General features: G+C 60.8%; 47 protein-coding genes and 1 tRNA gene (2 of these 48 cut by a window edge). 23 read left to right on the top strand and 25 right to left on the bottom strand.

Features of this window, described 5'->3' with window-relative positions:
* From HZC36_13815 to HZC36_13790, 6 genes are all read left to right on the top strand, one after another.
* A protein-coding gene (locus tag HZC36_13815) for a PEP-CTERM sorting domain-containing protein (protein ID MBI5708053.1) crosses the window boundary here: on the top strand, positions 1 to 592 show its 3' portion. 86 nt of this gene lie to the left of the window's left edge; only the last 592 of its 678 coding nucleotides appear in the window; its start codon lies off the left edge, out of view; the stop codon is at positions 590 to 592.
* A 152-nt stretch (positions 593 to 744) separates the two neighbouring features.
* A complete protein-coding gene (locus tag HZC36_13810; protein MBI5708052.1) occupies positions 745 to 1,809 on the top strand; it encodes a copper amine oxidase N-terminal domain-containing protein in 1,065 nt (354 codons plus the stop codon).
* Between the two features lie 173 nt (positions 1,810 to 1,982).
* Positions 1,983 to 3,263 (top strand): hypothetical protein, encoded by a 1,281-nt coding sequence (locus HZC36_13805; protein MBI5708051.1) that lies wholly within the window; start codon positions 1,983 to 1,985, stop codon positions 3,261 to 3,263.
* Between the two features lie 109 nt (positions 3,264 to 3,372).
* The gene (locus HZC36_13800) at positions 3,373 to 3,621 is read left to right on the top strand and encodes a hypothetical protein (protein MBI5708050.1); all 249 of its coding nucleotides are present in this window, start codon (positions 3,373 to 3,375) and stop codon (positions 3,619 to 3,621) included.
* Between the two features lie 140 nt (positions 3,622 to 3,761).
* A complete protein-coding gene (locus tag HZC36_13795; protein ID MBI5708049.1) occupies positions 3,762 to 4,433 on the top strand; it encodes a hypothetical protein in 672 nt (223 codons plus the stop codon).
* 104 nt (positions 4,434 to 4,537) lie between these two features.
* A complete protein-coding gene (locus HZC36_13790) occupies positions 4,538 to 5,119 on the top strand; it encodes a DUF1003 domain-containing protein (protein ID MBI5708048.1) in 582 nt (193 codons plus the stop codon).
* Positions 5,120 to 5,125: 6 nt separating this feature from the next.
* Here the strand turns inward: HZC36_13790 and HZC36_13785 are convergent, their stop codons facing one another.
* From HZC36_13785 to HZC36_13770, 4 genes are all read right to left on the bottom strand, one after another.
* Entirely contained in the window at positions 5,126 to 5,326 is a 201-nt protein-coding gene (locus HZC36_13785) for a hypothetical protein (protein ID MBI5708047.1), read from the bottom strand.
* 830 nt (positions 5,327 to 6,156) lie between these two features.
* A tRNA-Lys gene (locus HZC36_13780) sits at positions 6,157 to 6,232 on the bottom strand.
* Positions 6,233 to 6,371: 139 nt separating this feature from the next.
* Positions 6,372 to 7,949, bottom strand: a complete 1,578-nt coding sequence (locus HZC36_13775; GenBank protein MBI5708046.1) for a hypothetical protein — start codon at positions 7,947 to 7,949, stop codon at positions 6,372 to 6,374.
* 18 nt (positions 7,950 to 7,967) lie between these two features.
* Positions 7,968 to 8,207, bottom strand: coding sequence for a hypothetical protein (locus tag HZC36_13770; GenBank protein ID MBI5708045.1), 240 nt, complete (start codon positions 8,205 to 8,207; stop codon positions 7,968 to 7,970).
* Positions 8,208 to 8,378: 171 nt separating this feature from the next.
* Between HZC36_13770 and HZC36_13765 the strand changes: the two genes are divergently transcribed.
* Complete coding sequence (locus HZC36_13765; protein MBI5708044.1) at positions 8,379 to 9,095, top strand: M50 family metallopeptidase; 717 nt, start codon at positions 8,379 to 8,381, stop codon at positions 9,093 to 9,095.
* Here the strand turns inward: HZC36_13765 and HZC36_13760 are convergent.
* The 3 genes from HZC36_13760 to dusB all read right to left on the bottom strand — a co-directional run bounded on the left by HZC36_13760 (position 9,013) and on the right by dusB (position 12,540).
* Positions 9,013 to 9,639, bottom strand: a complete 627-nt coding sequence (locus tag HZC36_13760) for a GerMN domain-containing protein (protein MBI5708043.1) — start codon at positions 9,637 to 9,639, stop codon at positions 9,013 to 9,015. The two genes, HZC36_13765 and HZC36_13760, sit on opposite strands and share 83 nt — an antisense overlap.
* On the bottom strand, positions 9,626 to 11,377 hold the full coding sequence (locus HZC36_13755) for an N-acetylmuramoyl-L-alanine amidase (protein MBI5708042.1): 1,752 nt from the start codon (positions 11,375 to 11,377) through the stop codon (positions 9,626 to 9,628). The genes HZC36_13760 and HZC36_13755 overlap by 14 nt, the downstream gene beginning before the upstream one ends.
* Positions 11,378 to 11,445: 68 nt before the next feature.
* A complete protein-coding gene (dusB, locus tag HZC36_13750; protein ID MBI5708041.1) occupies positions 11,446 to 12,540 on the bottom strand; it encodes a tRNA dihydrouridine synthase DusB in 1,095 nt (364 codons plus the stop codon).
* Between the two features lie 517 nt (positions 12,541 to 13,057).
* Between dusB and HZC36_13745 the strand changes: the two genes are divergently transcribed.
* Together HZC36_13745 and HZC36_13740 are read left to right on the top strand one after the other, a co-directional pair.
* On the top strand, positions 13,058 to 14,326 hold the full coding sequence (locus HZC36_13745) for a trypsin-like serine protease (protein MBI5708040.1): 1,269 nt from the start codon (positions 13,058 to 13,060) through the stop codon (positions 14,324 to 14,326).
* 55 nt (positions 14,327 to 14,381) lie between these two features.
* Positions 14,382 to 15,536, top strand: a complete 1,155-nt coding sequence (locus HZC36_13740; GenBank protein ID MBI5708039.1) for a Gfo/Idh/MocA family oxidoreductase — start codon at positions 14,382 to 14,384, stop codon at positions 15,534 to 15,536.
* Positions 15,537 to 16,279: 743 nt separating this feature from the next.
* Here the strand turns inward: HZC36_13740 and alr are convergent.
* The 6 genes from alr to HZC36_13710 all read right to left on the bottom strand — a co-directional run bounded on the left by alr (position 16,280) and on the right by HZC36_13710 (position 22,381).
* Entirely contained in the window at positions 16,280 to 17,401 is a 1,122-nt protein-coding gene (alr, locus tag HZC36_13735; protein ID MBI5708038.1) for an alanine racemase, read from the bottom strand.
* The gene (gene murI / locus HZC36_13730; GenBank protein ID MBI5708037.1) at positions 17,398 to 18,183 is read right to left on the bottom strand and encodes a glutamate racemase; all 786 of its coding nucleotides are present in this window, start codon (positions 18,181 to 18,183) and stop codon (positions 17,398 to 17,400) included. Before murI ends, alr begins: the two co-directional genes overlap by 4 nt.
* Positions 18,184 to 18,283: 100 nt before the next feature.
* Complete coding sequence (locus tag HZC36_13725; GenBank protein MBI5708036.1) at positions 18,284 to 19,051, bottom strand: hypothetical protein; 768 nt, start codon at positions 19,049 to 19,051, stop codon at positions 18,284 to 18,286.
* Position 19,052: 1 nt separating this feature from the next.
* Positions 19,053 to 19,649 carry a hypothetical protein gene (locus HZC36_13720; GenBank protein ID MBI5708035.1) on the bottom strand — a complete coding sequence of 199 codons (597 nt, stop codon included), beginning with the start codon at positions 19,647 to 19,649 and terminating at the stop codon, positions 19,053 to 19,055.
* A 32-nt stretch (positions 19,650 to 19,681) separates the two neighbouring features.
* Entirely contained in the window at positions 19,682 to 21,322 is a 1,641-nt protein-coding gene (locus tag HZC36_13715; protein MBI5708034.1) for a hypothetical protein, read from the bottom strand.
* A 24-nt stretch (positions 21,323 to 21,346) separates the two neighbouring features.
* Positions 21,347 to 22,381: a hypothetical protein gene (locus HZC36_13710; GenBank protein ID MBI5708033.1), complete on the bottom strand. Its 1,035-nt coding sequence runs from the start codon at positions 22,379 to 22,381 to the stop codon at positions 21,347 to 21,349.
* A gap of 231 nt (positions 22,382 to 22,612) precedes the next feature.
* On the opposite strand from HZC36_13710, the gene HZC36_13705 reads away from it, so the two are divergent.
* From HZC36_13705 to HZC36_13690, 4 genes are all read left to right on the top strand, one after another.
* Entirely contained in the window at positions 22,613 to 24,781 is a 2,169-nt protein-coding gene (locus HZC36_13705; GenBank protein ID MBI5708032.1) for an ABC-F family ATP-binding cassette domain-containing protein, read from the top strand.
* A gap of 117 nt (positions 24,782 to 24,898) precedes the next feature.
* Positions 24,899 to 25,333, top strand: coding sequence for a hypothetical protein (locus tag HZC36_13700; protein ID MBI5708031.1), 435 nt, complete (start codon positions 24,899 to 24,901; stop codon positions 25,331 to 25,333).
* A gap of 86 nt (positions 25,334 to 25,419) precedes the next feature.
* Positions 25,420 to 26,535: an acyl-CoA dehydrogenase family protein gene (locus tag HZC36_13695; protein ID MBI5708030.1), complete on the top strand. Its 1,116-nt coding sequence runs from the start codon at positions 25,420 to 25,422 to the stop codon at positions 26,533 to 26,535.
* A gap of 47 nt (positions 26,536 to 26,582) precedes the next feature.
* Positions 26,583 to 27,317, top strand: a complete 735-nt coding sequence (locus HZC36_13690) for a TerC family protein (GenBank protein ID MBI5708029.1) — start codon at positions 26,583 to 26,585, stop codon at positions 27,315 to 27,317.
* Positions 27,318 to 27,339: 22 nt separating this feature from the next.
* Here HZC36_13690 and rplT read toward each other — a convergent pair whose 3' ends face one another.
* Together rplT and HZC36_13680 are read right to left on the bottom strand one after the other, a co-directional pair.
* A complete protein-coding gene (rplT, locus tag HZC36_13685; GenBank protein ID MBI5708028.1) occupies positions 27,340 to 27,687 on the bottom strand; it encodes a 50S ribosomal protein L20 in 348 nt (115 codons plus the stop codon).
* Positions 27,688 to 27,868: 181 nt separating this feature from the next.
* Positions 27,869 to 28,510 (bottom strand): translation initiation factor IF-3, encoded by a 642-nt coding sequence (locus HZC36_13680; GenBank protein ID MBI5708027.1) that lies wholly within the window; start codon positions 28,508 to 28,510, stop codon positions 27,869 to 27,871.
* Between the two features lie 263 nt (positions 28,511 to 28,773).
* Between HZC36_13680 and HZC36_13675 the strand changes: the two genes are divergently transcribed.
* The 3 genes from HZC36_13675 to HZC36_13665 all read left to right on the top strand — a co-directional run bounded on the left by HZC36_13675 (position 28,774) and on the right by HZC36_13665 (position 35,726).
* Positions 28,774 to 30,957 carry a 3-hydroxyacyl-CoA dehydrogenase/enoyl-CoA hydratase family protein gene (locus tag HZC36_13675; GenBank protein ID MBI5708026.1) on the top strand — a complete coding sequence of 728 codons (2,184 nt, stop codon included), beginning with the start codon at positions 28,774 to 28,776 and terminating at the stop codon, positions 30,955 to 30,957.
* 194 nt (positions 30,958 to 31,151) lie between these two features.
* The gene (locus tag HZC36_13670) at positions 31,152 to 33,332 is read left to right on the top strand and encodes a hypothetical protein (protein MBI5708025.1); all 2,181 of its coding nucleotides are present in this window, start codon (positions 31,152 to 31,154) and stop codon (positions 33,330 to 33,332) included.
* A gap of 45 nt (positions 33,333 to 33,377) precedes the next feature.
* Positions 33,378 to 35,726, top strand: coding sequence for a prolyl oligopeptidase family serine peptidase (locus HZC36_13665; GenBank protein ID MBI5708024.1), 2,349 nt, complete (start codon positions 33,378 to 33,380; stop codon positions 35,724 to 35,726).
* Between the two features lie 100 nt (positions 35,727 to 35,826).
* Here the strand turns inward: HZC36_13665 and HZC36_13660 are convergent, their stop codons facing one another.
* The 3 genes from HZC36_13660 to HZC36_13650 form a co-directional block, all read right to left on the bottom strand.
* The gene (locus HZC36_13660; protein ID MBI5708023.1) at positions 35,827 to 37,722 is read right to left on the bottom strand and encodes a thioredoxin family protein; all 1,896 of its coding nucleotides are present in this window, start codon (positions 37,720 to 37,722) and stop codon (positions 35,827 to 35,829) included.
* Between the two features lie 202 nt (positions 37,723 to 37,924).
* Positions 37,925 to 38,815, bottom strand: coding sequence for an acetylxylan esterase (locus HZC36_13655; protein MBI5708022.1), 891 nt, complete (start codon positions 38,813 to 38,815; stop codon positions 37,925 to 37,927).
* A 59-nt stretch (positions 38,816 to 38,874) separates the two neighbouring features.
* Positions 38,875 to 39,117, bottom strand: coding sequence for an NIL domain-containing protein (locus tag HZC36_13650; GenBank protein MBI5708021.1), 243 nt, complete (start codon positions 39,115 to 39,117; stop codon positions 38,875 to 38,877).
* Between the two features lie 281 nt (positions 39,118 to 39,398).
* Here HZC36_13650 and HZC36_13645 point away from each other — a divergent pair, with 281 nt between their 5' ends.
* Complete coding sequence (locus tag HZC36_13645) at positions 39,399 to 41,186, top strand: M6 family metalloprotease domain-containing protein (GenBank protein MBI5708020.1); 1,788 nt, start codon at positions 39,399 to 39,401, stop codon at positions 41,184 to 41,186.
* A 2-nt stretch (positions 41,187 to 41,188) separates the two neighbouring features.
* Here HZC36_13645 and HZC36_13640 read toward each other — a convergent pair whose 3' ends face one another.
* The 5 genes from HZC36_13640 to HZC36_13620 form a co-directional block, all read right to left on the bottom strand.
* Positions 41,189 to 42,610, bottom strand: coding sequence for a CRTAC1 family protein (locus tag HZC36_13640; GenBank protein MBI5708019.1), 1,422 nt, complete (start codon positions 42,608 to 42,610; stop codon positions 41,189 to 41,191).
* Between the two features lie 9 nt (positions 42,611 to 42,619).
* A complete protein-coding gene (locus HZC36_13635; GenBank protein ID MBI5708018.1) occupies positions 42,620 to 43,732 on the bottom strand; it encodes an alanine--glyoxylate aminotransferase family protein in 1,113 nt (370 codons plus the stop codon).
* Between the two features lie 118 nt (positions 43,733 to 43,850).
* On the bottom strand, positions 43,851 to 44,519 hold the full coding sequence (locus HZC36_13630) for a PEP-CTERM sorting domain-containing protein (protein MBI5708017.1): 669 nt from the start codon (positions 44,517 to 44,519) through the stop codon (positions 43,851 to 43,853).
* A gap of 327 nt (positions 44,520 to 44,846) precedes the next feature.
* Entirely contained in the window at positions 44,847 to 45,707 is an 861-nt protein-coding gene (locus HZC36_13625) for an esterase (GenBank protein MBI5708016.1), read from the bottom strand.
* Positions 45,708 to 45,787: 80 nt separating this feature from the next.
* Positions 45,788 to 48,610: a molybdopterin-dependent oxidoreductase gene (locus HZC36_13620; GenBank protein ID MBI5708015.1), complete on the bottom strand. Its 2,823-nt coding sequence runs from the start codon at positions 48,608 to 48,610 to the stop codon at positions 45,788 to 45,790.
* Between the two features lie 41 nt (positions 48,611 to 48,651).
* Here HZC36_13620 and HZC36_13615 point away from each other — a divergent pair, with 41 nt between their 5' ends.
* Positions 48,652 to 50,847 carry a hypothetical protein gene (locus HZC36_13615; GenBank protein MBI5708014.1) on the top strand — a complete coding sequence of 732 codons (2,196 nt, stop codon included), beginning with the start codon at positions 48,652 to 48,654 and terminating at the stop codon, positions 50,845 to 50,847.
* 106 nt (positions 50,848 to 50,953) lie between these two features.
* Here HZC36_13615 and nrfD read toward each other — a convergent pair whose 3' ends face one another.
* Positions 50,954 to 52,558, bottom strand: coding sequence for a polysulfide reductase NrfD (gene nrfD / locus HZC36_13610; protein ID MBI5708013.1), 1,605 nt, complete (start codon positions 52,556 to 52,558; stop codon positions 50,954 to 50,956).
* A gap of 89 nt (positions 52,559 to 52,647) precedes the next feature.
* Between nrfD and HZC36_13605 the strand changes: the two genes are divergently transcribed.
* The 5 genes from HZC36_13605 to HZC36_13585 all read left to right on the top strand — a co-directional run bounded on the left by HZC36_13605 (position 52,648) and on the right by HZC36_13585 (position 56,407).
* Positions 52,648 to 53,544, top strand: a complete 897-nt coding sequence (locus HZC36_13605; GenBank protein MBI5708012.1) for a ribokinase — start codon at positions 52,648 to 52,650, stop codon at positions 53,542 to 53,544.
* 260 nt (positions 53,545 to 53,804) lie between these two features.
* Positions 53,805 to 54,125 (top strand): hypothetical protein, encoded by a 321-nt coding sequence (locus tag HZC36_13600; GenBank protein ID MBI5708011.1) that lies wholly within the window; start codon positions 53,805 to 53,807, stop codon positions 54,123 to 54,125.
* Between the two features lie 63 nt (positions 54,126 to 54,188).
* On the top strand, positions 54,189 to 54,680 hold the full coding sequence (locus HZC36_13595) for a fasciclin domain-containing protein (protein MBI5708010.1): 492 nt from the start codon (positions 54,189 to 54,191) through the stop codon (positions 54,678 to 54,680).
* A 213-nt stretch (positions 54,681 to 54,893) separates the two neighbouring features.
* On the top strand, positions 54,894 to 55,646 hold the full coding sequence (locus HZC36_13590) for a PEP-CTERM sorting domain-containing protein (GenBank protein ID MBI5708009.1): 753 nt from the start codon (positions 54,894 to 54,896) through the stop codon (positions 55,644 to 55,646).
* A 155-nt stretch (positions 55,647 to 55,801) separates the two neighbouring features.
* Complete coding sequence (locus HZC36_13585) at positions 55,802 to 56,407, top strand: NAD(P)H-dependent oxidoreductase (protein ID MBI5708008.1); 606 nt, start codon at positions 55,802 to 55,804, stop codon at positions 56,405 to 56,407.
* 383 nt (positions 56,408 to 56,790) lie between these two features.
* Here HZC36_13585 and HZC36_13580 read toward each other — a convergent pair whose 3' ends face one another.
* A protein-coding gene (locus tag HZC36_13580; GenBank protein ID MBI5708007.1) for a hypothetical protein crosses the window boundary here: on the bottom strand, positions 56,791 to 57,671 show its 3' portion. 448 nt of this gene lie beyond the right edge of the window; only the last 881 of its 1,329 coding nucleotides appear in the window; the start codon falls outside the window, past its right edge — the gene reads right to left on this strand; its stop codon occupies positions 56,791 to 56,793.

Here is a 57,671-nt window from a genome sequence, read left to right as displayed (position 1 = left end):
CACTGGACCCTACTTTAAGTCCCTGACCGCGGGAACCGACCTAAACGTTCAAACCGGGACGATGGTTGGGCTATCCCGAACCACGCTCATGACTGTCGAGGCAAATCCGTTTGGCCAGAGATACGAGCTCAGCATCGGAAGCGGATTCGCTGTCTCGAACAGCGGGACCAATGTTGATGGAAGGCTGTCCGTGAGCTACGGATACCAGTCGGACGGCTTTGGGGGATTGGTGACGGATAATCTGAATCTCGATCTTTCAAACCAGGATCGTCTTCGGATCAGGTTCCTCAGCAACGACCGAAACCTCTGGACTACGGTGACTCTCGTCACCAACGGACCAGCAAACACTTCTGCCGTGTCGCACTTGGTCGCTGGCGACCAGTACGTTCCGTTTACGCAAGACTTCATGCTTGCCGACTTGGTCGGAACCACAGACCTATCGGATGTGGACCAGATCGAAGTCTCGTTTGATTCGCTGCCGAGTGGCGACTTTGCGATGGAGAGCATTACTGCTGTACCCGAGCCTGCCGGCCTCTTGGCCATCGGAGTCGGTATGGCGGGCGTGATTGCTCGACGTCGACGTAGGTCTTAACCCTCCAAAAGACACCAAGAGGCTGCGGCGCCGCACTCCAGCCGTAGTCGCCCTCCTCGCCTCCGGGGGAGGGCTTTTCTTTGTCAATAGAATGACTGACGTTGTTAGGGCAGACTTGCAGTGGCTGCGGCAAAGCAGTAGGCTGATATCTGATGATTACCGCTAGATTCCTGAACAATCAAGGGCCGCTGACGCAGAAACTGACCATGGCGTTAGCCTTTGCAGCCCTCTCGCTCGCAAGCGTGGCGAGCGCACAAGATATCCGAGCCACCGTCGATGGCAATCTTGTCAACTTTCCCGACGTTAAGCCTGTGATGATGAACGGACGCGTGATGGTCCCCGTGCGAGGCGTGTTCGAACACATGAACGCGACCGTCGACTGGGACAACGATGCCCGTAGCGTCAATGCCCAACACGGTTCCACCTCCATTCGGTTGCCGATCGACTCCTACAAGGCCACGGTCAACGGCCGACAGGTCGATTTGGATTCGCCTGCGACCATCTATCGGGGCCGCACGATGGTTCCGCTGCGCTTCCTCAGTGAAGCGTTGGGTGGAAGCGTGGACTGGATCGCCCAATCCCGCACCGTGGAGATCCTCACGGCCGGATCGAACAATAACAACAACGACAACGGTTACAGCGTGATGCGCATGGATGCGGGCACGGTGATCCCGTTCGGACTGAACCAGCAGCTTAGCTCGAACGGTTCCTCCGTTGGAGACAGGTTCACCGCCAGCTTGGATACGGATGGCGCTTCGAACTACCAAGGCATGGCCAGAGGGTCGACTCTCGAAGGCCACGTCGAGGTAGCACGCGCTAAGACCGGTGACATGCCGGGTGTGCTCGGGCTCGCCTTTGACAGGATCCGTATGGCCGACGGCCGCACTTACCCGATCTACGGATCTCTGATCGGCCTCGACTCTAAGAGCGTCGAAAACGAGAACGGACGTCTGACCGCGAAGCCGGGAGCCAGAGACGACAACTTGAAGTATGTGGGCTATGGAGCCGGCGGTGGCGCTTTGCTTGCCGTGCTGACCAAGGGCAACGTAATCAACAATTCCCTGATCGGCGCCGCCCTTGGATTCCTCTACGGTGAGATCCAGAAGAACCCTTCCAAGTCACAGAACGTGACCTCGGCCGCAGGCACGAAGTTCGGCGTGAGACTCACGCGGGACCTCTCGTTCCGAGTCATGGCCACAATCCCCGAAAAGCACTGAGCCAAACCAGCTCGTGACCTGTGTCTCTCGGGCCCGCATGGGCCCGAGAGAACCCTCGGGCAGTACGCCCCGAACCAGCCTCCGTCGGCACACGCGCCGCCCAGGCTAGATCCTCGGCCAGAGGGCTTCTAGGAACTCGAAGCCCAGGATCCATTGAATTGAGGAGCAAGAAAATGAACACCCGCATGAAAGCACTCCTGACGCTTGGGATTGGAGCGAGCCTGCTCGCCGGCCCCAGCACAGCCCAGATCGGACCTTTTGCCAACAACGCTGGCAGCCGCATCCGCTCCGCAACCCAAGTGAATCTGGATGAGCCGAACCTGCACGGCGCAATGCGCAAGCTATGGGAAGACCACGTCACCTGGACCCGACTGTTCATCGTTAGTACCGCGAATGACCTATCCAACAGCCCAGCCACAAAGGCGAGGCTGCTGAAGAACCAGGTCGATCTTGGCAATGCCATCAAGCCGATCTACGGCGAAACCGCCGGCAACAGGCTATCCGCCCTGCTCAAGGAGCACATCCTGACCGCTGCCGAGGTGATCACAGCCGCGAAGCTGCGCGATTCGGACACCGTCTCGTATCAGAAAGACCGGTGGTTCGAGAACGGAAACCAGATCGCCGACCTCCTCAGCGAATCAAACCCCAGCAACTGGGGACGAATCGAAATGCGTTCTATGATGCGAGAGCACATCGAAACGACATTCGAAGAAGCTCAGGCAGAGCTCAGTGGCGATTACGTGACCAGCGTCCGGAAGTACGATCAGGTCCGTATCCAGATTCTCAAGATGGCGGACATGATGAGCCTGGGAATCACCAACCAATTCCCAAACAGGTTCTCCTCGAATCCCTATGCCGGGCAAACGGTTTTGGCGGGAAACACCCTTCTGCGCATGGACGCCGGAACGGTGATCCCGTTTAGGCTCAATCAGCAGCTCAGCTCAAACGGATCCTCGGTGGGCGATCGCTTCACCGCGAACGTCGATACCGGTGACTCGATGGGCTACCAGGGCATGACGAGCGGCGCGGTGCTCGAAGGCCATGTCGATGTGGCCCGGGCGAAGTCGGGCAAAACGCCAGGCGTGCTCGGACTCGCCTTCGACCGACTCCGAATGCCTGACGGCAGAACCTATGCGATCTATGGCTCGCTCATCGGCCTGGACTCGAAGAGCGTCACCAACGATAACGGCCGCCTCGTTGCCAAGTCGGCAGCCAAGAACGACAACCTGAAGTACGTGGGTTACGGCGCCGGCGGTGGCGCCCTGCTTGCCGTGCTGACCAAGGGCAACGTGATCACCAACTCCCTGATCTGCGGGGCCCTCGGCTATCTCTACGGCGAAATCCAAAAGAGCCCGGCCAAATCTCGCAACGTGACTTCTGAGATCGGCACGAGGTTCGGTGTGAGGCTCACGCGGGAACTCTCGTACCGAGGTATCGCCGTCGAAAACCGCTGACGGAAACCCCTGTCTCCCGGCACCCTGCATGGGGCGCCGGGAGACAACAGCGGCCCGCAGCCAACTTGAGAGCGATTACGACCTAACACTTGAAGGAAGGTGTCACTCGATGAAACAGACTCATCTCGACACGGCGGCGTTTGCAGCGCAATTCTCGGCCCTCTGGTCGGAGCACTGTTCAGACCTGTCGGTAAAAGACTCCCTGGCACATTCAGCCGGCATGGCGCGGCTGTTCAATTTGGGTTTCGAGTCCATGGTGGCGACTTACTGGATTCGATTGGATGAAAAGCAGCAGGATCAAGTCAACCGTCTGGTTGGCCTTTGCCAGTGTATTGAGCGCAACGCTCTGAATCGGTAGCCTGCGTCAACCCAATTCCTCGCTGTCCAAGGGGCCAGCAGAGGACTTTCTCAACACGACGTCCCTGAACGTGGGATACGTCAGAGCCTTCTTCAGCCGCCTCGGCCACAGAACCCCCTCTGACCTTTAGGAAAACACCGATGGTTCGATTTACACTTAGAAACTCAACATGTCTGACGGCATGTCTGGCATTGGCCCTGGCTGCGGCCCCGATCATGGCTCAACGGGTCGCGGTGGCAAAATCCGCCAGCCGATTGGCCGGAGGCAAAGGCGTGGCCGTGGCCTATCCCTGGGTCTTCTCGCATGGAACGAAGACGGCCAAGGCTTCAGTGCAGGCCACAGCAGACGGCATTCTGCAGAAGGCTAACTACACAACGGTCTCTGCCTCCAAGGCTGCCGAGGCGTGGAAATCCAAGAAACTGGCGACACCGAGATTTGGGCGACAGCCTACAGCCGCCTCGTTAAGGACCTTCGGCAGGTCGCTGAAGGCCAGCAAAGTGATCTATGGCTCGGTGTCATGGCATACGCGGAGCATTTGGGTTAACCTCGGGCCAAAGACCATCTCGACCGCGACCGTAAACGTCTACGTCTTTGACGTAGCTTCCGGAAAGGTCGTCTTCAAGAAGACCGGGGTCAAAGGCCGAAGCGACGAGAAATCGAACGGCTACAAGATCGCAGGGGCCGTTCTGTTGACACCGCTGGTGACGGCCGTGAGTGGGGGCCCTGCCACGCCGCAAGAGCAGCGTGCGATGCAGATCGCGCTTGGAAACGCCTACCACAACTGGGCCCTTCCATCGGCCTCAACGAACTAACCCCTGGATGAGGCGGCGGGTAAATACGCCGCTTCTCCGTTTTTGCTCTTCCATCGGCGAGATCGAAATGCCCAGGACGAGATTGGAGCCCGAATTGTGGACCCATGCCAAAGTACAGAACACTTACTGAACAGCGCGCGAAGGAACTTCACGAGGAACTGTTAAGAGCGAGCAACACCAACCTCGCCGACATCATCGAAAGAAACATCGACCTCATTGAGCTGCGGCGGCGAAAGGAGTTCTCAGGCCGAACGCGTCAAGAGAGGTTTGCCGACGTCATAACGGCCTGGACGGGCAGTATGGCGTTCTTCTATTTCCACCTCGTTTGGTTCTTCCTTTGGATCTCGATCAACCTTCGATGGATTCCCGCGTTCGAGCCATTCGATCAGTACCCCTTCGGGCTGCTCACTATGGTCGTGTCGCTCGAGGCGATCTTCCTCTCTACGTTCGTGCTGGTTTCACAGAACAAGGAGGCGATGCTGAACGCCCAGCACGAGGGCCTGGACCTTCAAATCAACCTCCTTGCCGAGTACGAAATCACACGGATGCTTCGACTGGTAGACAAGATCGCCGCGAAGATGGGTGTTGAGGATCCTTACGATGCGGAGATCGACCAGCTTTGTATGCCGGTCGCCCCCGAAGTCGTGCTCAAAGCCATTGAGCTCAAGCGCCAAGCGCCCAAGTGAGCTACGCTACAGCACTCCCGGCGGTTTCGGCTTCGTGTGAACCGGGATGATGGGGACATCTTTGGTTGGCAATTGCACTTTGCGAGAGACGGCCTTTCTGCGCTGAATTGGCCAAAGAACCTTGTTGAAGTACCAATAGGCCCATGCGAAGATTCCAATGGTTGCCGCGGCGATGGCTGCGGTGATAAAGAGACTGTTGAGGTCCATAGAGTTTCCTGACTGCTTGGTTCTGGCCCGTTGCACCCAAGTCTCTGGCCAAACCACATCCTTTCTTCCCGTTCTCCTACAACCGTTAGACCTGTTATGCCTGGGGATGTTCGTGGGGTGTTGGAGACGTCGCGCTTGGACCCGCTCAGAAACGGTTGGCAGATACTTGGCGAGGAATTCGGGGAAGAGTTCCGGTGTCCTCGTCTTCGTTAGGGCCCTGTTCCATCGCGGTGCTAGCGACGCCCCAGAGATGAAACAGGTTTGGAGCCTCGGTGCCCTTTCGTTTTTGACTCGCGTCTACGAGGAGGGCGCAGTGAAGGGTTTGATGACGTTTGGTGAGAGGGTATGTTCGCCCCTCTACTGATTGGGCTTTCTGGATCTTCCAGTGAAAGCGACGTGCAGTCGCAATCCGGTCACCGAAGCTTTGCCAATCTACTAGAAACGGCGAAGGGCCGCCGGCGTCACTTGAGCTTCTGCCGCGATCTGAAACACTTCGACGTCCAGCTGCTCGGCCCGAAGCCTTGGAAGGAAACTCTCCGCGCGGTCGTTCTACCAAGAAGACCCCAGCGCTTCGATCCCCTCCCACCTGGGTGATCATCCCCGTTTTGCGAGGGTATGGCGGGCGCTTAGGCTGGTTCAACCGCGTCAAGTTCAGCCAGGACCCGGCTCATCCGGTCATCGACCCGAACGTCGAGGCGCTCATCCACAAGGTAGATCAATTGCTACAGACCGACCCCGCATTCCGCCTGGCTTGGTTTCAACATTGGTTTCTATTGCTCGCAAACGCAACACAACCCGCTCACTATGAGCAGGTTTTCAAGAAGAAACGTTGGTGGACCGTGAAGGACTCGAACCTTCGACCCGCTGATTAAGAGTCAGCTGCTCTACCAACTGAGCTAACGGTCCACGATTTGGCGCGGTCTGCGCCGTTCTCAAGGGCAGGCCGCCTTTGGAGTCCTGGAAGATACCCCATTCCTCCAGTGTTTGGCATCCAAAGGGCCGCTCACTTAGAGCGAACGAGAGGCTTTGACTTGTGGCCATCCGCCTATGGCTTCACCTCGCCCTTGACTTCCTCAAACCGATAGGGATAGAGCCAAGGCGAGTAGTAAGACCTGTTGGGCAGCGGCTCCATGCTCTGGCCGAAGATAGTCCGAGCGACCGTGCGCGTGAGGTTCACCGGAGTCATGTCGGGGAGAAGCTCTGACTTCAGCGGATCAGGACCGCGCGCTGCAAGGAGGATAGGAAGCACTTCGCCCAGGTCTGTCTTCTCAATCAGGTTCTGGTCGAGGCCAAGCTTTGGGCCATGGTCGCCTTGCAGGAGAATCACGGCTTCCCTGTCCCCGTTGGCCAAGATGGCGTCGATCGTCTGCAGCAGCATCCGGTTGAGGGCCTTCACTTGGGCAGCATAGCCGGATGCATATTCCTCCTGTGTCCCGCCGGAGATCATGAAATCGGACCCGTCGTAATACGCAAAGGCCCTCTTTGGGGCGGTGAATGTTCCGTCCTCCTTGAATACGAACGGCGGGTGCGGTGCGAGCACATGGGCCATGACAAACCGGGGAGGGCCGGTCTGCTCGCCAAGCCTCTTCAGATTCACAAAGCTGTCCTTCAGCAGGTCGTAGCGCACCTGGAACATGCTGTTCCGAAACTGGCCTGGAGTCTGAATTGGGGTCTTTTCGAGTAGCGCGCTCAAATAAAGGCTCTGCCCAGAGTCCCCGCTATAGGTTACATCTGCAGAAGAGAACCTCAGGGCTGGAAAACCCGTCGCAACCCCCACGTACTGATAGCCGAACTGCTTTACCAGCCTTGAAAAGCGCGAATCGTCGATCATCCCGTCGAGGATGCCTCGCATGTCCTCACCCGATCCGGAAGGCTTTGGCAGGTCCTGAAGGTAGTCGAAGTTCGTCGACGAGGCGATCGAGAGCTCCGTCTGGACATAGTTGGTCTGCGCCCGGTCGGCTACGAAGAACCCCCTCGCCCGCAGCGCCGATAGGAACGGCTCGTTGTCGAGGCCATAAAGCTCTTTGAGCACGTCCGACCGGCCGTAGCCATCGAGGACAATGTAGTAGATGTCCGGTAGCTCCTCTCCCGCAACAGCCGTGGCTTTTCTCGCCAGTTGAGCTTGTGCGGCTTGGAGTTGCTGGGCGATCGACAGCTGTGAGCTGATTGCAGAATAGCCCGCAAGGCCCACCATAGCGCATCCGGTCACGTTCATGAACAGCGTGATCATTGGGACCGCCCTTCTCGGCCTGGATACCAGGAACGCGGCCATGAGCGCTGCCACGCACCACACCGCTTGGCCCATCCACGGCCGCTCCGCGTCGTACCACACCAGATCGAGGTTGCGGGCGAGACGATAGAACCCGTCGTAAAGGAAGAAGAAATAAGCCAGAACCGAGGCCACGATCGCCGCGCGGCGAATGTCTCGAAGGAGCCCCCAGCATAGCCCCCAGAGACAGGCCACAGCGCCAACCGTCCAAGCGACGGGGAGCAACGTGTCCTGAAACGGCACCAGCGAGACGTTGGCCGCGTAGAGCGAGAGGACCGGGTGGAGCGCAAAGAGGAAGGGGTGGAACGGCACGGGGCCGCGCTTTGTGGCCCCTTCGAGCGTCTCTTCAGGCATGAGGTGCCGTAGGGGGCCTTATTCGATTGGCGGCTCGAATTCACCGGCGCGGCTCTTTCCAGGAGCCATGCCCTTCTTGCCTTTGAAGTAGTTGCCCACAAATGAACGCAAGACAAACACAGCTCCGAGCAATCCGGAAATCAGGGCCTGCAACGCCAGAGACCCGGTTCCCGCATCAATATAAGCGGCTGCGGAACCGGAGACCGATAGGAATGTGGCACAGGCCAAGAGCAACGAGGAAAATCTTGAGAGGTTCATGTTGGGCTACCTTAAGGCGGCTGAAATTCGCGTTCTTATGGGCAGGGACGGACCCTGCCAGGGACCCGTTCAGTTCCGAAAACCCGGTTCTTCTGCATCGTGCCCTTTCCAGTATCGAAGTAAGGTACTGGAGCGGCCTTAGTACTGCTTTCGAAGCGCTCGTTTGAACTCATGAGCAACGACATTTCACTCCGCAGACCCCAGAAGCTCCTCCTCCTTGCCGGGGCCGCTTCAGCCATCCTCTGGCTGACCCCAGGCCTGGCGTTTTTGGCGCTTCCGCTCGTCTATTTGAACACGGTCATCCACGAGTACTGCCATGCCCTTGTGGCTCTTGCCACAGGAGGCGACGTGTTGGAAGTGCGTCTTGAAGCGTCGGGCAACGGGATCACGCTTAGTCAGGGCGGCTCGGAGCTCCTGATCTCGTCGGCGGGTTACGTCGGGGCTGCAGTGGTCGCCGGCCTCCTACTCGCGGCTTCTCGAAAGCCCAAGCTCTGCAAATCGGCTCTCCTCACGCTATCGGTTGGCGTCGGTCTGGGGCTGCTGTTGTGGGTTCGTGGAAGCGCCGTCGGGGTGATGACGGCGATCGGCTGGACCATCCTTCTGGCTTTGGGCGCCCTGCGCATGGGCAACGACGCGCTCCGCCTATCGGTTCAGTTCTTGGCAATTCAGCAGGCCATGACCTCGGTGCTTGCGCTGTATGTGCTGTTTCGGATCAACGTGCAGCCTGGCATCGAGAACGATGCGGCAAACGCCGAAATGCTGACCGGAGTCCCTGCTATCCTCTGGGCTCTGGGCTGGATCGCTCTCAGTGGCCTGGCTCTGTGGGTGGGGCTTCGGGCGGCTTGGGGTTCCAATCGGGCCGGCGAATCACCCCCTGAGGCTCGCTGATGTCGATATGTCCCAGGTCCTGAAGCCGCTCGCCTGAAACGAAGAGCTCGATCTGAAACACGTCCTCAAACTGGCCCAGGGTTGCGCGGAGACCCTTGACAAAAAGCGCCTCTTCGAGTGAGCCCAAGCCGGCACGAAAGGCCTCATTGAGGTCGACGTGGGCGGTGCCATCACGAACGTCCACGGCCAACGCCTTGGCTTCAGGATCGAGGTTGACGATAAGCCTGAAGTAGGCATTGATGGCCGCGACTTTGGGGTCTTCCCCGGGCTGGACCGTGATCGCCACTGCTTCCCAGCCGGTATCGGGATCTTGGGTCAGCGGACTGGCGACCACGATTTGCGGTGCGGGAGCTTCCGTTGACGGCTGTTTCGGCCGAACCTTTTCGCTTGGCCTCACTCGCTTCAAAGCTTCAGGAACCCGGTCCGCCGGTGTTAGTTTCACGTAAGCAGCCAAGCCCGCCACCACTGCGGCGGCTACAAGCATCAGTACGAGCACTCCCGGCGTGCGAGCCGTCTTTCGCTTCAGCTTCTTAGTCTTGGCCATGGCCCAGATACACCTTGAGTCCTCTCACGATGGCGCCTGCGGCAGCATCCTGAAACTCCTTCGTCACCAGTTTCGCCCGGTCCTTCGCATGGTTGATGAATCCCAGCTCGATCAGCACCGCGGGCACCTTTGCATAGCGTAGCACCGCCAGGCCCGTCTCAAAGAGCCTTAAGTCACTCCAAGTCCCAAGATTCGGGATACCTGAGACCAGAGCGATTTCGGATTGGACGCATTCTGCAAGGAGGATTCCGGCCGGGTCCTTGGCATGATAGAACGTGATCCCACCCGAGCGGCTGTTGGGGCGCGGCGAAGAGTTGATATGGACGCTGACAAACGCCTCGGCGCTGCAGCGGTTGGCAATCTCCGGCCGCTCGCGCAGGGTCTCGAAGTCGTCGGTTTTGCGGGTCATGATGACCATCGCGCCTTCTTGCACCAGCCGGTCCGCGACCTTCTTGGCCACCGAGAGGGTCAAGTCCTTCTCGTTCACCTTCTTGTCCGGGCTGCGCGCGCCTGTGTCGTGGCCGCCGTGTCCTGCGTCAACGACGATGGTCTTCCCAGCCAGACCGACATCGCCGCCCCGACGAACAACCAACGCCAGGTGGACCTCGCCCGGCGGAACGCCGAACTGAACCCCACACGGACTCAGAAGCTTGAGCTTGAGGATCAGCCCTTCCTCGGTGACCCTCGAATCGACGGTCTGCACGAAACCTGGCGCAGGGTTTCGCGGCTCTCCTGCAAGGGTGGCGTTTGGCAGAACGACCTCAAGTTCCAGGTCGGAAAGCCTGCGAATGGAAGGATTCGCCGCAAAATCACGGTCGCCCTTAATCACGAGGACAGCCCCGTTGGCGGTTTTGGAGGCCAGCTCAATTCGTCCCAGCCGAACGATTGAGGGGCCATTCCAACGGGTCGGCTGAAGATCCCAGGGCTCCGATTCAGCTTGGGCTTCAGGTATCGGCGGAGGCATTTGGGTTTCGGCCTGAGCGCCGCTTCCCTCACCCACGGTTTTTGGCGGTTGGGTTGGGCCGGTCTGGCTTGTTCCTTTTGCGGGGGCCTCAGGGGTGCGTGGCTTGGGGTTTTGCCGAGAGGTCGTCTGGCGCGCTTGGGCCAGGACGTCCGAGAGCTTGAGAGTGAGGGTGGGCCTTGCAGGGATGTCGACGACTGCAATGGTGAACCCTGGCGCTATCGGCAGGGACACCTCCATCGTCGAGGCGCCGGTCGACTTGACCTGCCAAGGCGCGTCGGCAGCCCTGGAAGCCTGGGCATCGAGCTCGCAACCCTCCAGGCTCACAACCAACCTCGGCGGGTCCTGCTCCACCCGGAGCCGCGTGGAATAGGGTAGCCCGGCATAGACGGAAAGCACGCCGTCAATGAACGTGACCCGTTTGACGCTGGCGATGACGTGGAACGCCCCGTCCGAGAACCATAGGCCCCTTCCTCCGAGCTGCTTCGCCACCTCGCCCAAGGGCACAACCTTGTTCTTGGCTTGCAGGCGATAGGTGACCCGGGCGCTGCGGCCAAAGGCGAATACTGTCGCCTGCAGGGAGTCGAACGTGCAGGTGACGCCGGCGCTTTCAAGCGCGCTCGCCGTAACGTAGCACTCGTCGGCGACTCTTGACGCGGCGAGCCTCTTGCCGGCTGCAAATTCGAGCACCGCTTCCGCCGGACGAGGTCCGCCCGCCTGAAACGCTGCTGCCGTGCCGACCGCCATCCATGGAACCAGGCTGAGCAACAAACGCATGATCCTCTGCGTGAAGCTGAAGTTTAGCCCCCGCAAGGTGGAAAACGTGTTGCTTTGAGCTATTTTTTTCACAATCTGACCGTTGAGACCGGTTCGGCGGCCATGCCATCGGAACCTTGGAGAAACTGTTCCATCAGTTCCTGATACTCGGCAACAGTACTGCACCCAGACATTTCGCTTCGAAGCCGCGCCGCCCCATCAAAGCCCTTGAAATAGAGCGGCAGCTGACCCCGCAGCTTGCGGCAAGCGCGGTCTTCGGCGGCCAAAGTGGATGGACTGTGGTCGTTCTCGAGTTCTTCCCATGTTTCCTTCCCCGCTTCAAGAGCAACCGTGTGACGCAGGTGCTCAAGGGCCGTCCGCGACCGTTCTGCAAGACTTGGTTCGGGAACAGGTTCGGAGCCGTCCAAAGCGCTTCGGATGCGTGACAGCGCCCATGGGTTGGAGATCGCGGCCCTCCCCACCATCACGCCGTCGCAACCGGTCTGGTCCATCATGCGCCGAGCGTCCTCGCCGGTCTTGACGTCGCCGTTTCCGACCAGGGGGATTTGGAGCGCCTTGCGAAGCGAGGCGATCAGGCTCCAGTCAGCTTCACCCTCAAAACCCTGCTTGGCAAACCTGGCATGGAGGGTGAGCATCTGTGCGCCTGCATCTTGAAATCGCTTCGCCAGGTCCGGGGCGGCAAAGAGCGACCAGTCCCATCCTGCCCGAACCTTCACGGTCACGGGAACCCGCACCGCGCTCACAACGGATTTCACGATCTTCTCAGCCTGTACCGGGTCCTTGAGGAGCGCCGCTCCGGCGCCGGTCCGACAGACCTTTGGCACCCAGCAGCCCATGTTGATATCCACCAGGTCGGCACCCATTTCCTCGCAGAGACGCGCGGTCTCAGCCATGATCTCGGGTTCGCCGCCGAAAATCTGGATGCCGAGCGGCCGCTCTTCAGGGTGAACCTTCATCTTCAGGAGGGTCTTGGCGGCTCCATGGTGGATCGCCATTGCGCTCACGAACTCGGTGAACATCAATCCAGGACGGGCGATACGCTTGGCAATCACCCGAAACGGCAGGCTCGTCACGTCCTCCATCGGCGCGAGCAGCAGCGGGGGATCGACCGCGATCGGGCCGACCCTGAATCCCGGGTATCTGCTGCGTCGGGCTCCGGCCATGAAGCCGTAAGGTACCTGCGGTTGAGGGTCGGTTCGATGAGTCCTCCGTTTTTCTGTTTCAATGGTCCGATGAACCAGAGCGCAACGCGAGAGTCGCTCAGCAGGCTCAAGTGCCCGACTTCACTCAGCGAAGCACCTGCTCTGAGCCTGCCCGAGGGGCAACGCTTCGGAGTCGGGCACCCTGCTTGGAAGAAGCCGTGAAAGGGCGACGCTCGGACCTTTGAGACGCGCCCTTCGTCACCATCAAGAGAGCCCGCAGGGTGACCCTTCAGGCCTTGCGTCATCACCACAATCGGGTTCCAGGGCTTCACCTTTGGCTTCAACAGGTCAGCCCGTTGGGCCTAACGGAAGGAAGCTCTCCTTGCGCTCATGTCTGCAACGATGAGGTCCTCTCACCCGGGAACCGGCAAATTCACCTGCCGCCAATGTACAAAAGGTGCCTTACAATGAAGCATTGCGCGGGACCGGCGATTGCGCCGGTTCGCCAAATTGGCTGAGGAGCCTTGCGAGGAGTTCGATGAAGCGGTTATTGACGTCCATCGTCGGCGTTGCGGTCCTGCTGTCTGCGGGCTACACGATCTTTCCAAACGTGGCCGACCCCAACTTTAAGTCGGTGGGCCGTATGGGGAACTGGAACGGGACGACCTTTTCCGGCCAGGGGTCCTGCGTGGCGATCTCGCCCTATTGGGTGCTCACCGCGGCGCACGTCGGCGGCAACACCATCGAACAAGACGGCATTCGCTATAGCATCCTCCAAAGAATCGGCCACACCGGATCGGGGGGAGCGAATGCGGACCTGGCTGCGGTGCGCGTCCAGGGGCCCATGAAGTTCGCTTCGCCTCTGGCGTTTCGACCGTTCACCGGTGCAAACGCACTGCAAGGCCTGACCTCCACAATCGCCGGACTCGGCATCACCGGCCAGCGCAACGGCAATGTCGGGTGGTCGATCCAGTGGGGCACCGACGGCACCAGAAGGTCGGCCAAGAACGCGCTCGACGAGTACTTTCCGCAAGTCCAGGTCCAAATCTCCCAGACCAGCCTCAAGACCTCCGATTGCCTGGTCTTCGATCTCGATGATCCCTTGGGCGTGAACACCATCAACGTTCTCGGCGGCACGGCGGTCACCGGCGAGGGCGGGTTAGCCCCGCGCGACTCTGGCGGCGGCTGCTTTGTCCTGGACAATGGCCAGAATCGCCTGGTCGGCATCAACGCCTACGTGGGGGTCCTCGATGGAACCCCTGTGGAAGGAGAGTTTGACTTCGGCGCCGTGGGTCTTTCGGTCGCCCTGAACTCCTACAAGAACTGGATCACGTCAACCGTCCCCGACATCGGGCGGACCATCTGGGAGTCGCGGCGCATCGAGTTTGGTGGCCGCGAGCGCTCCGGCGCAATGATCGACATGGAGGCCTCAGACAACGTTCGGTACGAGCTTCAGTCTCCTCCGCTCGGATCGGGGGACTTCGTGGTGCTTTTCGGGGTGGCGTTCACCGGCACAACGACCGCGGTGCCCGCCACCAACATGGACATCACGATCGAGGGCAAGCTCAACGCCGGGGCCGGCGCCATCCAGGTCGCGCTCAAGAACTGGAACACGAACGCCTATGAGCCGATCCATGCCGGATTCATGCACAACACCGATGAGACCATTACCCTGACGAACGTGCCCGCAGCCAACCGGGTCAGTCCCACCGGGAAGGTCGACCTCAGGTTTCGTGTGATTGCCGCGGATGGCGACTATACGCTCATTCGGCCCGCCTTTGACCTGGTCAAGGTCATCGTCCGGTAGCCGGTTCGGATATATTGGGGTGATTCCCCGCGCTTTGCGCGGCTCGGAGCACCCTATGGCCAGCAAGAAGCTCAACGTCGGTTTGATCGGTTATCAGTTCATGGGCAAAGCCCACAGCAACGCGTATCGCCAAGTCAATCGTTTCTTCGACCTTCCCATCGAGATCGGGATGAAGACGATTTGCGGGCGCAACCAGGAGGGTGTGCGCGCGGCAAAGGACAAGTTCGGCTGGGACCACTATGAGACCGACTGGCGCAAGGTGATCGAGGACCCGGGGATCGACATCATCGACGTCGCGACCCCCGGAGACAGCCACTGCGAGATCGCCTGCGCCGCAGCGGAGGCCGGCAAGATCGTGTTCTGCGAAAAGCCGCTTGGGAACACGCTGGAAGAGGCTCACACGATGCTGGAAACCGCCCAGAGGCACCAGGTCTATCACGCCATCTTCCACAACTATCGCAAGTGCCCAGCGGTCGCCCTCGCCAAGCAGATGATCAGCAAGGGCCAGCTTGGGACGATCTACCACATGCGCGCGACATACCTGCAAGATTGGATCGCCGACCCCAAGTTCCCGCTCGTTTGGCGGCTGCAGAAGGAGCGCGCCGGGAGCGGAACGCACGGCGACATCAACGCCCACATCATTGACTTGGGGCGGCATCTCGTGGGCGAATTCTCAGAGGTCTCGGGATACCTCCACACCTTTGTCAAACAGCGACCCAAACTTGCCGCGATCGACGACCGCTTGGGTGGCAAGGCCTCTGAGGAGATGGGGGACGTCACGGTGGACGACGCCGCGATGTTCCTCGCCAAGTTCAAGAACGGCGCGCTTGGGACCTTTGAGGCCTCAAGGTTCGCCGTCGGAAGGAAGAACTTCAACCGTTTCGAGATCAACGGTTCCAAGGGCTCCGTTGTTTTTAACCTCGAACGAATGAATGAACTGGAGTACTACAACAACGAGGACCCAGCGGGCGAGCAGGGTTTCAGGCTCATCCAGGTCACCGAGGGCGGCCATCCCTATACGGGCAACTACTGGCCCGCCGGGCACATCATCGGCTACGAGCACACGTTTACGAACCTGGTCGCCGATGCGCTCGTGGCCATCGACCGCGGCGACATGCCTTCGCCGAACTTCGTGGACGGCTATGAAAACCAAAGGGTGCTCGACGCCGTGGAGAAATCCAGCGACACGCGGAGTTGGGTGAGCTGGTAGCACCGGCGGTTCCGTGCCGGCGCTTTCTGAACCTCGACGCCGTGGTGAAATCCAGCGACACGCGGAATTCGCGTAGCCGCCGGTTCCGTGCCGGCGCTTTCTGAACCTCGACGCTGTGGAGAAATCCAGCGACACGCGGAAATCGGGTAACCGCCGGTTCCGTGCCGGCGCATTCTGAACCTCGACGCCGTGGAGAGATCCAGCGACACGCGGAATTCGGGTAGCCGCCGGTTCCGTGCCGGCGCTTTCTGGGCATTTCACACAAAGGGCACAAAGAAGCACAAAGATCGCACACGGGTGTCCGCGTAGCCGCCGGTTCCGTGCCGGCGCATTGAAGGAGGTTCTCCCACTCCCATCGCCGCTCGCTTTGACAACACTTCTCCCGAGGGCCGTTGGCTTTCCGGGTCTCTGCCGCCAATTCGGCCCGGATGAAGAACCGACGGAAGGCAAAGGGCCTTCCGAGGCCTCGGCCCCCGCATCCTGGTTCCTCATTCGATCTGCGGCCCAATCGGTGAATTGTCGGAAGGAGATTGAAAGGGGATCCTTAGGCGAAGGGAAAGATCCTGGGGTTTGGCGCGAACAGCGGCCATTTCAAGCCAAGAAAAGCTTTCCCCGGCAGTGTCCCAAGAAGACCGCCTCAATTGGCCCAAGACTGATTTCTTCCCAGATCAGTCCGGAAACCGAGCCACCCGATCGTCGAACCCAGAAATCGGCGATCTGTGCAATGACAAGATGCCGGCAACCTAAACCACCCTCCGTGGCAGAAGCGGGCTGATCCTTGCCACCACCTCATAGTTGATCGTCCCACTCCATTCGGCCAGCTCTTCGGCAGTCACCGTTTCGTCGCGCTGGCTGCCGAGAAGCACCACCTCGTCACCCTGCTTCGCGTAGGGCGTCGAGGACAGATCGACCGCAAACATGTTCATCGCCACTCTGCCCAACACCTTGCACCGCTTCCCCGCCACCAGCACCTCGCCAACCCCGGATAGGCTCCTGCTATAGCCGTCCGAATATCCCTGCGGCACGATGCCGATGGGCATGGGCCGGCCGGCGATGAACGCCAAGCCGTAGCCGACCGGATGCCCCGCCGGAATCGTCTTCACCTGGGCCAGCCGCGAGACCCAGCTCATGACCGGCTTCAAGCCCACGCTCGCATAGGATGCCGCCAGCGGCCCGGACGGGTAGAGCCCGTAGACCCCAATCCCCAGGCGCACCATGTCGTTGATGATGCCCGTGCGCTCCCGAGCCATGAGACCCGACGTCGCTGAGAGGTGCCGCTGGACCCTCGGGAAAGCGCGCCGGACCTGCGTGAAGCAGTGCTCAAAAACGGCCTCCTGCTTCAGTGCGTGGCTCGGGTCGTCCGTGTCCTCGATGTTGGCGTAGTGCCCGTAGACCGATTGGAGCTCAAGCTGTGGTGCGCCCTCCAGCACAGGAAGCAAGTCGGATAGCTCGGATGGCAAGACCCCTAACCTCCCGAGGAGGCAATCGACCTTGAGGTGGACCCGCGCCGGCCTCTTGGCTTTCTTTGCGGCTTGCTGAATCGCTTCGATCTGCTCACGGGAGTAAACGCACAGCTCCCCGTCAAGCGCGATCGCTTCGCCCACGTCTTCCGGCGGCACAAAGCCGAACACCAAGACCCTTGCCTGGGTCAGTTCGCGCAACCGGGCAAGCTCGTCGAGATCGTCCACCTGAAAGGCGTCGGCCATGGGTTCAAGGATCGGGACGACTTGGGGGAGACCGTGCCCATAGGCGTTGGCCTTGACCACCAGCGCCACCTGGACGTCGGGCGGGAGCAGCCGCCCTAGGGCCGCGACGTTGTAGCGAAGGGCGGCGGCCGAGATGCGGATTTCGGCGGCGCTTTTCAAAGCGCTACCAGCTCCAGTTCGATTTCCTGATCCATAAGTCTGTGGGCGAATCGGCGGTAGGAGCCCGTAAGGTCGGTCACGCAATAGCGTCTTTGGCCCCGCTTCGCCAGTTTTCCATCATGCTCGGGATGCCGCGCCAAGTAATCCGCCAGCTTTTCGGGCACGACTTCGTCTTGAGAGATCACTGTGCCGCGAAACAGCTTTCGCACCTGCTCCTTGATAAGGCAGTAGTGTGTGCAGCCGAGGATGAGGCTCTTGCAAGTCTGGAGAGGCTCAAGATAGTCGGCGAGGATCGGCTCGAGGTACTTGAGCCCATCGTTTTCGATGACCGGGACGAGCAGCGGCGCGGGATTTTGGACCACTTCGAATCTCGGGCACTGCCGGTTCAGCTCACGCAGGTAGGCGCCCGACTCGATCGTACTGGCGGTTGCGATGACCCCCACTTTTCGCTCGGCGGCTTCAGCCGCAGCCTCCACTGCCGGAATGATCACGCCGAGCACGCGCCGGTCCGGGTAGTTCTGCGGAAGGTACTCCTGCTGGCTCTTTCGCAGCGACTCAGCTGAGGCCGTGTTGCAGGCCAGGATGATGATCTGGCACTCGTTCCCAAAGAGGAAGTTGAGCGCTTGGGCCGTGAACTCGTGGATCGTCTGCTGGGACCGGTTGCCGTAGGGCACGCGTTTGGTGTCGCCCAGGTAGAGGTAGTCGTATTCGGGGAGGCGCTCCATGATGGCGCGCGCGATCCCCAGTCCCCCGAGGCCCGAATCGAACACCCCGATGCGCATGGGGGAGATTATGCGGGAAGTTTGAGGGTGAAGGGGTGCCTTCCCTCAGTCTGACCCGTCAGCCAAGTCAGACTAGTCAGCCGGCGTTTTTCGGGATTGGCTAGCTCAGGGCGAGCCCAAAAGCCTCCACGAACCTCTCGGCCTCCCACATAGGGGTCGCAATCATCGACGGCTCTGCAAACACCAAAGCAGGATCCACAAGAGGCTCGCCCGCCGGGATGCTGGCCTGCAAAAGCACGGCGCTCTTCGTCATTCGAAAGGCACATCCACAACACTTGAGACCGCTTCTAAGGTCCACGATGTCGTTCCGGGAAACTCCTGCGAAGCAGTCGGAGGATTGCGGATTGAGGAGGCCCGAGGTCCGAGGTCCGAGGTCTGAGCGATTGGGAGCCTCCCCTTCCCCTTGTCGCGCCGCGATAGGGGGAAGGGGCCGGGGGATGGAGGTTCCGGAAACCGCCTTAACCACTCCAGCAACGTTCTCTGCAAGATCGCACGGAAGCCCACAGGCGTTCAGCGCTTCGATGATCGGACGCGTGACCCAACGGTAAGCCGCTCGCACTGAGCGGTTGTGCGCTACGCCGTCCCCAGAGTCATCCAAGGTCCAAATAGCCACTAGTGGTGCAGCCAATCCCACCGTCACGTCGTGGCCGTGAAGCACGGCCTTTCCTCCGGTCGGGCGCATGACCCATGGGACGGGGTTGGTCGGGAGCAAGTCCGCCGCAGGGTCCTGGTTCATGCCCATGGTGAGCCATGGCCCGTCCCAACCATAGACTCGCCAGCCGATCTTGCCGTCCTTTTCGGCGGCGTCAAGCAGCGCCCGGTCCAGGGCCATGTTCGTGGGTCCGTCGAACCGGTTAAGGACGGTCAAGCTACTCCTCCAGCTCCTTCAGCCTGACAACGCGCTTGACCCCTTTCGTCGACGGCCATTCCTCGACCTTCGTCATCGTCTTCCCCTTCTCGATCCGGAACAGCAGGTGCCTGGTAACGCCTTTGTTCTCGTGCATGTCCCTGTAGAAGTCGCAGTCGTCGAAGAGCCAGAGGTTCGGGCTTCCCTTCCAAGCCACGGGACCGTTGGCGTTCAGCCCTGGCGAACGGCCGATGAAGGTGATCGTCGTTCTGTTCAGTCCATAGAAGCAAGTGTCCCAGTGCTTGCCGAGACCGCCCGCACCGCGAATGGCGATCACGCGCTCGTAAGGAGAACGAACCGATATGGGTTGGGCGGCAAGATACGGGCCCCACGGCTCCCACTCTGGTCTGTCGCCCTCGTTTCGGAGGCGCTTGACGACTTTGCCGTCACAGAACAACAGGTTGAGCTTGTCGAGCTCCGCGCTTGTGTTGTTCTGTGTGAATTCGCTCTTGAGCCAATAGGTGCGGAACGTCCACTTGTGCCCTTTGGTGGTCCACTTGGACTTGTGGTAGACGTCGTAGCGCGACAACGGCGGCAGGGCCGCCGTCTGTGTGCGCAAGGCAACCGAGCATACGACGGCTACCATCATCATCATTTCACCCCCAATATCCCCTTCAGCGCCTGCATCTTCGGGCTGTCGAGCCTGGTGATGTCCTCCGTCGCGCCCCACATGCCGTACCGTGAGACGCCACTTGAAAGCGTGAAGTACATGAACAGGTCGCCGCCCAGCGCGTACCAGTTGTCCGCCAGGTCGCGCGTGACCAGTTCCTTCATTCTCGGGTCGCGCATGGCTCGGATGCGGTTGGCGATGTTCGCTGTGCTGCCGCCGCCGGAATCCGGACCGCCTTCGTAGCACATAGCCTTAAGGCCGTATCTGCGAGCGGTCTCGATGAGCGGCTTGCGGAATCGTTGGGCGCTTTCGTCGCTGTGGCGGCGCATTGTCTCAATGAGTTGGTCCACCGAGGCGTTCGGGCCCGTGCCTTCGGTGTTGAAGTACGGCGCGCCGGCAATGCCGTAGAGGAACTTGCTCGGCGCGCCGTAGGTGGCCTTGATCCACTCGAGCTGTTCGACGTACTGCGACGGGATCACGATCTGCCAGCAAAGCACCGGCCGAACGCGCGCGTTGAGCGATCCCAGACCGAACACCGACGCAAATATCTGGCCGATCTCGATGGTGCGTTTGGCGTACCTACGGCGACGCCAAAGGTCTTTGTCCTTCGCGCCGTCGTTGTTCAGGTTGCTGGTGCCCTTGGCGACCTCGGCCTCTGCAGCCATGCGGTTGTAGGTCGCCTGCAGAAATCCCCAGTTCCAGACCTCGTTGTTCAGTTCCAGATAGATCTTGATGCCCGGCTTCAGGTCGCGCTTGAGCATCGTCGCAAGCTGCTTCACGTAATCGTCCGAGGCTGCGATCGGCACGTTGATCCAGGCGTCCTTGCCGGTCAGGTTTGCAAGCTGAACGACGTACTCCCAAGCCACGCCGTGCCGGGTCGGCATGTCGGATTGGCTGGCGTCCTCGGGGAGCTTTCGGTTCGCCCATTCGGTGGTGTTCTTGGCGTCGCCGTAGAAGGGGTTCGTGGAGTTGCTGTCCAGCCAGTCCATGAACCGCAGCACCGGGAAGAGGCCCGCGGCCTTTACGAACGGGCGATGGAAGACCTCTTTGGTATCCGCCGGGTAGCCGGGGCGGATGACTCGCACGTTCCTCACACCTCCCTGTGTACGGGTGAATTTTAGGATCATGAGCCCGTGGCCCTTGGGCAGCACCAGCTCGGCGGTGGTCAGGTTCTTGGCGGCGTCATAGCGATTGTTCTGGATCTGGAACGAGCGAGGGTCTTCCCCACTGGACAGGTCGGCCCGCCCCTCGAAGCTCAAATGGTAGGTGCCACTGACGTCGATCAGGTAGGCGTCGGGATCGTCCATCGGCGGCGCCCAAGCGAAGGCGGGACGAAGGTCGAAGACGACGGTTCGGGCGTCCTCCAGCGGCCAACCGTGCGCGTCCACCTTGACCGAGCCGCCGTTAGGCCCTTCGAAGTGGCGCGAGGTCTTCATGGCGTCGACGAACTCGAGCCCCCGCCCGCCGACGCCTTCGAGGCCGACGCCGAGGGCGTAGGATTTCGGATTGTCGGAGCGAAGCGCAGATCCCGGCTTGTCGGGACGGATTGCGGATTGCGGATTGGGGGCGGCAGCGGGGCTGTTGCCGGAAAGGAGGCTTATAGCGGCTAAGAGGGCGATCATGGTGTGAGTTTGGCACGCGCCTTCTCAGTCGGGGGCGCTTCGACCTTCCACCCACGCCACCGCCATCCTGTGGTCGGAGTGACCGGTCTTCTCGACTCCAGCATTCACGATATTCCGCTCCGGGCGGACCCAGATCTGGTCGAACCGGACGAACGGGTAATCGTTCGTTCCGGTCCCGCCCCAACCTCGGCCTTCATAGGCGTAAGAGTCGGTGCAAAGGGCTTGAAGCGAGTCTTGGAAGCACTCCGATGGCGGGCCGTTGAAGTCGCCGCCGATGATCGGATTGGCATCGGGAGACAGGGCCAAATCTCTCAGCACGCCGATGATCTCGTCGAGTTCCTTCTTCCTCCGAGCGCGGTCATCGGCATAGGCGCGCCAACAGCCCGGATTCCAGTAGTCCAGCCGAAACGTCGGCGGCTGAAGCCGTAGGCTGAGCACGATCCACTGTTGCCCCTTGCTCGTCGTCCATTGCGCCCAAGCGAAGTTGGGCCGATTCGTGAACCCGACGGTCCAAAGTTGGCCTTTGGCGACGATGGAGCAGTCGGGTCCGGCAATCACGCTTCCCTCGCTTCCCCAACGTTCGTTGACGAGCTTCTCAAGCTCGGCTCTTCCCGGCGACTCCTGGAGTAAGGCCAGGTCCGCGCCCGAATCGAGCGCTTCCCTGGCGGCGTCGATGCTGCCGCCCGCGCAGTTCACGGAGACGACCTCGAACGGGCGAGCGGCCAGGGGGGGACCGCTCACGATGGCGCGCCACCAGCTCCGGATGACGCCGCGCGGCATGTCGTCGAAGCAGAGGGCGAACACCAGGCTGAGCACCAGCATGGCGCCGAACCACTTCAGCCGTCGAAACGCCAGGGACGGCAGGGCCAGCATCACAATGAGCGATGCCCAAATCCACGCCGGCCAGTACCAAATCGCCGTCGCCCAATCGGGCTTGAACCCGTACATTAATACGAACGCAAGCCAAAGCACCGGAATCGGCCAGCCCTTTCGCCGTTTCCTGGGACCGCCTTCAGCTTTCGACAGCGCTGTGGCTTTGGGTTCCGCTTCGTCGTCCATGAGGGGATGAGCGCCTTGATTCACAATCTACCCCTGTCCACTGTTCGTGACAATCGAGTCGCACGGGCCGTCCCGCGGAAGGAGTTACGTGGGCTACCTCAGGCGCGCGGACAAGTCCGCTGATCGAAAGCGGTGACAGGTCACCGCAGTCCAAAGCGCTCCGCGCACTCCATAACCGCCCATACCCTCGACCTTCGCCCTTCAACCCTCCCCCCAAGTACAATCTCCCTCGTGCTTCTCAACGTCTCCGGCGTCCGGAAGGCCTTTGGCACGGACGTGGTACTCGACGGCGTCAGCTTTCGGCTGGAACGCCGAGAGAAGGTGGCGCTGGTCGGGCGCAACGGCACCGGGAAGACGACGCTGCTTAAGATCCTCACCGGCCAGGAGGAGCCCGACGGCGGCTCCGTCTACATCGCGCGGGGTGCAAAGCTCGGCTATCTGAGGCAGGAAGACCCGGTCGATGCGGGACGAACGGTTCTGGAGGAGGCCGAAGAGGCAAGGAAGCACGCGCTGGAACTGAAGGCGCGGCTGGAGGAGTTGGAAGCCAGGCTGGAGCACTCACCCACCGACGAAGACCTGGAGGAGTACGCGACCCTGCACGAGCACTTCATCGAGGCTGAGGGTTACAAGGCCGAGCAAGACCTCCGGACGGTGCTCATGAAAATGGGCTTCCATGAGGACGAGTTGGACAAGCCCACCGGCAAACTATCGGGCGGAGAGACCACGCGCCTGGCGCTGGCAAGGCTGATCCTGGAAGAGCCCGACCTGCTCATCCTGGACGAGCCTACCAACCACCTGGACCTTCAAGCGACCGAGTGGCTGGAAGGCTGGCTGCGCTCGTATCCGGGCGCTGTGCTGCTGGTCTCGCACGACCGGACCTTCTTGGAGAACGTGGGCGATCGCGTGCTCGAAATGGCAGACGGCACGATCAAAAGCTACCCCGGACCGTTCCCGAAGTACCTGAAGCTCAGGGCCGAGGAGGAGATTCGGCAGGCCGAAGTCGCGAAGCGCCAGCAAGAGCAGGTCGACAAGCTGGACGAGTTCGTGCGCCGGTTCATGAACAGTCAGCGCACCGCCCAGGCACGCGGCAAGCTGAAGATCATGAACCGGCTGATCGCCTCCAAGACCGAGGCGCCAAAAGCGGCCAAGGGCATGGCGGCGAGCGTGAAGGCGGCCAAGCGTAGCGGGGACATCGTGGTTGCGTGCGAGAAGCTGACGATCGGGTTTCCGGACGTATCCGCCGACGTAGCCCAGGCGTCCCGCCTGGGCAACCCAGCCTCACAGCCCGAATCTCCGCCATCGAGCACCCTGCCCGCTACCGGATTGGGCAACGTGGCAACCCAGGCGGGACGCCTGGGCTACACCGGCTGCAGCTATGTCCCCCTTATCAAGGGCCTCGACTGGACCGTGCGCATTGGAGAACGGTGGGGCGTGATCGGTGAGAACGGATCGGGCAAGTCCACGCTCATCAAGACCATCCTCGGCCTTCGTGAGGCTCAGGAAGGGTCGGCGAGGTTGGGTGCAAACGTGCAAGCTGGCTATTTTGCCCAGGACGACTCCGAGCTGAACCCGGAGCAATCGCCGCTGGAGTACATGGTCTACGAGGTCGGGCTGCTTCCAGCCGAAGCACGCGACCTACTCGGGCGCTACTTGATTACTGGCGAGGATGTGTTCCGCCCGATCAAGACCTTCAGCGGTGGCGAGAAGAACAAGCTCTCGTTGGCTCATCTGACCGCTCAGAACCCGAATCTGCTGGTGCTGGACGAGCCAACCAACCACCTCGACATGGCCTCGCGCGAGGCGCTGGCACAGGTGCTCGCCGGATACAACGGCACACTCATCCTGATCTCCCACGACCGATGGCTGCTCTCAAAGGTGACGAACCACACGCTCGACATTCGGCGCGAGGACGTAAAGCAGTTTGGCGGGAGCTATGAGGAGTATCGGAGATGGACTGAGGTGCGGGGTCCGGGGTCTGGACGGGAAAGCAGGTCCGAGGCTCGAGGTCCGAGGTCTGTCGAGAAACGCCTCCAAACAGGACCTTCGCGTGCCCAGAGCCCAAACCCTAGACCGCAAACCCCAGACCCTTCCTCTCCACCGTCAGAAGCCGTCAATCGTCATTCGTCGATCGCCAATCCCGCGGTCTCCTTCCGCCCTCGGGAGCTCAGCAAGGAGATTCAGCGGCTTGAGAAGGTGGTCGTTGGTTGTGAAGAGCGCATCACGCGCCTTGAGCTGGAGGTCAAGGCCGTGGAAGCCAAGCTCGCCGCGCCGATGGCCGATACGAACCTCTTTGAGCTGACCCTTACACACCAGGATTTGCAGGCCCAGCTTGCCGGGGCGATGGAATCCTGGGAGGAAGCCTCCACGTCGCTTGAGAGCCTTCGACGGATGCAGGGGTAGGGAGAGCCGAGGCTTTAGTGCCCTTTCCCTGCCCTTGGGGTTCATCCAGGAACCGGTACGGATTTCCTGACTTCGATGTCCGGTTTCCTGGGCCCGAGCGTTCACTAAAATGAAGCCATGAGACGATCGATCCTCGCTTCAATCTTGCCCGTCGCGATCGGCGCACTTGCGGTGGGCTTTGGCTCCTCACTTCAGACTCCCGCACCGTCGCCCAAAATTCCTGGCCTTACAGCGCCGGATAAGTTCCCGAACGGTTGCGTGGACTGCCACATAAAGCTGCCCAATGAGGACGTGCGGCTGAATGTGGCGCTGAAGACGGTTAAGCACCATCCGTCGGTTGCAGGCCTAAAGACCATTCCCACCGACTGCGGGCGCTGTCATCGGGACGGCAGCCCGGCGGGCGTGCTCAAGACGGTCCTCCACAAGGCGCACTTTCAGAAGAAGGCCGAAAGCAAGTTCGTCACGATGTTCCAGGGCAACTGTCTGGCCTGCCATGCGTTGGATGCCGCCACGGGAAAGGTGACCGTGAAGTCGGGTCCAAAGAACTGGTGAGACAGGATCTCTTGGGCTGATCGGTCTGGCCGCCCCGCGGACCGGCTCCAGCCTTCACGCGAGCCTGCCGAGTATCCTACTGAGTCATGGTTCCCCACTTCAATGACGAAGAGGCCAGGTACCTCGAAGGCGTGCGCCAGTTCGCCAGAAACGAGGTCTTCCCCAACACTAGAGCCTGGGAGAAGGACACCTTCCCCGCCGATATCTGGACCCGCACGGCGGCCCTGGGGATCACAAGCTGCATCCTTGACAAGCGGCTTGGGGGACGCGGCTATTCGGCACAGACTTACGCCGAAACGGTACGCATCCTCGCCGCGGCCGACCCGGCGCTGGCCATGAACGTGGCGGCGATCAACGCACTCTGCGTGGCCCATTTTGAGCACTTCGCCAACGATGAGCAGCGAGCCAAGTATCTCCCCGGGGTGCTTTCAGGAGAGAGTCCGCTGGCCTGGGGCCTAACGGAGCCAGGCGCGGGCAGCGACGCCCGCCGGGTGGAGACCGTGGCTACGCCCATCGAGGGTCGGCCGGGCTATTTCCACCTGAACGGCCACAAGATGTTCATCACGAACGGTGGATTCGCCAAGCTGTTCATCATCATCGCCAGGCTGGACGAGAAGAACCTCTCGGCGTTTCTGATGGAAAAGGACCAGCCTGGCTTCAAGGACCTCGGGCGGATTCGGACGACTTCGGTCAGCGCCAGCTACACGCTCCAGTTCGCGATGAAAGACTGCGTGGCTTGGCACACGCCAGGGAGCTTCGAGGACGTGATCGGCCTGCTCTATCTGGGCAGGGTGGGCATCGGAGCGATGGCCGTCGGGATCGCGGAGAAGGCGTTGGAGGTCGGGATCGAGTACTCCAAGCAACGCGAGCAGTTTGGGCGTTCGCTGAGCCAGATGCAGTCGGTCCAGAACATGGTCGCCGAAAGCGCTATGGAGGTCGAGGCCGCTTCGCTGCTCGTTCAGAAGGCCGCATGGATGCACGATCACGGGCTACCCATCGTGAAGGAGGCCAGCTTTGCGAAGCTTTTCGCGAGCGAGGTGGCCCGCAACGTGACCAACCGCATGCTGCAGATTCACGGAGGCCGAGGTCTCACCTTTGAGCATCTGATCGAGAAGCTCTGGCGCGACGCCAAACTGACCGAGATCGGCGAAGGCGCCTCAGAGATTCAGAAACTGGTGATCGCCAAGGCCCTCTTGAAGTAGAGCCATCACCCACACACCAGACGTTTCCGAGTATCCTCGGCCCCAATATGGACTGGATTTCCGACCCAAATGTCTGGATCGGCTTTTTGACGCTGACGGTGCTCGAAATCGTCCTCGGCGTAGACAACATCATCTTCATCTCGATCCTGGCCGGGAAACTCCCTGAAGGCGATCGGGTCAAAGCCCGTCGGCTCGGACTGGCTCTTGCCCTCATCACGCGCCTCCTCTTGCTGGCCTCTATCGCCTGGATCGCGAAGCTGACCGCGCCTCTCTTCGGCATCGCGAACCAGGAGTTCTCGGGCAGGGACCTGATTCTGCTCGGTGGAGGCCTGTTCCTCATCGCCAAGAGCGTCTCCGAGATCCATGGGAAGCTGGAAGGGGTTGAGGGCCACGATCCGAGCGTTAAGAAGCTGACCTTTCGGTCTGTGATCACTCAGATCCTGATTCTCGATGTCGTGTTCTCGCTGGACTCAGTGATTACGGCCGTGGGCTTGGCCGATCACTTGGCGGTGATGATGGCCGCGGTCATTGTCGCAGTCATCTTCATGCTTTGGTTTTCAGGACCGCTCAGCGCCTTTGTCGAGCGCCACCCGACAATTCAGATGCTCGCCTTATCGTTCTTGGTGCTGATCGGGGCAAACCTGGTGGCCGAAGGGCTCGGGCAGCACATCCCCAAAGGCTACACCTACTTCGCGATGGCGTTCTCGGTGGGGGTAGAGATGCTGAACATCAGAACGAGAACAAAGGCCAAGCCGGTGCATTTGCACAAGCCTGACCTTTGATTTCTGCTCTGGGGGAGTTGGCCTAAGCCGTCGCGGTTTCGACAACCTTCTTGAAGGCCTCGAAGTCGTGAATCGCGAGCTCGGACAGCGCCTTGCGGTCGAGTTGCATACCCTTGACCGTCATGCCGTGGATGAGGTCGCTGTACTTCACGCCGCACATCCGGCAGCCGGCGGAGAGTCGGGCGATCCAGAGCCGGCGAAAGTCGCGCTTTTTGGCTCTTCGGTCACGAAAGGCATATTGCCCCGACTTCATGACCTGCTCATGGGCGCGCTTGAAGACGTTCTTCTTACGTCCCCAATAGCCCGTGGCCGCCTTGATTACTTTTTTGTGCCTCTTATGGCGCATGAGGCCGCGCTTGATTCTTGCCATGGTTTCCTCGTTTTGAACCGGTTTCCGCCCTTACCAGGGGGTAGCGGTAGAGTTTTGGGTCCTAAGTGGAGGACAGGTCGGACTCGTCCGACTTGTCCGAGTTTTCGGACGATTGAGCTACGCCAGTCCCAACATGCGCTTCACGCGCTTGTTCTCACCCTTGAACAGGGTGGGCTCCTCCTCAAGCCGTCGCTTCCGCGACGCTTTCTTGTGCAGGAACTGGTGGTTGTTGTAGGCCTTCCGGCGGGTTATCTTGCCCGAGCCCGTGATCTTGAACCGCTTGGCGGCCGTCTTGTTGGTTTTCAGCTTTGCTGCCATGTGATTTACCCGATCGAGGCTTGGGAACCAGAACCATGATCATCAGCTTTCCGTCGAGCGTCGGTTGTCGCTCGATCACTGCGAGATCCGCCACCACATCTGCCATCGCCTGCAGCTTCCGCTGCCCGATTTCGGGGTGGGTCACCTCGCGAGCCTTGAACTGGCACGTGACCTTGACCTTGTGCCCTTCCTCGAGAAAACGACGCGTGTTCTTCAAGAGATGCGCAACATCGTTTTCCGCGATTCGCGGACTGATCTTTATACCCTTAACTTCCTGCTGTTTGCGCTTGTGTTCCTTCTCTTTTCGGTCTTGGTCGTACTTGAATTTGCCGTAATCGATGATCCGGCAGACCGGCGGATTGGCAGTGGCGGTGACCAAAACCAGGTCGAGACCCTCTTGCTCGGCCATGCCGAGCGCCTCCCGGGAACCCACGATGCCAACTTGTTTGCCGTCGGACGCGATGAGGCGAACTTCGCGGAACCGCAGGACTCGTTGATTGATCATCGGCGCGGGGCCAGGCCCTCGCTCGCGCCTGAAATGTGGCCTCCCTATCGCTGCTCACCCCGGTTGTATTCGTTCTTTTTCTGCATACGCTCTACAGTATATCTAGTCGGCGCGGTTATCCCAAACTCAAGGGTCGCCACGCTCCGACGATTCTGACGAAGCCTGCGCCCCTGAGGTTTCATCCGACTCGCACCAAATTCCGGGCAATCGCCCGTCGCCGATGCTCAAGCCCGCCAAGGTTTGCCTAGGGTACACATGATCCAATGTCTACCAGCCACTGGCTCAGCGCGGAGAAGGTGTGCGTTCTCGGCGCGGGCACCATGGGAAGCGGGATCGCCGCCCACCTTGCCAACCTCGGATTCGACGTTTCCCTTTTCGACCTGACCCCTCAAACCGTCTCAAGCCAGTTTGACGCCGCCAGATCGGCACGCCCCCCCCACTTCTTCGTGCCTGAGACGGCGAGCAAAGTCAAGCTCCTTTCGATGGAGAACGACTTCCAGCTGATCGCCGAAGCCGATTGGGTTTGTGAAGCCATCGTCGAGAAGATGGACATCAAGAAGGCGCTTTTTGAGAAGCTCGATCCGATCGTCAAGCCCGGTGCGATGCTGACCACCAACACCAGCGGCCTTCAAATCGGGCTCCTTGCCGAAGGACGCTCGGAGAGCTTTCGAAAGCGGTTCATGGGCACGCACTTCTTCAATCCGCCTCGCTACTTGAAGCTCTTGGAACTCATTCCGACTCCCGATACCGACCCCGAAGCCGTCAAGGTGATGAGCCAGTTCCTCGAGGATCGGGTTGCCCGGCGGGTGGTGGTCGCCAAGGACACGCCAGGGTTCATTTCCAACCGCTACGGTATGTGGAACATGATCCACACCGTCCACGTGGCCGAGAAGCTGCAACTATCGATCGAGAAGGTGGACGCGATCACCGGGCCGTTCCTCGGGCGGCCCCGCAGCGCCAGCTTCCGGCTGAACGACCTGGTCGGGCTTGACATCATGCGCGACATCGCGCAGAACCTCCTCGACCGATGCCCGAACGATCCCGGCCGCGAGCAACTCCGGTTGCCCGCGAGCACGCAGTTTCTCCTGGATAAAGGTTGGATCGGATCGAAATCGGGCCAGGGCTATTATCGCAAGGAGGGCAAAGAGCTGCTCGCCTTTGACCTGCAGACTCACGCCTACCGCCAGTTGCTCGACGCTTCCCTTCCCTCCCTAAGAGAGTTGGAGAGGCTGCCCATTGGGGAGCGTGTCTCAAAAGCCCTCAAGCTTGGCGACGAGGTCGGAGACTTCCTCCGCGAGTACCTGGTGCCGGCTCTGCAATACGCCGACAAGCTGAAAGAAGAGATAAGCCACTCCTGTCTCGACTTTGACCGGGTCATGCAATGGGGCTTTGGGTGGGAGATCGGCCCATTCCAGATGATGGACGCGATCGGGCATGAGGCCATCGGCGTAGACCCCAAACCCTACTTTGACGCCGGCAAGCAGCGGGAGTTTGGCGGCGCCTACATTTCGCTGCCGAGCGAGCCTCAATACCGGACCGTCAAGGACTTCCCGATCACCTCGAAAAACGAGACCTTCAACGTCCGCGACCTTGGCGACGGCGTGCAGTGCGTGGCGACCACCACGAAGCAAGGTGTGGTCACGCCGCAACTCGTTGGCGAACTCCTCGCGCTGCTGGAAACCGACTCGCTCAGGCGCTTCGTGCTGACTAGCGAATCGAGGAACTTCTCGGTCGGGTTTGACCTCACGTTCTTCGATAAGCGCATCGAGGATCAGGACTGGGAAGGCATCGACACGGCGCTTGCCAGTTTGCAGAAGCTCTCCGTGCGGCTTGGCGAAGTCCCCAGCGTGGCCGCGGTGTCTGGATTTGGCTTGGGCGGCGGGTTCGAGCTCGCTTTGGGGTGCTGCGCGATCGTCGCCGACGCTGAGGCCAAGGTGGGCTTCCCAGAGGCCAAGGTGGGATTGATCCCGGGCGGGGCGGGGACTTGCCGGATGCGGGTGAGCGCGCAGACAGGTGGCGCAAAGGCGCTTGCCGATATGGCCGGCGCGCTGGCGCTCGGAACGGTCGCCGAAAACGCGGACCAAGCTCGGAAGCTGGGCTATCTGAGTCCCACTGACCATACCTGCTACCTCGGCGACCGATTGCTCGCCGAGGCCAAACATGCCGCGCTTCAGATCGAGGCGGGCGGCGCGAGCGCCTGGCGGGAAGGTCTGGCGCCCCTTTCGGGCATAGTCGACTCCAAGCTGGACGAGCTTAAATCCAAGGGCCTCCTTACCGACCACGACGGCCTGATCGGCGACAAGGTCCGGCAGGTGTTCTCCAAGCCTGGGTCCTTTGAGGACGCATTGGCGATGGAGCGCAAGGTGTTTGTCGAGCTCTGCAAGTCGGGGCTGACCCACGCCCGCATCAAGCACATGCTGGAGACAAGCAAGCCGCTGAGGAATTAGGGAGGCGAAGGGAGAAGGGCCGAGGACAGAGGGCGGGGTTCACCCCGCCCATAGCGCAGGGCATTCATGCACAAGCAGCTTGGAGCGGCGCCTCCCGGGTCCTAATGGCCCAAATCCGACCCACATTTCCCCCTCCCATCATTCCTTCTGAAAATGGCAAGGTTCAGGGCCGAACACTGGGTTAAGATCAGGCTATGGTGCTCGCATCCCTTCTCTTTTTGCTCACAGCGCCAACGGTCAGCGTCCAGGCCGACTCCATTCGCGTCGATGCCCTGCTCTCCAACCTCTCGCAGCAGTCAGGCGCTAAATTGATCTGTGACGGAGCGATCGCCCAGGAACCGATCATCGTCCAGTTCACGAACCAACCGCTGGAAACCGTCCTCCAGAAGATCGCCGACGTCGCCGGAGGCCAGTGGACCACCAACCCCAAGGGAGAGCGCGTCCTCAGTCAACCCCCGAGCCTCAAGAGGACTCAGGAAGCCGAAGATGCCGCCAAGGTCACCGCCTTCTTCGTAGAACTCTTCACCGCCCTAAAGGCGGAATCGGACAAGTTCTCGGGCCTCGACGCCAAGCGCGCCGCATTGGCCGTAGATCGGTACCGCTGGGTGGACATGTCCGACGAAGACACCACCAAGGAGTTGGCTCGGGTCACCATCGACAACCCCGCCTATCGATTCGCGATCGGACTCCTTGAGAAGGCAGGGCCCGCTTCCATCGCCAAGCTGGAGGTGGGCGAGCGCATCGTGTTTGCCGACTCCCAGACCCCCATGCAGCGCCCATATCCGAAGGGGAGCGGAGGGCTGGTGGCCGAGCTGAAGCAGAGCATCGGCCTTATGGAAGCCGCCAAGAGAGCTCTTGGAAACCCCAAAAAGCAGTCCGTCAACTACGGTGGCCTTCCCTTGACGGGCCCAGGTTCGCTGGCAGCCGGCTATGGCAAGACCATCGTCGGTATCAAGCGCTTTGGCGTCCTTCAGCTTTCCTACGACGTCACGACGGTTGATGCCAAGGGCAGGAGCGTTCTTCAGGGGAGCGGCTTCTTCCCTGCCTACGGCCTTCGGTTCTCCGCCAAGACGAGCGGCGAGGGCAAACCCCTTGCCCTGAGCCACGCCGTCAAGACGTACGTCGAGCTTCGGGGCAACTTGGGCTATGCCTGGGCCAGTGGCACGACGATCAAGCTAGCAGATGGATCCTTGGTACCGGTGTCCGCCGGCATGTCCCATGCGGAGGCCTCTGGCAAGGGCCCCAGTCAAGACGTCCTCACCGTCCTCGCAGACCCGGTGAAGGATGACCCTGTCGGGGTCATCGCCGGCTCCCTGCTCCGGCAAGTGGCCTCTAACAAGGGCAAGCCCCTGATCGCCACGCTCTCGGACGCTGCCGTCCCGTGGATTCTGGAAGCCCTACGCCGAAAGACGATCAACACCGACAGCGACCTGATCGAGTACTTGCAGCAGAGCATGCTGCCTGTGGGCTCCCGGATGCCCAGCGCGCAGGTCTCCGACGGCGAGTGGCTTGTTGTCAAACCGTTCCTCCCGGCGATCGCCCGCAAGGACCGCTTCAGCCGGGCCGCCCTGAGGACCCTAGTGCAGGCTATCCGTCGCACAGGGGCTCTCTCGCTGGAGGATGCAGCCGCCTACATCGCCACCTGTACCCGCCAACCGACCTTCGGCTCGCTCGACACGATGATCATCGAGAACGCTGATCCAGCCAGCGACAAGTCGGCGGCGAGCTTGATGTACAACCCTGCGCTTCCCTTCCTCGTCAAGCTCAACCCTAGCCTCTGGAGCGCTCTGGAAAGCGGCCCGGTGAAGGTATCGGCCCTTCCACCAGAGCTTCGAGCGCGCGTCCAACGATGGACCTTCGGCGAGTTCGACATCAACCGCCTTCGCGAGCAGGCGTCTATCGGCAAGCCGATGCGCTCGGAACGGCCCGGCGGGCTCCCGGGCTTTCCTCCCCTCGAAACCGAGCCCACCGAGCTCTTCCCAACGGGTCTGCCCGCCGGGGCAACCGTGAGCCTAGAAGTGAAGCGCACCCCCGCGGTGGTTGCGCGAACCGAAAGCGGCTATCGCCTCATCATGAGTGCCTATTCGATGGCGTTCCTGGAGCAGTTCCCCGAGGGCATTGGCGGCGGCGAACCCCGCCCAAGGCGCGTGATCGTCGGCTACACACCCGCCAGCCAGCGAAGCCTCGTACTGAAGCTTCATTTGATTGAAGACATTGATGCCGCCCTGCATTCGACCGAGACATCGCTCGTCCGGAACGCCCACGAAACAACCCAAGAAAACCTGCCGCAGAATATCAGGCGAGCCTACGACGAGGCCAAGAAAGCTCTCGGTGATTCTCCGTGGGGCAAGGCCAAACCACCGCCGCCCAAGTAGCCGTGCAGGACCATCGAACACCCGGCTCGAAGCTATCCTGCATCCATGTCACTCACGCGGTATCGAATCCGGTCTTCAGCGGGCCTTGGAGTGTGGGCCAGTCTTCTCATCGCCTCGCAGGGCGCCGTTGCCCTGGCACAACTTAGCCCCTATGCCCCTTCAGCCAAGGAACTCGCCGCAAATTACCAGCGCGCCAACGACATTGGCCGTGGCGTTACGGTCTACAAGCAAGCCCTGACCCCCAACTGGCTTCACGAAGGCGAGAAGATGTGGTACGTCAACCGCCTCGCCGGTGGCCGGTTCGACTACGTTCTCGTCGATTGCGCCGGAGGCAAGAAGTCGCCGCTCTTCGACCTCAAGCGGCTGTCAGGCGTGTTGCCGGCGCCGGTAGGCAAAAAGCTCGATCCAGACACTCTCGAACTCCAGAGCCTGGCCGTGGCCGACGACCTAAGCACGGCCAGCTTCAGGTTCTCCGGCAAGGGATACAAGCTGACTTTTGCCGATTACACGCTCGCCGAAGCGGAGGTGCCCGAGGCTGCGCAGGGAGGACCAGGAAGAGGTCAGGGACGGGGCCAGGGTGGTGGACAACCTCAGGGCCAAGGCAGGGGCAGACGTTCGCCAGACGGCAAACTGCAGTACGAGATCGCAGCCGGAAAGCTCAAGGTCACCAAGATCGACGGAGGCGGCGTTGTCTTCGAGTCGAAGACCGATCAGATCGCTTACGCCAACTGGGCGTCGGACTCCACACACTTGGCGGCGTTCAGGCTGCTTCCTGGCGACCATCGGGAGGTTGCACTGATCCAATCCTCACCTTCCGGCGGGGGCAGAGCGGTCCTCAAGACCCGCCAGTACGATCTTCCCGGCGACAAGCTCGACACTTTTGAGACGTTCGTGTTTGACGTGTCCACGGGCAAGGAGCTAAAGAGCGACCTCGAGCCGTTCTTCGTCTATGGCCTGCCTTGGGCTTCTCCCCCCAGCATCGATTGGTGGCATGGCGGAAAGTCCTTCCTGGTGGACTTCTATGAGCGGGGCTACGGGGCCTATCGCATCGAGGAGATCACCCTGGCCACCGGCAAGCACAAGACGCTGCTCGACGAACGCGAAAAGACCTTTGTGGACAGCACCGCGCTGATCTCGCGTGTCAGACCCGATCAGAACGAGTTTCTGGTCCGTTCAGAGCGCGACGGTTGGGGGCGCCTTTATCGGCTCGACGGCACGAGCGGAGCCGTCAAAGGCGTGTTGACCCCTTCAGGCTGGGTCACACGCAGTTTGGACTGGATTGATGATGCGAGCGGGAGGTTCTGCTTCTCGGCGAACTGCACGCGGCAGGCCACCGCGCCCGGTTCGGTTCCCTCACCGACCTCTCCCTCAACGGGCGAGGTGGGTGAGGATCCCTATTTCATCCACTGGTTCACAGCAGGGCTGGATGGCTCCGGCTTGGTGCGCCTGACCGAAGGGGACGGCAACCACAGCATCAGGTGGTCGCCAAACCGCAAGTACATCGTTGACACCTATTCCCGGGTGGATCTGGCGCCCGTTCACGAGCTGCGCAGCGGGGCTTCGGGCCAACTCATTCTCAAGCTGGAAAGCGCCGACGCAAGCGAAATGGCCAAAGCCAAGCTGCCTTTGCCCGAAGTGTTCGTCGCCAAGGGACGGGACGGCAAGACGGACATCTGGGGCGTGGTCTATCGCCCAAGCAAGTTCAACCGCAGCCGCCGATACCCGGTCATCGAGAACCTCTATGCAGGCCCGCAGGACAGCTTTGCGCCAAAGTCGTTCAGCATGGTCAACGGCATGCAGCGCATGGCAGAGCTCGGCTTCATCGTGGTCCAGATGGACGGCATGGGAACGCGCAACCGGGGCAAGGCGTTCCGCGACGTCTGCTACAAGAACCTCGCCGACGCGGGATTCGCCGACCGGATCCTCTGGATGAAGGCGCTCGCGAAGAAGTACCCGCAGGCCGACATCAGCCGCGTGGGCGTCTACGGCACGAGCGCTGGGGGGCAAAGCGCCACCGGGGCCATGCTCTTTCATCCCGAGTTCTACAAGGTGGCCGTTTCAAGCTGCGGATGCCACGACAACCGCATGGACAAGCAATGGTGGAATGAGCAGTGGATGGGCGTGATGGGCCCGCATTACGAAGAGCAGTCGAACATCACGAACGCCGCGAAGCTCCAGGGCAGGCTGATGCTGATGGTGGGTGAACTCGACACGAACGTGCCGCCCGAGAGCACGTACCGCCTGGTCGACGCGCTCATCAAGGCCAACAAGGACTTTGAGTTCGTGGTGCTGCCCGGGCTGGACCACACCTCCGGCGGCGCCTACGGCGAACGCAAGCGAAGGGACTTTTTTGTAAGGTGGCTATTGGGCGTCCCGACGCCTGAGTGGAAGTGAAATACGGACCCCTTAAATGCCGCCAGGCTTGATGCCTCCGCCTCTTCAGAGGTGGAGGCTTGGCTTGCTTACGTTGGTCCGTTTTGAAGGTAATCAGAGCCTACTTCTGAGCCGACTTCAGAAACGCCACATACTCATCCACATCTCGTGTCGAACCCTGGAATACCTTGATGATCTTCTCGTTTGGGCCCATCAGAACGTAGACCGGGAGCGTGACCGTCCCCGAGAGCTTCTGCATGAGCTTCTGGTTGGCAAGGTCCTCCGGCGTGCCGCGATCGGTATAGAGCTCCACCGGCACATAGGAGGTGATCAGGTCGCGCACCTCTTTGCGCGTGAACATGTTCTTCTCCATCCATCGGCAATTCGTGCAGTTCACGCCGGTGAAGTCGATGAACATCGGTTTGCCCTGCTTCTTGGCTTCGGCAAGGCCTGAACTGTAGTCGTACTTCCAGCCTATGTCCGACATGCTTGACGACTTGTGGCCGGGATAGGGGTTGGGCGGGAGGAACGCGGCAAGGTCGCCGAGGTTGCCACCACGCAAGCCTGAGAGCATCCAGACAGCGGCCGCCAGCATCGCTACCCCAAAGCCGCGCCGAATCCAGCCGATCGGCTCTCCGCCTGGTTCATGGCCAAGTCGAATCACGCCCAGAAGCTGTAGACCGGCGACCAGCGCGATCCCGAACCAGATCGTAAGGAAGACGGGCTCGGTAAGCCACCCAAGGCCGAAGACGAGCTCAATGTTGCTGAGGAACTTGAGCGCCGCCGCCAGTTCCAAGAAGCCCATGAATATCTTGACCTGCCCGAGCCACGCGCCGGAGCGGGGCAGCTTCGTAATCAGCGAAGGGAAAAGGGCCAAGAAGAAGAACGGCAGCGCAAAGGCGATGCTGAACGCGATCATGCCCACGATCGGATACAGCCGCTCGCCCGTGGCCGCGCCGGCGAGAATGGTGCCGACGATCGGTACGGTACACGTGAAGCTGGTCAGAGAAAACGTGAGGCCCATCAGCACCGGGCCCACAAAGCCGACTGCCTTTCCTTTTGACCCGAGCGCGTTGAGCACGCCGCTCGGCACGGCGATCTCGAACATCCCGAACAGGCTCAGGCCAAGGGCGACGAACACGATGAAGATTGCCGCGTTCACCCAGACGTTGTTGGCAAGCCCCTGAATGCCGGTGGGACCGACCGCGATGGTGATGATCAAGCCGAGGGCGGTAAAGGTGCTGATGATCCCCAAGCAGTAGGCCAGCGCACCCCCGAAGTTGGTCTTTCGCTCGCTGTCCGCGGTCTTCTTAGAAAAGAAGCTGACCGTGATGGGGATCATAGGGAAGACGCAAGGGGTCAGCAGCGCCAGAAGGCCCATAAGGAAGGAGAAAGCCATGAAAGGCAGGAGCCCTGAGTTCTTGGCCTCGGCCGCGCGCTTGGCGAATTCGTCGGTAACCTGTTCGCCTTCATTTGTGTTGCTCTCTTCCGTGCCCGTCGAGGCTATAGAAGTCAGAGCATACGAGCCCTCGGGCCTTGGCTCGCCGGGTGAGACCGTGAATTCGAGGGTCTGGGGATCATCCCCAGCCATATCGCAGCCCCTCTCGTTGCAGGCTTGGGATCGAACCGTGACGGTGACCTTCTGCGGTCCGGTAACTCCAGTCTTGAGTCGGAATGGAACCGCAAAGAGAACCTTGCCCTCGTACTTGCCGAGCTCCTTTTCAAAGCCCTCGTCGAAGTACTTCTTGCTGGGCGGGTAGATGGGGTCGCCGGCCGCCTCGATGTTGCCGCCAGGCTGCAGAGCGAGTTTGGTGGGGATGGCGTCTTTGACGTCGGTGGCATAGATGTGATAGCCGGGTGCTACCTCGGCGGTGACCAATACCTGGCCCTTCTCGCCGGCGCGAAGGTCCGATGGCTCGATCTTCGCGGACCACTTGACGTGGAGCGACGGGCCCGCGATGGCGCTCGCAAGCAAGGCCAGTAGCCATATCCCGATCCAAAGAGCTTTTCTTATCATCCTAAGTAGCTGTCCTGCGGTGATCCCAGCCGCAATGGCCAAGCCCGCGCACCGTCCCACTGTCCCTGTGTCCCTTTCTGCCTTCGGTCGCAGGCACGGAACCTGCGGCTACCGTCCCTCCGTTCCTTCCACCCTGCACCCTGCACCCTGCACCTAATGCCTCAACGCCTCAACGCCTATAGCCTAAAATGTCGCTTCCCTCTCAAAGATTCCCGAGCATCCAATTTCTGTTGTTCGCAACCATGTCTGGGTGCCAGTCGTGGCCGATTTCGTACTTGATCAGCGTCTTCGGCCCCGCCAAAGCGTCAAAGGCTGATTCTACACCTCTCGGCTTGGCGGCTGGGTCCTTGAGACCGAGCCCCACGAGTGTCGGCGCTTTGCAGCGGGTCGCCTGGTTCAACGTATCGAAATACGAAACCGTGTGCCGAATTCGCTCCAATCCAAGGGGGATCGTCTCGCCATAGTCTACGAGCTCCTTGAGGGGGTAGCGGTACACATGGTGTGCAAGAACGTGGTTCATCCCACATAGGAACGGCATGTCGGCACAGACCGTCCTCACGATGGGACAGTGGGCGCCCAGCCAGATCGCCATGCCGCCGCCTTGGCTCATCCCGGCCGCCGCGCATCGATCCTCGTCCACCTCGATTTGAGCCTGGAGCACCCTTGCCGCAAGGTAGGCGTTTTGGAACATGGTCTTGAAAATCCAAGTCTCAGGCTCTTCCGAACCCAATGCGAAATAGCCCCTGGACTGGTGGTAATCCTCCTGGTGGAACGCGGGCCGCCCGTGGAAGTTGAAGCTGAGGCTCACCATTCCTTCGCGTGTGCCGTATTCGTCCGGCACCCTGGATTCGAGCCCGTAGGGTGGGAGCCAGACAAACCCGGGGAGTCTGCGCCCGCCATGGGGAAACGCCAGCCAACCATAGAGCGTGTGGCCCTGGATTCCGCGGAACTCGATGCGCTCCACCCGGTGGGTCGGCGATTCCCAGTCCGGCCTTAGGGACCGGTGGAAATCGAGGGGTTCCGCCTTGGCCTCGGCGACGACGCCCGCCCAAAAAGCGTCGAAGTCTTCCGGAACATAGGGATGATAGGACATGAGACCCTGAAGTCAGGTTCAAGCATCCGCCTTTGGGCGCATTTTCAGTCGGAGCGGGACTATGCGCCGACGGAGCGCTGCGCGGCCTCGACGTGCAGGCCCGTGGTCATCAGCCACGCTGTAGCCCGCTGCACTTCCTCAAGCGGACCCTCCAGTTCGACGATGGCCCAGCCGGATTCCTGGTCGACATTCGCCTTCACGATGTTGACCTTGACGCTGAACTCCTTGGCGAGCCGCCATAGCCAAGGCTGGCCCACGGAATCGTTGCTGGCGACAAGGGTGAGTTCGACTTTCGAGACCATTATTGAGATTCTACCGGAGCGTGCCCACCCAACTCTGACCCTTCATCTCCTCTCGCTGACGGAACCGGGCTCATCTGCCTTCAAGAGTTAGCCTTGTCGAGTCTCTCGGCCGGCCCCAGATGGGCTACCGAACAACCCGGAGTTTTCCGCGTTGAAGCTCCTTAACCGTCCTGGCGTGCAGGATGCGCCTCTGTGCGGGTGGGGAAAGTACGATGGTCCAGAGCCTCTTACGTGCCGTGTTCGCTGTTAGCTCGCTGCCCTTTGCAGGTTGGGCACTTCCCATGCAAGCTGGCCAGGCGCCACCGCTCTCCGAATTCAAGACCGTGGCGACCGCAATCAGGGCTTCCGAGATCAAAGTGGCGCCCAAGTCATCTGGACTCAGCGGGTACCTTGGCGTTGCCGTGAAGGCTGACAGGACCGGCCTCACCATCGTCGAGGTCGAGCCGGATTCCCCTGCGTTCAAGGCGGGTCTGAAATCGGGAGACCTGCTGGAGACGGTCGGGGTGGCAAGGCCTCGTTCGTCCGACGACCTGCGGAATTCCCTCGCCGGCCTTTCTCCTGGCGAAAGCGTCAAGATCCGCTACACGAGGAACCGTAAGGCCAGAGACGTCATGGCTACTCTGGGCGCCGTGACCCGCCCACGTTCTCTGAATGAAGAGAAGGCCTTTTTGGGCCTGCAGCTTGGCGACACCACTGAGGCCGGCACCGCGATCCGGCGCGTCTCGCCCGACTCCCCTGCCGCCAAGGCCGGGCTTCTGGCCAGCGACCTGGTGCTTAAAGTCGACGGGTCGGTGCTCGCGGATGCCGCCCGGCTGGACTCCATCCTCAGTGAGAAGTCACCCGGCGATGCGGTCACCCTGGTGGTCAAGCGCGAAGACAAGGAGACCGAAGTCAAAGCGACTCTGGCTGTCGATCCCGCCGCGGCAAACCGAAATCAAGATCCAAACCAGGTCTTTGTGCCTCGGAACACCTGGAAGAAGGACGTCTTCAGGTTGGCGATCATCCCGATCGAATATCCCGATGTGAAGCACAACGAAGCAATCAAACTTACCGACTGGCAAGAAGAGCTCTTCAGCACGGACACCTATAAGGACAAGCAGAGCGCCACCGGAGAACCTGTCCACGGAAGCATGAACGACTTCTTTCGTGAGCTCTCCAATGGCGCTTTTCGCGTCGAAGGCAAGGTCTTCGAGTGGGTCCTTGCCGACAAGAACCGGATGGACTACGCGCCGGGCAACGGTACCGGCATCCCTCAGACCCAACGCCTAACCCTGCTCACCGAGGCTCTCGGCAAAATCGTCAAACGTGATGGCGACAAGGCGCTGGAAAACTACGACGGAGTGTTCTTCATCTATGCCGGGCGCAGGGCCAACACCTCCCGTGGGAGCCTCTATTGGCCGCACCGGTCCAGCGTGCAGTTTCAGGGAAAGCGTCTCCCCTATTTCATCGTCCAGGAGGGTGGCACGCGGATGACGGACATCAGCGTCATGTGTCACGAGTTCGGGCACATGCTCGGCCTTCCCGACCTCTATGCCAGGCCGGAAAACCCGGGATCGGAGGGGCTCGGCGTGTGGTGTTTGATGTCCAATCAGACCGGCGGCGGGCGCCCACAACACATGGGCGCTTGGTGCAAGGAACAGCTCGGCTGGCTCAAACCTACGGTCATCGACCCGCGCGTTCCTCAAAAGCTGATCCTAAGCCCGGTGAAGGGCTCGTCAACCGAATGCTTCAAGGTGCTGGTCCGGCCGGACGGGAGTGAATACCTTCTCCTGGAAAACCGCCGCAAGGCAGGCTTCGACGGGGCGCTGCCCGCCGAAGGGTTGCTGATTTGGCACATCGTGGGGTCCAGGCCGATTCTGGAGGAGTCGCACGGCGTGGACGGTCCTTCGGGGCCCCGTTCGTTCGTTTCGATGGTTCCCTACCCCAGCGAGGCCAACACCGCCTACACGCCGTTCACGAAGCCCTCGAGCAAGTCGCAGCTTGGCGGGGGTCTGCCGGTCTACATCACCAATATCCGCCAACTCCCGGATGGAAGGGTGACCTTCTACATCGGATACGAGTTCGATTAGGTTCAGCGCCTAGCTTGGACTTCGATGATCCGATCTACGGGGAATGGCTTCGTGGTTTCGCCCCTGCCGTCTGGCCAGGTCACCATCAAGCTAACAGGTCCTTTGTTCGCGCCAAGCCCGAAGTGCAGCGTCAAGTCATTCTGGTTGCCTTCCCCTGTGCCCGCCTCAACTTGGCGCGTGAGCAGCATTCCCTTGGTGGCGATCCGAACCTGAGCTCCGATGGCGTTCCTGTTGATCTCTTTGTTTGCAACCATGCGAACCCCAATCCAGTGGTTCTTTGAGCCCGAATTGGCGAACAGCTTGCCACACGTCACCAGATCAAGGTCACCATCCCTGTCGAAGTCGGCCCAGGCCGCCTGATAGGTTGCGCCCAGCTTGGGTAGCAGCGTCGCGGCTGTCCGGTCCAGGAACTGGAAGCCTCCTCCGTTCTTGAACAGCACAGGGTTATTGGGCCTGTTGAAGGAGGCCGTTTCATAGACGGTCGTGAAATAGAGGTCGAGCAGACCGTCGTTATCGAAGTCCCCCGCTGCCGGACTGGCATAGCTCTCCTGATAGAAGACCCCGCAAGTTCCCTTGTCTTCAAACCGATAGCCGCCTTTACTTCCGGCATTCCTTAGGAAACGGGACTTGGGCTGGTCGCCGCGACTGTCCACGTGGGCGAAGTTCCCAGCGAAGAGGTCGATGACCCCATCGGAGTCGAAATCGCCCCATGCCGCTCCAATGCTGTGGCCTCCATCAAATCCGGGCGAAGTTGCAGCCGCATTGAACTCACCGGCCCGATCCACGAACTTCCCGGTACCGCTGCCTACCCATAGGTTGTTGGGCTGCAGGCGGTAGTTCGCGCAATAAACGTCAAGGTCTCCGTCCCCATCGAAGTCACAGGCCGAGACACCTCTCGTTCGGAACTTCGCTTCGCTCCAGGTGAGTTCGAAAGCCTTTCCCTTTCGGTTCATCAGGATGTACGAGGGGTACGTGACTCCCTTGTTCCAATCTTCGTAGCCCCCTACGAAGAGGTCGACAAACCCATCGCCGTCGAAATCGCCCCAACAGGCTGCCCGCGAGACGGTAGCCGGGAGTTTGGGCATGGGGAACGCGGCAAAGCCTTTCCCTTTCAGGTTGACAAAAAGGGTCTGCGTTCCATAGCAGAAGACATCGGTGTAGCCGTCGTTGTCGAAATCCGCCGCAACCCCGCTCGAACTCAGCTTTGCGAACAAAGCGAACTTCTTGCCCTTCTCGTTGCGCCACAGGTCACCACCCGCCAGAAGGTCGGGCCAACCGTCGTTGTCCAGGTCGAACCAGCAGGCGCGGTCGTTGGAGCATGATAAGCCCAGTTCAGCCGTGACGTCCTTGAAAGACGGCAGCGCCTCCCGGCCACTCCATGGGATCGAGGAGGCCAGCCAAAGGAGTGGCAGGATGAGATTCATGACGAGGGTTTACCTCTTCAGGAGGTCATCAAGGGCTGCAAGAATCAGGGCAACATTGCGCCGTTGCGCGCCGTGGCCCATCAGGCCAAAGCGCCAGGCCTTGCCTTTGAACTTGCCCAACCCCGCGCCTATTTCGATGCCATAGTCGCTCATGAACGCCTTTCGAACCTTCAAATCGTCCGCGCCCTCCGGGACCCGCACCGCGTTGACGCAGGTCATGTGATAGCCCTCCGGGCTCGCATACTTGAGTCCCATGGCGTCCAGCCCTGCCTTCAAGAGCAGATGCATGTCGGTGTGGCGCTGGACCCTACTGTCAACTCCCTCTTCAAGAACGATGTTCAGCGCCTCATCCAGCGCGTAGAGCATGTTCACCGGCGCGGTGTGGTGGTAGAACCGGTCCTCACCCCAGTAATGCTTGACCTCCGTCAGGTCGAGATACCAGCTCTGGACCTTCGTCTTCCGCGCTTCAAGTTTTTCGATCGCTCGTGGAGACACGGTCATCGGCGCCAAACCGGGAGGCGCGGAAAGGCACTTCTGCGAGCCTGAGTAGACCGCGTCCAGCCCCCAAGCATCTGTATCCACTTCCATGCCGCCGAGCGTCGCCACGCAGTCCACCAGGAGGAGCGCTCCGAGCTCATGGACCTTGTGCCCGAGGTCCTTGATCGGGTTATGAATTCCGGTAGAGGTTTCACCATGGACAATCCCGACCACCTTCGCGTTGACCCGTTTGGCCTCAGCGAGAACTTGGTCCTGCAAGATCGGCTCGCCCCATTCGACATCCAGTCGATGAAGGTCGCACTGGCATCGCGAGGCGATCTCCGCCATGCGCTCGCCGAAATAGCCGTTCGTGCAGATCAGCACGCTGTCCCCAGGCTCGATGAGGTTGACAAGGGCGCACTCCATGCCGGCGGAACCCGTTCCGCTGACGGCCAAAGTCATCTCGTTTTTGGTCTTGAAGGCGGTTCGGAGCTTGGTGCGAACGCCGTCCATCACCTCGAGGCAGATCGGGTCGAGATGCCCGACCGTGGGTTTCGCAATCGCTTGCAGGACGCGAGGGGGAACGGGGCTCGGACCAGGACCGAGCGGGAGCCTTTGCGGGGTGTCGCTCATGCCGAAAAGCATACATTCTTGAGCGTCCGTCTAGCCTGACCCGTCGAGGCAAAAGAGCAGGACTGTCCAGCATGAAAAGAGAGCCCCTGGGAGAGGTGAGCCCAGGGGCTGAAGCAGACACCGAACGCGTTTAGGCTCGACTTCGCTTCAAGAGCACCGCAGCCCCAAGACCCAGCACGGCCAGCGACCCAGGCTCGGGCACGGGAACGCAGATCGTCCCAAAGTGCAAGTTGTCGATACAGACGCCGTCCGAGCCGCCATTCAAGAAGAAGATGAGCTGCTCGTGGTCCGGCTGCGGGCGGATGACCGCTTCACAAGTGGATCGGAACCACCCTCCCCCAAGCGTTTCCACCGTCTCCGAAAAGCTCACCTGCCCGCCATTGGCAAAGAGGCCTGCGGAGACATCGCTCTGCGGTGGGTTCTCTTTGAAGTCCACCTGGAACCAAACGTGCTTCTCCCAGTTCGGCCGCGCCGCGTTGGCGAAGGTGAACGTAATGACTCCGGTGTGGCTGGCTTCCACGCACATCGCGAAGCTCCCGCTCCCAAAGTCAAACCCTTGAACGACATCCCCCTGAATCTGCACGTCCGCCGGACCGCCGGGCAAAAACGGGTTGTGCAAGTAGTCGGGGGTAAACGGGTCCCCAAACGTGTTGAATCCGTAGCCGTATCGTGAGTTGTCGTTACTGTTGAGCCAATACCAGCTTGGCGGGTTGAATTGAGCGAACGCAGCGCACGAGAGCGCGCCCCAAACTCCCAAGACCACCAGTTCTCGGCCAATCGGCCTACCAAAGAATGCCATTGTCACACTCTCCCCATGGACCCATCCAGGCCATGCAGTGGCGCGCCGGACACCCCATGTTCAGGTGTAGCCAAGCGACGCGTAGACGGTCCCACTATTCGCCAAAAGGTGGAAGTTGTGACCAAGAACCGTATAAAGTACTGGCACTAAACCGGCACTCTTGTCAGGCAGAAGCCCCAAACGGCCATCTGAATCGCTCCAGGAGCCGTAGTGGCAGGCCCTGCGGGCCCGCCTCTTGCAGCGAAGGGCGCAAGCCCCTGGGGAGAAAGCTCCCGAACCCGCCGAGCCCTGATTGGGCGACACTCATGCTTGTGAGATGCGCTCCGGCTACTTGCCTCTTTCGCGCCGCTTGAAGAACTGCACCAACAAGGCCGGGACCTGGGCCGGATAGTTGTGGCCGCCAGGATGGATGTAGGTCACCAGCTCCAGGCCCCCAGAACCCCTATAGGTGGTGACATAGCCGTCGCTTTCTCCCTTGTCTGAGCCGCCGATTCCGTCGAGCATCTTGATCCCCTCGATGGTCAGCTTCTGTCCAGCGAACGGCACAATCTGGTCCTTCTCGCCGGCAACGTGGAAAGCAGATGCCGGCTTGAAGGTCCGTCCAAGCCCGATCGCGGGGCTCCCGCTGGGACCGTAGGCGGCAAACACGTCGCCGCGCTCGGCCCACAGCAGATAGGTGAACCTGCCGCCATTGGAGTGGCCCATCGTGAAGATGCGCTTGGCGTCGATCTTGTAGGCCCTCTTGAGGTGCGATAGCAAGGCATCGAAGTACTTCAGATCACGCCCGCCCTCATCGTTCGGGCCCTGCTGCCACCCTGGCTTCTTGCCTTCGGGGTCGGTCTTTCCCTTCGTAGGGAGCCCTTGCGGGTAGACGACTACGGCTTCCGGCCACTCTTTGTGGATCCGAAAGCTCATCGAGGCTTGACGCGAGCCGCCGCCATGCCCATGCCAGCAAAACACGAGCGGACTTGAAGTTCCTTTGGCGTTAGCGGGTGCGAAAACGAGCGCCGTGCGCTCAACGCCGTCCACCTTCAAGCTGATCGGCAAGCCATTTGCCATGAAGGGGCTTCGCTGCCGAAAGCCGGGTAGCTGCTGGCGTTGGAAGACCCCGCCCCTTTGAAAGCCTGACGCGGTTACGAAACCCAGGCAGACTGTACCAAGAACCATGAGGGAGACGAGTGCTTTCATGCTATGCCTGGACGCCATGAATTGGGTAGGGTTCGGAACGCGGGACCATGGGCCCGCCCGCATTCGGACCAAGAGCGCAGCTATTCGATAACAAAAGCAGAGTCCCTTGGGCGGCAGACGCGGTCCATCCACAAGGGCCGCCTCAGCCCTCCAGGACCTGGCGCAGGCTTGGTCCGGCCCATCCATTCCTGGTAGACCTCCAGGCTTCTGTTGGTGTCTACCACGATGTCTCCGTAGGCATCTTCCGGATCGGCTTTTCGCACCGTCACCGCCTGATGCCAGCAATGCTGCCCCGAAACAGGGTCGGGCTGTACGCAGAAGGCCAAGTTCTGGTGCACGCCGCCGTCTGTCCACCAAATGCGCTGGGTGTCGGGGTCTGCGCTCTCGTACGGCGCAATGTCCGAAACACGGCGGAACCGAATCACGCCTGGACTCACTTCTTCTTGCACCACCGTCGGAGCGGCTTGAGGATCGGCGCCCCGGAGTACCGGCTGGTGCGAGTCGGCATGGGCAACGGCTTGTTCGAGCCGCCACCTTCCCAAGTGGTGGGAGCAGGCGACAACGCCGGGTCGGATCCCTTCGGTAACCCAAGCCTTGTTCACAAAGTGCCCGATTCGAGTCGAGACGCGCACTAAGTCACCAGTCTTCACCCCCAAAGAAGCGGCGTCCTTTGAGTTGATCCAAACTGGGTTTGAATTGGAAAGCTCGTAGAGCCACTTGGCGTTCGCCGAACGCGTGTGAACGAGCGTGGGCAGACGGAAGGTCGGCACGAGGACGAAGCCGCCGTTCGACGCCAAGTTGTCGCGGTGAACCTGGCTCTTCACGTAGCCAGGCATCGCCTGGTCCGGCCAACCCCAAGCTGCCATGGTGGGGGAGAACAGTTCGAGCTTCTTGGAGGGGGTTTTGAAGCCGATCGGGGGTGGCTCAGGGGTGCTGTCTGACTCGTCCGACATGTCGGACCTGTCGGACGGGCCCGACGAGCACGTCGCAGGCGCAGAGCTTTTCAGATAAGACCCATAGGCCTCTTTGGCCACCTCAAACGCCCCGTAACGGCTCATGTACTCATAGGGCGTGAGCCCCTTGGCTGCAGCGGCCTCCGGTAACCCAGGCACGGAGTTCTCAAAGATCCAGGAGTAGTATTCCCTGAGGGAGATCTTCTCATCGGGCCGATAGGGCGACTCAAAGTGCTTTCGAATCCCCAACGAACCGTCCGGGTCAATCCTCCACGAGAGCTCGATCCAAAACTCCGCTTCCTCCCAGACCTCACCCGGGTTGCTTTCGTGGCTGAAATTCACTTGCTCGCCGTTCCGCTCGCGAAGCACCCTTTGCACCGGCTGACGGAACCCGATCCACTTCCCGGCGTGGGTCTCTTGGCTCATCAAGTCGTGGCGTTCCGCGCCATGGCCCATGGGGAGCACATAGTCGGCCAGTTGGGCGGTCTCACTCCAGGTGGGCGTCAATGCGGCGTGCAGTTCCACCAGGCTCCCATCGCGCAACACCTTGTCCCATACCATGCCGTCCGGATTGGTCCAGACCGGGTTGTAAACCCGAGTGAAGTAGGCCGCAAGCTTGCCCCTGCCCTCCAGGAGCATGTGCGGCAAGAGGTAGGAGAGCTCGTGGTAGGCGAGGGGAAACTCCTTGGGATACAGAAGCTCGTTCCAGACGTCCGACGGGTCGGGCTTCGAGAATGGCGCCGGGACGAACTTGTTGTCCGAGTGGAGGTTCGTGCCCCCTTTGGTGCCGATCGAGCCCACCAGCACACTCAGGAATTGAAGGCTCCGCGCCACCTGCCAGCCGCCCAGATTCCCTGCCGCGGTGTTGCGCCATACGTGGGACGCGAAGGCGCTGCCCGCTTTGGCGATCTCGCGAGCGATCTCGCGGATGGTTTCGGCGGGGACGCTCGTCTCGGCTTCGGCTGCTTCCGGAGTGTAGGAGGCATAGTGCGCGCGAAGAGCCTTTAGGAAGCCATCAAATCCCTGGCAAGAAATATCGGACAGGTCCGACTTGCCCGACCCGTCGGACGTGCTCAGAAGAAACCCCAGCGTCTCCTCCCAGTTCACCCACTTCTCGATAAACTCACGGTTGTAGAGCCCTTCTTCCAGGATCACGTGAGCCATGGCCAGCAACAGCATCGCCTCGGTCCCTGGCCAAGGCGAAAGCCACCAATCGGCCTTGCTTGCGGTGTTCGAGAGCCGGATGTCGATCACGCAGACCTTCGCCCCGGCCGTCTTCCCTTCCATGATCCTCTGGGCATGCGGGTTGAAGTAATGCCCGGTCTCCAGGTGCGCCGACAGCATCAAGATGAACTTCGCGTTGGCGTGATCGGGGCTCGGGCGGTCGGAGCCCGTCCAAAGCGCATACCCCACGCGCGCCGAGGCCGAACAGACATTGGTGTGGCTGTTGTGGCCGTCGACGCCCCAGCTCTGAAGAACCCGGTTCACATAGCCGTCCTCGCCTGGCCGCCCCACGTGGTACATCACCTCGGTCTTGCGCCCTTCAAGGATCGCCGCCCTGATCTTCGCCGCAAAAACGTCCAGCACCTCATCCCAACTCACTCTTGCCCAGCTTCCGGAGCCCCGCGAGCCAACCCGCTTCAGTGGGTAGAGAATCCGGTTCGGATCGTTGATCTGGTTGAGCGTCGCCGGCCCTTTAGCGCAGTTCTTCCCCCGTGAACCCGGATGGTGAGGGTTCCCTTCGAGCTTCTGGATCTGGCCCGTCTCCTTGTCGACATAGGCCATCAGACCACAGGCCGCCTCGCAGTTGAAGCAAATCGTCGGGATCAGCGCGTAGTGGCGCTCGACGCGCTTGGGCCAGGCCGCGGGATCGAGCTCGGCCCAATCGTCCCAGCGGTCCTCCGGCGGGAACGAGGCGAGCGGGGTGGTGGTCATGGGCTGATCAGGCATGGCTTCAAGACCGCTAGACTACCCCCGGTCAAAGGAAGTGCATGGCAGACGTCGAATCCGTCTCTGTGCTTCTATCCTGGATTCTGCTCATGGCCGCCCAAAAGCCTATCACTCCCGCCGACACCTACACCGCCAAAGAGGACCTCTTCGCCGCTCGGCTGGGCGACAAAGACCCCTCCTTCGAGGCGATCTGGAAATGGGGCCGGCCCTTCTCGGGCAAGGCTGTGCTGGGTTTGCCATTCGCCAAGTTGGAGGTTGCGGTGACCCCCGAAGGCGCCGTTCTCGTGCCCCTGGAGGGTGCGAAAAAGCTGTGGCTGCGAGTGGAGCAAGACGGAAAACCGTTGTTTGCCTCAAAGGGCCGAGAGATGCACCGTTTCTGGCCGGTTGTGAGCCACTGGAGTTCTGTGGAGAAAGTTGGATTTCATCAAACGGTGTGGGTGGCATCGCAAGGTGGGCCGAACGGAACGCTGATCCTCCATCTGGAGGCCAGAGGCGAAGGAGAGGCGCGTCCTCAGGTTCGCATTGCGATCCTCGACGCGCTTCCGAACCTGTGGCAAGACGCCTCCCAGAAGCCAAAGCGATCGGCCGATGTGCTTCGGCTTCAGCAGGGAGAAGTCGTCCTGCCCGGACAGTTATCACTGGCAGTTCTGGATGACGCCGCGACCTTGACGCCTTCCGACGGCCTGGACTGGGCCAAGGACCTGCTTCAACTGCCCAAGGTCATGATGAAAGGCAACGCCTTCCCCGAGTGGACGCTCGTCTTGCCGCTTGATCCAGGCAAGAGGGCCGATCGGAAGAACCGTTACCAGCAGGCGGAATGCGAGAACGAGTGGTCTGCACGATGGAAGGATGTTCCCGAATACTCGGTACCCGACCCCCAAATGGACACCCTTGTCTGGAAACTGCTCGCCCAGCTTCTCATCACGGCGGAGGGCGACCGGATGGTCTACGGAGCGTTCCCCAGCGTCTATGACAACAGCTTCTTCGGACCCGAGGAGGGCTGGGCCACGCTCGCACTGGCTGAATGGGGACTCAAGGATGACGCAGAACGGATCTTCCGCGGGACGTTCCTGACCAAGGAGTTCATCGACAAAAGCGACCGCCATCACCAGTATCGCAACGGCAACTTGGGCAAGTACGCGTGGTGGATGTACCAGACCACCGGCGACAAGAAGTTCCTGAAAGAATGTCTGCCCCATCTTCAATCGGCGGCCCTTTGGACCATGGACCAGACCAGCAAGACCCAGAACGGCCTATTGGCGGAATACAACTATGGCGGCGATCTGGGCCAGCCTGCGCACGCACTCTGGCCCAACGCATGCTGCTGGAGGGGGCTCAGGGATACGCAGCTCGCGCTCGACGCCCTCGGCATCCAGAACACCGGGCTCCACCGGACCGAGGCGGCTGCCTATCGCAAGCGGATCCGATCGGCTTTCGGCAAGGCGAAGGGCAGGACCAGGGGCTTCTATCCGTTGAGCCTGGAGGAGACCCGAACCACCCTCCCCAGCCCGGAATACTATCAGCTCTTCGCTCCGATGATCTTGGAGAACGGCATCTTCGAGCCCGACAGCCCCGAGTTCAAGGACATCGAGAGCTTCATGCTCTCCACCGGCAGGATCCAATGTGGCGTGCCGCGATTCAGCCCCGAAAAGGTGGCCGGAATTGATGCGGAATACGGCTACGGCCGATTGGCTACGCTCCTTCGCAAGGGAGACCGCCGGGGGTTCCTGCTGGGGGTCTATGGGCAGATAGGGCTATCGATGGACCCGGTCTACGGCACCTCCCCGGAGGTAACTCCGCTCCTGCTCGACGATGCCGCGATGAAGAAGCAGCATGCCGACCAGGAGGAACGATGGGGCCTTTCGACCGAACCCTGCAGCGCGGGCGTCGGGGTGACGCTGCTGTACCTGCGGCGGATGTTGGCGTTCGAGGAGACCGACCACGACGACCTTCCTACAGGAGTGCTTCAACTTCTGCCGGCGGTACCGGATCGATGGTGGACGTCGAAGAAGCCATGGGGGGTCAAGCGTCTTCCGACGGCGTTTGGGAAGCTAGACCTCTGGGTCACACCGGAGAAAGGCAAATCGCGGGTCACCGCTTCGCTTTCGGGTCCTTCTGCGGAGAAGCTCAAGGGGTTCGCGCTGAGGGTTCCGCCGACAATTTCAGGTCAAAGGGAATGGGGCTGGATGAAGGCCGCTCCAAAGCGAGGCAAGGCCACGTTTGAAGTGGTGCTCTGACGGGCTTAGTTCGCTTGCCTTGCGATGAACCCGCGGGTTCAGACGGAGGACGGGATTGTCACTCAAAGGGCGCTCCATAGGCTCCCGCGAACGCGGCGCTCCAGCACTACGACAGGGGCGGCAATTGACCCGCGCGGACATATGCTTGCTCATAGAGAAACAGACCGATCAGTACCGGAACAAACGCCACTGCCGGCGCGAGAAATCCGACCATGACCCCCACCACCAGCAGCATCGCCGAGGCAGCCATTGCTGTGCCGGCCCCGATTCGCGCCGTTGCCAGATACCGTGAGGCCTGGCGCGCATTGTTCGTATCCGTCCGGTGCAAATCGTGGTGAACGAACCCAAAGTGCATCGCCAGCGGAGCCATTAGAAGCACAATCGGCCAAAGGTCTGAGGACGCAAAAGGCATCAACACAACCACCCCGCAGAACCAGGCTTGGATCAACAGGTGCGGCAGCAGCATGCGGCTCTCCCAGAGGTCTCTCCCTTTGCACTGAGCGAAAAGAAACGCCGTGTAGCCCGCGGTTGCCGCGCCCAGGAGGGCGTTCAGCCACCTCAAGCTCTCTGTCAGACCCGTCGGAGCTGTCTGACCGAACAGGCCCGCCGCCAAGATCAGCGCAGAAACACCCCCAAACGCCGTGAGCACGATCCCACCCTTGACCAGCCAGCTCTTCCAGTTTGGCCTCGTGAACAGCTTGTAGAAGTGCTTCGGCTTCTTAAGGTCCTCGATGAGCAGCGCGACGGTCACCAGCACGAACGCCAGCGACGTCGCTTCAGGAAACCACCACGGCATGCCTTGATCCAGACCGAATAGCGACAAGAACGGCGCAACCATCGCCACACCGCCGGCGATACCTTTGGTCACCAGATATAGCGCGACGGGCCAGCCCCATTCGATCTTGTGCTCGGCGTTGAGGGCCTCGAGGGAGCCGGTTGAAGGTCCGAGGTCCGAGGTCCGAGGTCTGGGGCTCTGGGAAGATGGACCTGAAAGTAGGGAGCTTGAACCCTCATCCCTTAATCCCATCATCCCTTCAACAGATACCGATCCCCCTCGGACCTCGGACCTCGGACCTTGTGCCTCGTCCACGACCTCCGGCTTCCAGCCGGGCCGGTCGCTCCAGAGAAACATCTCCTCTGGCGTGGCTTCCCCCGGTTCGAGCGTGGCCGAGTCCGCACCGATGTACCAGACGTTGGGCCCGGTTTTCTGCTCGACGCGCCTTGCGCGAAGCATCGACTCGCGGCGGATGAGCGAGACCCTGGATTCGGGATCGTGGAAGTCGCCAGGGATGATCGCTCCCACCGGGCAGACATTGACACAGGCGGGCGCAAGGCCAACTTCGACCCGATGCGCGCAGAAGTGGCACTTCTCCACCGCGCCGAGGTCTTCGTTCAAATAGAGCGCGTCATACGGGCAAGCCTGCATGCAGGCGCGGCATCCGATGCAGGCGTCGCGATCCACATCAACGATGCCGTCGCCGCGCTTGGAGAGCGCGCCCACCGGGCAGATGTCCACACAGGGCGGCTTGCTGCACTGGTTGCAGCGCTGGACCAGAAAGTGCCGTTTGACCTGAGGGTACGTGCCCTTCTCGACGTACTTGACCCAGGTGCGGAAGCTGCCGAGGGGCACCCCGTTCTCCTGCTTGCAGGCGGTGGTGCAGGCATGGCAGCCGATGCACTTGTCCTGGTCGATGACGAATCCGTACTGCACGGTAAGGACGGAGTATACGTCGCGGGGCGCTTCCCACGAGGTGCCAGTTCCGGAAGTGTCAAAAGAAGCCGATGGGCTAATCTCGACTCATGGGCATCGTCTACGTCGCGGGGAGCATGAATATGGACGTGGTGGCGTTCGCGCCGCGTCTGCCCTTGCCAGGTGAAACGATCACGGGCCATCGCGTTGGCTTCTTCCCGGGAGGAAAGGGCCTGAATCCCGCCGTCGCGGCGGCGAGGCTGGGAGCCGATGTGCGGATGATCGGCAAGCTGGGAAAGGACGCCTTCGGCGAGCAGCTCTCCGCCTTTGCCGCCTCTGAGGGGGTCGATTTGCGCCATGTTTCACGTTCAGAGGCAGCGGGTACCGGCACGGCCATCATCGGTGTGGCGGAGTCCGGCGAGAACTCGATCGTAGTGATTCCTGGCGCGAACGGTTTGCTGACGCCTGAAGAGGCCGCGTGCCCCGACTTCGGTTCGGGCGACGTATTGGCCACTGTCCTCGAGATTCCGTTGCCGACGATTCGCGCCTTCCTACAGCGAGGCCGGGAGGCTGGAGCGAAGACGATCCTCTCGCCGGCGCCGGCCGTGCCGCTCGACTTCCTGGATCTGCCCGATGTCCTGGTGCTCAATGAGACGGAAGCGGCGTACTACCTCGGCGCAGGCTCTGCTTTATCACCCATTCAGGCCGCCGCGCGACTGAGGAAGAGACCCGAGCAGGCCGTGATCGTCACTTTGGGCGCCGCCGGAGCAGCATGCTCAGGTCCGCAAGGCGATTTCAAGGTACCCGGCGAAAAGGTAACGGCCGTGGATAGCACTGGCGCTGGCGACTGCTTCGTTGGCGCCCTTGCCTCAAGGCTCGTTCTAGGTGAACCGTTGCGAGCGGCGGCTCATTTCGCAAACCATACAGCCGCCATCTCGGTCACTCGGCACGGAGCCGCACCTTCTATGCCGAAGCTCCTGGAGCTTTCGTTGCCGGATACTGCGTAGGCAAGAGGCCAAGAACGAAGAGGGCTAGGCGATCACAAATGCATCCTATCCTGTGGCCCAAACTTCTTGGCCGCAACTGTCCCAACAAGGCCGTCCTTCCTTTCACGGACAGCGATTGCCGGACTTGTGACAAGACCGGCAATTCCTGGAGAATGAACATGTATCCAGGCCGTTTGAAGGCTCCATCGTGGTTTGAGCGCTAGGCAATAGAGACCGACTATCGCTCCGGATGGGCAATCGGACCCCTTTGGAGGTAACTCATGTCCTACGCAGAAGATCGAGCAGATTCCCGCTCGCTGACTGCCGTTGTTCTCGTTCTGATCGGCATCGCCGTAGCAGCCACCATTCTCTATTTCGCCGTGTGGGCGCCACAGCAGTCACCACCCGCGCGAGACAACGTTATTGTCGCCCCGGGGCCTGCCGGCCCAGCCGGCGCACCCGGTGCAACCGGTGCTCAGGGCGCAACAGGATCACAGGGAAGCCAGGGAGCTTCCGGTGCTGCGGGTTCAGCCGGAGCAGCCGGCGCAGCCGGTTCTTCCGGCGGCGGAACCACTGGAGGCGGGACAACGGGCGGCAACTAGTTTGCCTCGCCAGCTGATCCCACTCTCCTGACGACTCTTGGCGGATGCCAAGGAGAATCGAAAATGTACAGCCTTAAGAGCCTTCTTATTGGCGCAGCACTCGCTTGCGCTGTGCTGGGAGCTACGGCCCCCAAAACACAATCGAATTCGAGCCGCGACCTCATCGACACCGTGATGTCGGTTCACCAGTTCGATACCTTTCTTATGCTGGTTCGGGACGCCGATCTGACGTTTACACTCAAGGACGGCGGACCGTTCACGGTATTTGCGCCCACTGACGACGCGTTCAGGGCGATGCCAGAAGGTCTGCTGGAGCAGATTCACGGCAACAAGTCGCGGCTCAGGCAGTTCTTGCTGCACCACATCGTTCGAGGCAGTTGGTCGGCGGAGCAAGCCGTTCGCGCCCGCAGTCTGCCGGCAGTGGACGGTGGCCACCTCTACACCCGCAACGTGAATGGGCATGGATTGGTCGGCAACGCGAGCTTTACAATCACGAACATCCACACCAGTAACGGCATCTTGCATGGTGTTAGCGAAGTGCTGATGTCGAGATAGTTTCCAGTCCCTGGGTCATCGCACTGGCCGCGGTGACCCTCGACCCGATGTGCCGTGGTGGCGTGCTTTTAGAAGACTGCCCGTGATTGAGGCTTGTGGGGATCGCTCCTTTCAGGCCTCGGACTGGCCCTGCCGGATTGCCAACCGTCAGCTTCTGTTCGCCCTTGGCGCGACCCGACTCCAATGATTGATTTGTTTCCGAGGAGGATCCCAATGTATACCAAACGCTACGCATCGCTGGCCGTGTTGGCCTGCGCCACCGCGGCCCATGCCAGCTTCACATTCACCGATTTCTCATCCACAGCCGGCCTGAACCTTGTGGGCTCTGCTGTGCAGTTCAGCAACATGATTCGACTGACGCCGACAGAAAACAACAAGGCGGGTAACGCCTGGGTAACCACACCCCAAGACGTTGAAGGTGGATTCACGGCCGACTTTGTGTTCCGGTCGTTCGACGGTACGTTCAGCAACGGCGCGGATGGAATTGCCTTTGCATTCCAGAATATCGATTCCAACCAGATGGGTATGGACGGCGGCAACATGTCGGTCGTGGGAATCCCCAATACCGTCGCTGTCGTCTTCAGGAGTTTCTGGAATGAAGTGGCTCTCTGGGCGACGGACGCCAATGGCGTGAAGACCACTATATCCAACCACAACTTCAGCGGGATATCCCGCGATCAGCCTTGGGCAGCGCACATCCGATACGATGGCGTTACGCACGACTGGAATGTAACTCTCGACGGCGCCACTGTGCTACAGACAAACTACGACGCAAGCTCCACCGTCGCCTTTACATCAGGTAAGGCGTTCGTAGGATTTGGGTCTTCAACCGGTGGCCAGAACGACAACAACGACCTGCTATCAGCACAATTCGGTCCCGTACCGGAGCCCGCAAGCATCCTTGCACTCGGGGCAACCGTAGGCTTGGTTGTTTTGCGCCGAAAGCGCACTGCCAGAAAAGCCTGATCCCATCAGGCCCTACCTTATGGCTCTCGGGCGGGCGACACGCTCGCCCGAGAGAAGCCCCACATGACGAGTCTGCGACCGGACCAGACCGAGGGCCGGGTATGGATGAGGCTTGGTCCGGCGTCATAGAGAATGTGCAGGAAGGAGAACAAAGAATGACGACATACAAAGTGGGCTACTTCGTCGGCAGCCTCGCCTCGAACTCGATCAATCGAAGACTTGCGGGAGCGCTGATCAACCTGGCTCCACAGGGCCTGGAATTCGAGGAGATTCAAATCAGAGATCTCCCCCTCTACAGCAGCGATTTCGATAGCGCATTTCCGCCCGAAGCCAGGGCTCTCAAAGATGCCGTCGGCAAGGCCCACGCAATACTCTTTGTCACGCCGGAATACAACCGCTCTATCCCGGGCGCACTGAAGAATGCGATCGATTGGGCCAGCCGGCCGTGGGGAACGAACTCCTTCGCCAAGAAGCCCTCAGCCGTGATTGGGGCTTCTCCAGGCTCCATCGGCACCGCCGTTGCACAGCAGAGCCTTCGCAGCGTTCTGAGCTTCCTCAATTCACCGCAAATGAACTCGCCCGAGGCCTACATCACCTTTACGCCAGACCTCATCACTGCCGAAGGCGAAGTTTCGAACCCATCGACCGAGGCGTTCCTAAGGAATTTCATGCAGGAGTTTCATGACTTCATTGTCCGAGTGACCACCGTGCTGCCCTACGAGATGGTGGAGTGCCCGGCTGAGACGATGACCTTGGTGTGAAACCAGCAGAAAGCCGGCGGACTTGGAGCAAGAGACCGCGCGCGTTAACTCCTTCGGTCCTCGAAGATGGAGAATCGGCCACCGCACTGTGCCCTCATGCGCTTCCTGCTCCCAACAAAAAAAAGCCCCGCTGTGTGAAGCGGGGCCACCGAGAAGGAGGAGTTGCCACCCCGTCTATCGCGGGGATGTGCGGTTGCGTCAGTGCGTAAGTCGTTTCGTAGGTTCGTAGGTTGGTAGGTTGGTAGGTTCGTAGGTGCGTAGATGCGTTTGTTTCTCGTTCACGCGCAGGCACGGAACCTGCGGCTACCAGTCCATTTATCTCGCGCAGGCACGGAACCTGCGGCTACGAGTCCTTCATCCCTTCATCTCATCAATCCTCTTTCCTATCCCTGCAGCAATTGCAGGACTCCCTTCGGCATTTGGTTTGCCTGGGCCAGGACGGCCATGCCGCTCTGATTCAGGATCTGGAGCCTGGTCATGGCTGTGATCTCCTCGGCCATGTCGGCGTCGCGGACTTGGCTCTCTGAGGAGGTCATGTTCTCTTGGGCCACGCTGAGCGAGCGGATGTTCGACTCCAGGAAGTTCTTTTGGAACGAGCCCAGGCTGCCTCGAAGCTGCGAAAGCTGCTCGATCGCGTCGTCGATGATGCGCATTGCGTTCTGGGCGCCCGATTGGGTCGTGACGTCGAGATCTGCCAAGGACATCCCGGTTACTGCGCTCGTTCCGAGCCGGTTCGCAAAGACCACAGGCATAGAGAACTGTGCCGCTTGGTTGGAGTTGCCTCCAATTTGGAACCGCACAGAGCCCGCCGTGACCTGGCCGACGTTGGTTGCCGAAGTCATCGAAGCGTTGCCGCCTTCGGTCACCTGGATGGTGTTTCCGTAGTTATCCATCAGCTTCAGACCGGATTCACCCGGACCTCGGCCGCCCGTGAACGGCACCGTGGTCACTCCTGCGACGGTCGTAACCGCCACGTTGAACACAGCGTCCACGCCCGTGCTGCTCGCGCTGGAGCTGGTGTGCAGGATGCTCGAAGCATCGAAGAATTGAATGCTGTGCTGCGCGCCGTAATCAACCTGCGTGAGCTGGACCGAAACCGGTCCCGAACCCGTGATCGCGGCGGTCACGCCGGTCGTGCTGGCCAAGGCGTTGATCTTGGTGACAAGCTGCTGGAGCGTCTCGGTGCCGTTGCTTGAGAACGTATGGCCGTTGACGCCGGCGAAGGTGCCGCCCACAAAGATGCTTGACACGTCGTCGACCGACG

This window comes from Armatimonadota bacterium (assembly GCA_016223145.1).
In the GTDB taxonomy this organism is placed as follows: domain Bacteria; phylum Armatimonadota; class Fimbriimonadia; order Fimbriimonadales; family Fimbriimonadaceae; genus Nitrosymbiomonas.
This window is presented reverse-complemented; position numbering and strand designations above follow the sequence as displayed.

Coding starts and splice junctions, on each gene's coding strand:
- HZC36_13810 (MBI5708052.1), top strand. CDS start 745: ATGATTACCGCTAGATTCCTGAACAATCAAGGGCCGCTGACGCAGAAA.
- HZC36_13805 (MBI5708051.1), top strand. CDS start 1,983: ATGAACACCCGCATGAAAGCACTCCTGACGCTTGGGATTGGAGCGAGC.
- HZC36_13800 (MBI5708050.1), top strand. CDS start 3,373: ATGAAACAGACTCATCTCGACACGGCGGCGTTTGCAGCGCAATTCTCG.
- HZC36_13795 (MBI5708049.1), top strand. CDS start 3,762: ATGGTTCGATTTACACTTAGAAACTCAACATGTCTGACGGCATGTCTG.
- HZC36_13790 (MBI5708048.1), top strand. CDS start 4,538: ATGCCAAAGTACAGAACACTTACTGAACAGCGCGCGAAGGAACTTCAC.
- HZC36_13785 (MBI5708047.1), bottom strand. CDS start 5,326: ATGGACCTCAACAGTCTCTTTATCACCGCAGCCATCGCCGCGGCAACC.
- HZC36_13775 (MBI5708046.1), bottom strand. CDS start 7,949: ATGCCTGAAGAGACGCTCGAAGGGGCCACAAAGCGCGGCCCCGTGCCG.
- HZC36_13770 (MBI5708045.1), bottom strand. CDS start 8,207: ATGAACCTCTCAAGATTTTCCTCGTTGCTCTTGGCCTGTGCCACATTC.
- HZC36_13765 (MBI5708044.1), top strand. CDS start 8,379: ATGAGCAACGACATTTCACTCCGCAGACCCCAGAAGCTCCTCCTCCTT.
- HZC36_13760 (MBI5708043.1), bottom strand. CDS start 9,639: ATGGCCAAGACTAAGAAGCTGAAGCGAAAGACGGCTCGCACGCCGGGA.
- HZC36_13755 (MBI5708042.1), bottom strand. CDS start 11,377: ATGCGTTTGTTGCTCAGCCTGGTTCCATGGATGGCGGTCGGCACGGCA.
- dusB (MBI5708041.1), bottom strand. CDS start 12,540: ATGGCCGGAGCCCGACGCAGCAGATACCCGGGATTCAGGGTCGGCCCG.
- HZC36_13745 (MBI5708040.1), top strand. CDS start 13,058: ATGAAGCGGTTATTGACGTCCATCGTCGGCGTTGCGGTCCTGCTGTCT.
- HZC36_13740 (MBI5708039.1), top strand. CDS start 14,382: ATGGCCAGCAAGAAGCTCAACGTCGGTTTGATCGGTTATCAGTTCATG.
- murI (MBI5708037.1), bottom strand. CDS start 18,183: ATGCGCATCGGGGTGTTCGATTCGGGCCTCGGGGGACTGGGGATCGCG.
- HZC36_13715 (MBI5708034.1), bottom strand. CDS start 21,322: ATGATCGCCCTCTTAGCCGCTATAAGCCTCCTTTCCGGCAACAGCCCC.
- HZC36_13710 (MBI5708033.1), bottom strand. CDS start 22,381: ATGGACGACGAAGCGGAACCCAAAGCCACAGCGCTGTCGAAAGCTGAA.
- HZC36_13700 (MBI5708031.1), top strand. CDS start 24,899: ATGAGACGATCGATCCTCGCTTCAATCTTGCCCGTCGCGATCGGCGCA.
- HZC36_13695 (MBI5708030.1), top strand. CDS start 25,420: ATGGTTCCCCACTTCAATGACGAAGAGGCCAGGTACCTCGAAGGCGTG.
- HZC36_13690 (MBI5708029.1), top strand. CDS start 26,583: ATGGACTGGATTTCCGACCCAAATGTCTGGATCGGCTTTTTGACGCTG.
- rplT (MBI5708028.1), bottom strand. CDS start 27,687: ATGGCAAGAATCAAGCGCGGCCTCATGCGCCATAAGAGGCACAAAAAA.
- HZC36_13680 (MBI5708027.1), bottom strand. CDS start 28,510: ATGATCAATCAACGAGTCCTGCGGTTCCGCGAAGTTCGCCTCATCGCG.
- HZC36_13675 (MBI5708026.1), top strand. CDS start 28,774: ATGTCTACCAGCCACTGGCTCAGCGCGGAGAAGGTGTGCGTTCTCGGC.
- HZC36_13670 (MBI5708025.1), top strand. CDS start 31,152: ATGGTGCTCGCATCCCTTCTCTTTTTGCTCACAGCGCCAACGGTCAGC.
- HZC36_13665 (MBI5708024.1), top strand. CDS start 33,378: ATGTCACTCACGCGGTATCGAATCCGGTCTTCAGCGGGCCTTGGAGTG.
- HZC36_13660 (MBI5708023.1), bottom strand. CDS start 37,722: ATGATAAGAAAAGCTCTTTGGATCGGGATATGGCTACTGGCCTTGCTT.
- HZC36_13655 (MBI5708022.1), bottom strand. CDS start 38,815: ATGTCCTATCATCCCTATGTTCCGGAAGACTTCGACGCTTTTTGGGCG.
- HZC36_13650 (MBI5708021.1), bottom strand. CDS start 39,117: ATGGTCTCGAAAGTCGAACTCACCCTTGTCGCCAGCAACGATTCCGTG.
- HZC36_13645 (MBI5708020.1), top strand. CDS start 39,399: ATGCAAGCTGGCCAGGCGCCACCGCTCTCCGAATTCAAGACCGTGGCG.
- HZC36_13640 (MBI5708019.1), bottom strand. CDS start 42,610: ATGAATCTCATCCTGCCACTCCTTTGGCTGGCCTCCTCGATCCCATGG.
- HZC36_13635 (MBI5708018.1), bottom strand. CDS start 43,732: ATGCTTTTCGGCATGAGCGACACCCCGCAAAGGCTCCCGCTCGGTCCT.
- HZC36_13630 (MBI5708017.1), bottom strand. CDS start 44,519: ATGGCATTCTTTGGTAGGCCGATTGGCCGAGAACTGGTGGTCTTGGGA.
- HZC36_13625 (MBI5708016.1), bottom strand. CDS start 45,707: ATGAAAGCACTCGTCTCCCTCATGGTTCTTGGTACAGTCTGCCTGGGT.
- HZC36_13620 (MBI5708015.1), bottom strand. CDS start 48,610: ATGCCTGATCAGCCCATGACCACCACCCCGCTCGCCTCGTTCCCGCCG.
- HZC36_13615 (MBI5708014.1), top strand. CDS start 48,652: ATGGCAGACGTCGAATCCGTCTCTGTGCTTCTATCCTGGATTCTGCTC.
- HZC36_13605 (MBI5708012.1), top strand. CDS start 52,648: ATGGGCATCGTCTACGTCGCGGGGAGCATGAATATGGACGTGGTGGCG.
- HZC36_13600 (MBI5708011.1), top strand. CDS start 53,805: ATGTCCTACGCAGAAGATCGAGCAGATTCCCGCTCGCTGACTGCCGTT.
- HZC36_13595 (MBI5708010.1), top strand. CDS start 54,189: ATGTACAGCCTTAAGAGCCTTCTTATTGGCGCAGCACTCGCTTGCGCT.
- HZC36_13590 (MBI5708009.1), top strand. CDS start 54,894: ATGTATACCAAACGCTACGCATCGCTGGCCGTGTTGGCCTGCGCCACC.
- HZC36_13585 (MBI5708008.1), top strand. CDS start 55,802: ATGACGACATACAAAGTGGGCTACTTCGTCGGCAGCCTCGCCTCGAAC.